Annotated in this window: 45 protein-coding genes and 1 tRNA gene; 19 read left to right on the forward strand and 27 right to left on the reverse strand. The window is 70.8% G+C overall.

Annotation, left to right across the window (positions count from 1 at the left end):
• Together E1292_RS23940 and E1292_RS23945 are read right to left on the reverse strand one after the other, a co-directional pair.
• Positions 1-385 (reverse strand): ROK family protein (locus tag E1292_RS23940; RefSeq protein ID WP_132597453.1); only part of this gene is annotated, 385 nt, incomplete at its 3' end.
• 25 nt (positions 386-410) lie between these two features.
• Positions 411-1,586 carry an FIST signal transduction protein gene (locus E1292_RS23945; RefSeq protein ID WP_132597492.1) on the reverse strand — a complete coding sequence of 392 codons (1,176 nt, stop codon included), beginning with the start codon at positions 1,584-1,586 and terminating at the stop codon, positions 411-413.
• Positions 1,587-1,758: 172 nt separating this feature from the next.
• On the opposite strand from E1292_RS23945, the gene E1292_RS23950 reads away from it, so the two are divergent.
• The 4 genes from E1292_RS23950 to E1292_RS23965 all read left to right on the forward strand — a co-directional run bounded on the left by E1292_RS23950 (position 1,759) and on the right by E1292_RS23965 (position 6,552).
• Positions 1,759-3,150 (forward strand): sigma 54-interacting transcriptional regulator, encoded by a 1,392-nt coding sequence (locus E1292_RS23950; protein ID WP_132597454.1) that lies wholly within the window; start codon positions 1,759-1,761, stop codon positions 3,148-3,150.
• A gap of 61 nt (positions 3,151-3,211) precedes the next feature.
• Positions 3,212-3,964 carry a hypothetical protein gene (locus tag E1292_RS23955; protein WP_132597455.1) on the forward strand — a complete coding sequence of 251 codons (753 nt, stop codon included), beginning with the start codon at positions 3,212-3,214 and terminating at the stop codon, positions 3,962-3,964.
• 30 nt (positions 3,965-3,994) lie between these two features.
• The gene (locus E1292_RS23960; protein ID WP_132597456.1) at positions 3,995-6,043 is read left to right on the forward strand and encodes a vWA domain-containing protein; all 2,049 of its coding nucleotides are present in this window, start codon (positions 3,995-3,997) and stop codon (positions 6,041-6,043) included.
• 32 nt (positions 6,044-6,075) lie between these two features.
• Positions 6,076-6,552 carry a GNAT family N-acetyltransferase gene (locus tag E1292_RS23965; RefSeq protein ID WP_132597457.1) on the forward strand — a complete coding sequence of 159 codons (477 nt, stop codon included), beginning with the start codon at positions 6,076-6,078 and terminating at the stop codon, positions 6,550-6,552.
• A 21-nt stretch (positions 6,553-6,573) separates the two neighbouring features.
• Here the strand turns inward: E1292_RS23965 and E1292_RS23970 are convergent, their stop codons facing one another.
• Positions 6,574-6,996, reverse strand: a complete 423-nt coding sequence (locus E1292_RS23970) for a DUF6292 family protein (RefSeq protein ID WP_246090292.1) — start codon at positions 6,994-6,996, stop codon at positions 6,574-6,576.
• A gap of 139 nt (positions 6,997-7,135) precedes the next feature.
• Between E1292_RS23970 and E1292_RS55005 the strand changes: the two genes are divergently transcribed.
• On the forward strand, positions 7,136-7,258 hold the full coding sequence (locus tag E1292_RS55005; RefSeq protein ID WP_281284053.1) for a hypothetical protein: 123 nt from the start codon (positions 7,136-7,138) through the stop codon (positions 7,256-7,258).
• 10 nt (positions 7,259-7,268) lie between these two features.
• A complete protein-coding gene (locus E1292_RS23975; RefSeq protein ID WP_132597459.1) occupies positions 7,269-7,700 on the forward strand; it encodes a hypothetical protein in 432 nt (143 codons plus the stop codon).
• Here the strand turns inward: E1292_RS23975 and E1292_RS23980 are convergent.
• Both E1292_RS23980 and E1292_RS23985 read right to left on the reverse strand, forming a co-directional pair.
• Positions 7,697-8,836 carry a cystathionine gamma-synthase gene (locus E1292_RS23980; RefSeq protein ID WP_132597460.1) on the reverse strand — a complete coding sequence of 380 codons (1,140 nt, stop codon included), beginning with the start codon at positions 8,834-8,836 and terminating at the stop codon, positions 7,697-7,699. The two genes, E1292_RS23975 and E1292_RS23980, sit on opposite strands and share 4 nt — an antisense overlap.
• A gap of 126 nt (positions 8,837-8,962) precedes the next feature.
• On the reverse strand, positions 8,963-9,187 hold the full coding sequence (locus tag E1292_RS23985) for a hypothetical protein (protein WP_132597461.1): 225 nt from the start codon (positions 9,185-9,187) through the stop codon (positions 8,963-8,965).
• 106 nt (positions 9,188-9,293) lie between these two features.
• Here E1292_RS23985 and E1292_RS23990 point away from each other — a divergent pair, with 106 nt between their 5' ends.
• Positions 9,294-10,436 (forward strand): sensor histidine kinase, encoded by a 1,143-nt coding sequence (locus E1292_RS23990; RefSeq protein WP_132597462.1) that lies wholly within the window; start codon positions 9,294-9,296, stop codon positions 10,434-10,436.
• Positions 10,437-10,589: 153 nt separating this feature from the next.
• Here the strand turns inward: E1292_RS23990 and E1292_RS23995 are convergent, their stop codons facing one another.
• Positions 10,590-11,960 (reverse strand): cystathionine beta-synthase, encoded by a 1,371-nt coding sequence (locus E1292_RS23995; RefSeq protein WP_132597463.1) that lies wholly within the window; start codon positions 11,958-11,960, stop codon positions 10,590-10,592.
• A 127-nt stretch (positions 11,961-12,087) separates the two neighbouring features.
• On the opposite strand from E1292_RS23995, the gene E1292_RS24000 reads away from it, so the two are divergent.
• From E1292_RS24000 to E1292_RS24010, 3 genes are all read left to right on the forward strand, one after another.
• Complete coding sequence (locus E1292_RS24000; RefSeq protein WP_246090293.1) at positions 12,088-13,071, forward strand: SGNH/GDSL hydrolase family protein; 984 nt, start codon at positions 12,088-12,090, stop codon at positions 13,069-13,071.
• 71 nt (positions 13,072-13,142) lie between these two features.
• Positions 13,143-14,474 carry an outer membrane protein assembly factor BamB family protein gene (locus E1292_RS24005; protein WP_246090294.1) on the forward strand — a complete coding sequence of 444 codons (1,332 nt, stop codon included), beginning with the start codon at positions 13,143-13,145 and terminating at the stop codon, positions 14,472-14,474.
• A 71-nt stretch (positions 14,475-14,545) separates the two neighbouring features.
• Positions 14,546-15,763, forward strand: coding sequence for an acetyl-CoA C-acetyltransferase (locus tag E1292_RS24010; protein ID WP_132597465.1), 1,218 nt, complete (start codon positions 14,546-14,548; stop codon positions 15,761-15,763).
• A 150-nt stretch (positions 15,764-15,913) separates the two neighbouring features.
• Here E1292_RS24010 and E1292_RS24015 read toward each other — a convergent pair whose 3' ends face one another.
• The 19 genes from E1292_RS24015 to E1292_RS24105 form a co-directional block, all read right to left on the reverse strand.
• The gene (locus E1292_RS24015) at positions 15,914-16,321 is read right to left on the reverse strand and encodes a PPOX class F420-dependent oxidoreductase (protein ID WP_132597466.1); all 408 of its coding nucleotides are present in this window, start codon (positions 16,319-16,321) and stop codon (positions 15,914-15,916) included.
• Positions 16,322-16,374: 53 nt separating this feature from the next.
• The gene (locus E1292_RS24020) at positions 16,375-16,608 is read right to left on the reverse strand and encodes a DUF4287 domain-containing protein (RefSeq protein ID WP_132597467.1); all 234 of its coding nucleotides are present in this window, start codon (positions 16,606-16,608) and stop codon (positions 16,375-16,377) included.
• 168 nt (positions 16,609-16,776) lie between these two features.
• Positions 16,777-17,568 carry a Bax inhibitor-1/YccA family protein gene (locus E1292_RS24025; protein WP_132597468.1) on the reverse strand — a complete coding sequence of 264 codons (792 nt, stop codon included), beginning with the start codon at positions 17,566-17,568 and terminating at the stop codon, positions 16,777-16,779.
• Positions 17,569-18,110: 542 nt separating this feature from the next.
• Positions 18,111-18,183: transfer RNA gene (locus E1292_RS24030), tRNA-Leu, on the reverse strand.
• Between the two features lie 49 nt (positions 18,184-18,232).
• Entirely contained in the window at positions 18,233-18,760 is a 528-nt protein-coding gene (locus E1292_RS24035; RefSeq protein ID WP_220447033.1) for a peptide deformylase, read from the reverse strand.
• The gene (locus tag E1292_RS24040; RefSeq protein WP_132597469.1) at positions 18,757-19,269 is read right to left on the reverse strand and encodes a glycine cleavage system transcriptional repressor; all 513 of its coding nucleotides are present in this window, start codon (positions 19,267-19,269) and stop codon (positions 18,757-18,759) included. The genes E1292_RS24035 and E1292_RS24040 overlap by 4 nt, the downstream gene beginning before the upstream one ends.
• A 79-nt stretch (positions 19,270-19,348) precedes the next feature.
• On the reverse strand, positions 19,349-20,665 hold the full coding sequence (locus E1292_RS24045) for an NAD(P)/FAD-dependent oxidoreductase (RefSeq protein WP_132597470.1): 1,317 nt from the start codon (positions 20,663-20,665) through the stop codon (positions 19,349-19,351).
• Between the two features lie 95 nt (positions 20,666-20,760).
• Entirely contained in the window at positions 20,761-21,555 is a 795-nt protein-coding gene (locus tag E1292_RS24050) for a uracil-DNA glycosylase (protein WP_132597471.1), read from the reverse strand.
• Positions 21,556-21,573: 18 nt separating this feature from the next.
• Entirely contained in the window at positions 21,574-22,479 is a 906-nt protein-coding gene (locus E1292_RS24055) for a hypothetical protein (protein ID WP_132597472.1), read from the reverse strand.
• The gene (locus E1292_RS24060; protein ID WP_132597473.1) at positions 22,476-22,802 is read right to left on the reverse strand and encodes a PadR family transcriptional regulator; all 327 of its coding nucleotides are present in this window, start codon (positions 22,800-22,802) and stop codon (positions 22,476-22,478) included. The genes E1292_RS24055 and E1292_RS24060 overlap by 4 nt, the downstream gene beginning before the upstream one ends.
• Positions 22,803-22,890: 88 nt before the next feature.
• Positions 22,891-24,087 carry a hypothetical protein gene (locus E1292_RS24065; protein ID WP_132597474.1) on the reverse strand — a complete coding sequence of 399 codons (1,197 nt, stop codon included), beginning with the start codon at positions 24,085-24,087 and terminating at the stop codon, positions 22,891-22,893.
• Between the two features lie 174 nt (positions 24,088-24,261).
• Entirely contained in the window at positions 24,262-25,206 is a 945-nt protein-coding gene (locus tag E1292_RS24070) for a Ppx/GppA phosphatase family protein (protein WP_132597475.1), read from the reverse strand.
• Entirely contained in the window at positions 25,197-25,685 is a 489-nt protein-coding gene (locus tag E1292_RS24075) for a DUF501 domain-containing protein (RefSeq protein WP_246090295.1), read from the reverse strand. The genes E1292_RS24070 and E1292_RS24075 overlap by 10 nt, the downstream gene beginning before the upstream one ends.
• A complete protein-coding gene (locus tag E1292_RS24080) occupies positions 25,675-26,091 on the reverse strand; it encodes an FtsB family cell division protein (protein WP_132597477.1) in 417 nt (138 codons plus the stop codon). The genes E1292_RS24075 and E1292_RS24080 overlap by 11 nt, the downstream gene beginning before the upstream one ends.
• Before the next feature lie 93 nt (positions 26,092-26,184).
• Entirely contained in the window at positions 26,185-27,462 is a 1,278-nt protein-coding gene (gene eno / locus E1292_RS24085; protein WP_132597478.1) for a phosphopyruvate hydratase, read from the reverse strand.
• A 57-nt stretch (positions 27,463-27,519) separates the two neighbouring features.
• Positions 27,520-28,449, reverse strand: coding sequence for a nucleoside triphosphate pyrophosphohydrolase (locus E1292_RS24090; protein ID WP_132597479.1), 930 nt, complete (start codon positions 28,447-28,449; stop codon positions 27,520-27,522).
• Between the two features lie 3 nt (positions 28,450-28,452).
• The gene (locus E1292_RS24095; RefSeq protein WP_132597480.1) at positions 28,453-29,076 is read right to left on the reverse strand and encodes a hypothetical protein; all 624 of its coding nucleotides are present in this window, start codon (positions 29,074-29,076) and stop codon (positions 28,453-28,455) included.
• A gap of 29 nt (positions 29,077-29,105) precedes the next feature.
• Positions 29,106-32,603 carry a transcription-repair coupling factor gene (gene mfd, locus E1292_RS24100; RefSeq protein WP_132597481.1) on the reverse strand — a complete coding sequence of 1,166 codons (3,498 nt, stop codon included), beginning with the start codon at positions 32,601-32,603 and terminating at the stop codon, positions 29,106-29,108.
• A 94-nt stretch (positions 32,604-32,697) separates the two neighbouring features.
• The gene (locus E1292_RS24105; protein WP_132597482.1) at positions 32,698-33,075 is read right to left on the reverse strand and encodes a cupin domain-containing protein; all 378 of its coding nucleotides are present in this window, start codon (positions 33,073-33,075) and stop codon (positions 32,698-32,700) included.
• A gap of 62 nt (positions 33,076-33,137) precedes the next feature.
• Between E1292_RS24105 and E1292_RS24110 the strand changes: the two genes are divergently transcribed.
• The 3 genes from E1292_RS24110 (at position 33,138) to E1292_RS24120 (ending at position 36,052) form a co-directional block, all read left to right on the forward strand.
• Positions 33,138-33,857, forward strand: a complete 720-nt coding sequence (locus E1292_RS24110) for a class I SAM-dependent methyltransferase (RefSeq protein WP_132597483.1) — start codon at positions 33,138-33,140, stop codon at positions 33,855-33,857.
• Between the two features lie 70 nt (positions 33,858-33,927).
• On the forward strand, positions 33,928-35,142 hold the full coding sequence (cysC, locus tag E1292_RS24115) for an adenylyl-sulfate kinase (RefSeq protein WP_132597484.1): 1,215 nt from the start codon (positions 33,928-33,930) through the stop codon (positions 35,140-35,142).
• 31 nt (positions 35,143-35,173) lie between these two features.
• Positions 35,174-36,052, forward strand: coding sequence for a sulfite exporter TauE/SafE family protein (locus tag E1292_RS24120; RefSeq protein WP_132597485.1), 879 nt, complete (start codon positions 35,174-35,176; stop codon positions 36,050-36,052).
• On the opposite strand, the gene E1292_RS24125 is transcribed toward E1292_RS24120, so the two are convergent.
• Positions 36,049-37,071: a glycoside hydrolase family 26 protein gene (locus tag E1292_RS24125; RefSeq protein WP_132597495.1), complete on the reverse strand. Its 1,023-nt coding sequence runs from the start codon at positions 37,069-37,071 to the stop codon at positions 36,049-36,051. The two genes, E1292_RS24120 and E1292_RS24125, sit on opposite strands and share 4 nt — an antisense overlap.
• A 363-nt stretch (positions 37,072-37,434) precedes the next feature.
• On the opposite strand from E1292_RS24125, the gene E1292_RS24130 reads away from it, so the two are divergent.
• From E1292_RS24130 to E1292_RS24155, 6 genes are read left to right on the forward strand one after another with little or no spacing between them, the layout of a single operon-like run.
• Entirely contained in the window at positions 37,435-38,754 is a 1,320-nt protein-coding gene (locus tag E1292_RS24130; RefSeq protein WP_132597486.1) for a Wzz/FepE/Etk N-terminal domain-containing protein, read from the forward strand.
• On the forward strand, positions 38,751-40,016 hold the full coding sequence (locus E1292_RS24135) for a hypothetical protein (protein ID WP_132597487.1): 1,266 nt from the start codon (positions 38,751-38,753) through the stop codon (positions 40,014-40,016). Before E1292_RS24130 ends, E1292_RS24135 begins: the two co-directional genes overlap by 4 nt.
• Positions 40,013-40,909, forward strand: a complete 897-nt coding sequence (locus tag E1292_RS24140) for a hypothetical protein (RefSeq protein WP_132597488.1) — start codon at positions 40,013-40,015, stop codon at positions 40,907-40,909. Before E1292_RS24135 ends, E1292_RS24140 begins: the two co-directional genes overlap by 4 nt.
• Positions 40,906-41,760, forward strand: a complete 855-nt coding sequence (locus E1292_RS24145) for a sulfotransferase domain-containing protein (protein WP_220447034.1) — start codon at positions 40,906-40,908, stop codon at positions 41,758-41,760. Before E1292_RS24140 ends, E1292_RS24145 begins: the two co-directional genes overlap by 4 nt.
• Complete coding sequence (locus tag E1292_RS24150; RefSeq protein ID WP_246090296.1) at positions 41,757-43,007, forward strand: lipopolysaccharide biosynthesis protein; 1,251 nt, start codon at positions 41,757-41,759, stop codon at positions 43,005-43,007. The genes E1292_RS24145 and E1292_RS24150 overlap by 4 nt, the downstream gene beginning before the upstream one ends.
• Complete coding sequence (locus E1292_RS24155) at positions 43,004-43,900, forward strand: sulfotransferase (protein WP_132597490.1); 897 nt, start codon at positions 43,004-43,006, stop codon at positions 43,898-43,900. The genes E1292_RS24150 and E1292_RS24155 overlap by 4 nt, the downstream gene beginning before the upstream one ends.
• 35 nt (positions 43,901-43,935) lie before the next feature.
• On the opposite strand, the gene E1292_RS24160 is transcribed toward E1292_RS24155, so the two are convergent.
• Positions 43,936-44,700, reverse strand: coding sequence for a WecB/TagA/CpsF family glycosyltransferase (locus tag E1292_RS24160; RefSeq protein ID WP_246090297.1), 765 nt, complete (start codon positions 44,698-44,700; stop codon positions 43,936-43,938).
• Between the last annotated feature and the right edge of the window lie 2 nt (positions 44,701-44,702).

Genomic DNA, 44,702 nt, shown 5'->3' on the forward strand with positions numbered 1-44,702 from the left:
CGACCATGCCCAGCATGTCGGCGACGCCCCGCCCGGCCCCTTTCCAGTGTTCCGCCACGGCCAGGCAGATCGCGTCGTTGTGGAGGCGTACCGGTAAATCGGGGAAACGCGCGGCCAGCCGGGCGCGCAGGGGGAAGCCGCGCCAGCCGGAGATGTTCAGCGGCGAGACCTCGCCCTCGGGCCAGCGCATCGGCCCGCCACACCCCACCCCCACTCCTTCGGCCCGCTGCGACAGCGGCTCGATGAGGTCCACGAGGGTCTTCCACAGGGTGCCGGCGTCCGCGTCCTGCGGGGTGGCGGCGCGCCGGGCCTCGACCACCGTGCCGTCGTGGGCGACCAGGCCCGCGGCCATCTTGGTGCCGCCCACGTCGATCGCGAGGATCACGGGCGGCCCGCCGCACCCGGGGGGCTCATGGCCCGCCCGCTGTGTTGGAGAACACCAGGACGGAGGCGGTGAAGCCGTGCACATGGTTGTGGCCCGCGACGGGGCCGACCTCGCCGGCCGCGAAGAAGCCCGCCACGCCGATGGGTCCCAGCGTGTCGCGCAGGGCGACCGGGTCGTGGTCGGCGGTGCCGAACATGGCCGAGCCCCGCCCGTTGCAGGAGAACAGCAACGCCCCGTCCACCTTGCCGATCTCCTCGCGGTGGGCGTCGAGCAGGTCGTACAGGTCCTCGTCGGCGGTGGCCGCGTCGCGCACCTGGAAGCGCACGGTCCTGCCGATCTCCACGATGTCGCCGATGGCCACGGCCTCGCGTTCGGGATCGATGCCGATGACCCCTCTGATGAGGAAGTCGCCGCGTTCGTGGCGTTCGGCGTATTCGTCCATCGCCACGCCGATCTGCAGCCCGGAGGCGACCAGCTCGCGGTCGTCCTCGTCCAGCTCGCTGACGATGTCCTCGAGCCGGGCCAGCGCGGGCTGCCCGGCCAGTTCGAGCAGCAGGTTCTCTTCGGCCGCCGTGACCACCATGCTGGGGCCGATCGGGCGGCAGCCCTGGCTCACCACGGTGCTGATCTTGACCTGCCCGCTGATCAGCACGCCGATCGCGCCCTCGGAGTAGATCTCGCCGTCGGCGAACAACCGTACGGAGCCCCGGCCCTGCAGCCCGTTCGCGAGCCCGCCGATCAACGGCAGGTCGCCCAGCACGTCGGCCGAGCGCTCGACGAAGGCGTCGGTCGGGAACGAGTACGGATCGGCCAGCAGGATCGCCACATGGTCGTCCCCGTTGCGCTCCGGCAGCCCGACCACCACGAACTTGTCCTCGGCGGCCAGCGTCTCCAGCGCGAACGTGGTCAGTCTCGCCCCGTCCAGGGTCGCGGCCCAGGCGCTCACGGAGGGCGTCAGCTCCACTCCCTGCCCGTCGCCGATCACTCCCGTGGCGCTGCATCCGATCACGTGTGCTTCGGGCGCGAGCTTCATCGCGGCCTCGCCGGCGCGTGCGACGTCGTCAGGATCGTCGCCGCAGATGAAGAAGCAGACCAGGTCGGCTTGGCCGCTGAGCCTCGACAGTGCCCGGCCGACGGCACTCTCCGCGGCCTCCACCAAGTCGGAACCCACGGCGAGGCCGTCGGCGAAGCGGCTTGTCATCAAGGCCACGCGTCTCGCCTCCCCTCGACATGTCCAAGTTCCCTAGGCCCGATTCTCCCCACTAAAGGGACAAGCACGCGCACGAACCGTCACGCAATAGTCAAGATCCGAAATCTCCGCCAGATGCGAAAGACTCTGCCGCATTCCTCACAGGGGACGTAGTCTCGATCCCGTGCATCAGCCACGAATTCTCCGCACGTTGCGAGAGAGCGGCCACGTTCATCGCACCGTCAAAGCCGAGGTCCGGGAAAACCTGCTGGCCAAGCTGCGGGCGGGTGAGCCCCGCTTCCCCGGCATCGTGGGCTTCGACGACTCCGTGCTCCCCCACCTCGAACGGGCCCTGCTGGCCGGCCACGACCTGGTCCTGCTCGGCGAGCGCGGACAGGGCAAGACCCGGCTCATCCGCACCGTCACCGGCCTGCTCGACGAGTGGACGCCGGTCGTCGAGGGCTGCGAGATCAACGACCACCCGTACGCACCGGCCTGCACGCGCTGCCAGGCGCTGGCGCGCGAGCTGGGTGACGAGCTGCCGGTCGCGTGGAAACACCGGGACGAGCGCTACGGCGAGAAGCTCGCCACACCCGACACCTCCGTGGGCGACCTGATCGGCGACGTCGACCCGATCAAGATCGCCGAGGGGCGCACGCTCGGCGACCCGGAGACGGTCCACTACGGCCTGGTCCCGCGCACCAACCGCGGCGTGTTCTCCGTCAACGAGCTGCCCGACCTGGCCGAGCGCATCCAGGTGTCGCTGCTCAACGTGCTGGAGGAGCGCGACATCCAGGTGCGCGGCTACAACCTGCGGCTGCCGCTCGACATCCTGCTCATCGCCAGCGCCAACCCCGAGGACTACACCAACAGGGGCCGGATCATCACGCCGCTGAAAGACCGGTTCGGCGCCGAGATCCGCACCCACTACCCGCTGACGGTCGAGGACGAGCTGACGCTGATCCGCCAGGAGTCCATGCCCGACATCGGGGCCGACATCCCCGAGCACCTGGTCGAGGTGATCGCCAGGTTCACCCGGCTGGTCCGCGAGTCGACCGCGGTCGACGCCCGATCCGGCGTGTCCGCGCGTTTCTCGATCGCGGCCGCCGAGACCGCGGCGGCCTCTGCGGTGCGCAGGGCGGCCCTCGCGAGCGAGGAGCAGGCCGTCGCGCGCGTGGTCGACCTGGCCTGCGTGGTGCACAGCCTGCGGGGCAAGGTGGAGTTCGAGGTCAGCGAGGAGGGGCGGGAGACCGAGATCCTGGCCCACCTGCTGCGCAGGGCGACGGCGGAGACGTTCAGGAGCCGGCTGGGCGGCATGGACCTGTCGCCGGTGACCGACAAGTTCGCCGAGGGCAACCAGGTCGAGTCGGGCGAGCTGGTCGCTGCCGGGGAGTTGCTGCACCGGATCGGGCCGGTCACCGGGCTGGCGAAGGTCATGTCGAGGCTGGGCATGGGCGCGGGCGAGGAGTCGCCGGGTCATGCGGCGGCGGCCCTGGAGTTCGCGCTCGAAGGCCTCTACCTCATGCGCCGCCTGTCCAAGGAAGACCTCGACGGAGTCACCGTCTACCGGACGTGAACATCTGGGCGCTCCCCCGCGTCTTAGGTGATAGCAGCTCACGACGTCGGGGAGACCGTCCATGCGCCCGCTTGCCTGTGCCACCGCAGCCGCTCTCGCACTGAGCGGCATCGCCGCGCCCGCCGAAGCCGCCGAGGCCACCACCAAGACCGTTTACGGGTACGCCTGGTCCGACGGCCAGGGCCGCCTGCGTATCACGCCCAAATCCGCCTCCTTCGTGAAGCAGAAGGGTTTCCTGGGCTACCGGCTCAAGGCGGCCCCGCGCGCCAAGGAGCTCAGGCTCGACTACTCCAGGGCCGCCTACGGGCGGATCACGGTCGCCTGCGACCTGAAGGAGACCGAGGGCCGGGTGGCCGTCGACCGCAAGGGGCTCGGGCGCACCAGGTGCTCGCCGCGCGACCTGTCCGCCGAGCTGGGCCGCGGCCCTGTGCCGGTGCGCGTCGAGCACCGCGGCGGCAAGGCCACCAGGGTCAACGAGTTCGTGGTCGCCGACCGGCCTGACCAGCGCTCCGCGCGCGGCACGATCAAGCGGATCGACGACACCACCGTCGTGTTCGCGTCCGGCGGGAAGAAGATCAAGCTGGGCTACACGTACGCCACGAGCTTCTACCGCACCACCGCCCACTGCGGGAGCGGCTGGCTCACGGGCCGGCCGGTCAACGCGGACGCGAACGGCCTGGGCAAGAAGCCGTGCACCCCGGCCCACCTGACGAAGGCGCTCAGGACGGTCCGCCACCCCGTACTGGTGAAGATCGAGTACACGCCCGGAGCCGACTCCCTCGACCAGGTATGGGAGGTTTTCGGGGACGCGTGACCGCGCTTCTGGGGTTAGCGTGGTTCTGTGATGGCCTTTCGCTATGGCGAGTACCACGATGGCCCCGATCCCCTGGCCCCGCCCTACGACGTGCGGGCGGCGCTCGACGAGATGGGCGATGCGATCCTTTCGGGTTCGACGCCCGTCCACGCGCTGCGTGACCTGCTCAAGCGCGGTCTGCCCGGCGCGCAGGACCGCCGGGGCCTCGACGACATGCTCAAGCAGGTCCGCAGGCGCCGCCGTGACCTGCGCGAGCGGGGGCGGCTCGACGGCACGCTGGAGAAGGCGCGGGCGCTGCTGGACAAGGCCATCGGGCAGGAGCGGGCCGAGCTGTTCCCCGACCCGTCCGACGAGGCGCGGTTGCGGGAGGCGGGGCTCGACGCGCTGCCGGAGGACACCGCCGCCGCGATCCAGGAGCTGAGCACGTACGAGTGGCGTTCGGCCGCCGCGCGCCAGACGTTCGAGGAACTGCGTGACCTGCTGCGGCGGGAGGTCCTCGACAGCCAGTTCAGGGGCCTGCGCGACGCGCTCGCCAACCCGGACCCCGAGGCGATGGAACGCGTCCGCCAGATGATGTCGGACCTGAACGACATGCTGGACAAGGACGCCCGCGGCGAGCACACCCAGGCCGACTTCGACGCCTTCATGGCCAAATATGGTGACTTGTTCCCCGAGAAGCCGCGCAACCTGGAAGAGCTCGTCGACATCCTGGCCCGCCGCGCCGCCGCCACGCAGCGCATGCTGGCCTCGATGACGCCCCGCCAGCGCGAAGAGCTCGCCGGCCTCATCAACCAGACCCTCGACCAGGCCGGGCTCTCCGAGCAGATGCGCCGCCTCGGCGAAGCCCTCCACGCGCGCCGCCCCGACCTCGCCTGGAACGCCCCCGAACGCCTCACCGGCGAGGAGCCCCTGGGCATGGGCGACGCCGTCACCGCCCTGGAGGAGCTGGCCGACCTCACCCAGCTGGAAACCGCCCTGCGCCAGGACTACCCGGGCGCGCGGCTCGACGACATCGACGAAGCCGCCGTACGCCGGGCGCTGGGCCGCTCCGCGGTCGACGACCTGGAGGCGCTCAAGCGCATCGAACGCGAGCTGGAGGAGCAGGGCTACCTCCTGCGCCGGCGCGGCAAGCTGGAGCTCACCCCGAAGGCGGTGCGGCGGCTCGGCGAGACGGCCCTGCGCCGCGTCTTCTCCTCACTCGACGCGGGCCGTCGCGGCGACCACGACCAGCACGACGCGGGCTCGGCCGGCGAGCTCACCGGCTCGTCACGACCGTGGCACTTCGGCGACGAGCAGCCCATCGACGTGGTCCGCACCCTGGTCAACGGCGTCCGTAGCGGCGGCGTCGCCATCCGTACCGGCCAGGAGAGAGCGCGGACCGGACAGGAGACCACCCGTACCGGCCAGGACAACGCGCGGGCCGGACGGGACGACGCGCGGGCCGGTGGGCGGGCGGCCGTGCGACTGTCGGTGGACGACTTCGAGGTGGCCGAGACCGAGCGGCGCAGCGCGGCGGCCGTGTGCCTGCTCGTCGACCTGTCCTACTCGATGGCCCTGCGCGGCACCTGGGCCGCCGCCAAGCAGACGGCGCTGGCCCTCCAGGCGCTGGTGGCCTCCAAGTTCCCGCAGGACGCCGTGCAGATCATCGGCTTCTCCAACTACGCCAGGGTGTTGCAGCCCGACGAGCTGGCGGGCCTCGACTGGGACATGGTCCAGGGCACCAACCTGCACCACGCGCTCCTGATCGCCGGCCGCCACCTCGACCGTCACCCCGACTTCGAGCCCGTGGTGCTGGTGGTCACCGACGGCGAGCCCACCGCGCACCTGATGCGCAACGGCAGGTCGGCGTTCGAGTGGCCGCCGTCGAGCGAGACGCTGGAGCTCACGCTGTCCGAGGTCGACAAGATGACCCGGCGGCGGGCCACCCTCAACGTCTTCATGCTGGCGGCGGACGACCGGCTGCAAGAGTTCGTGGACGAGGTGGCCCGCAGGAACGGCGGCCGCGTCTTCTCCCCCAGCGCCGAGCGGCTGGGCGAATACGTGGTCAGCGACTTCCTCCGGCTGCGCAGGGCCCGCTGAACTGTCGGTGCTCTCTGCCACACTCGCAGACCATGAGCGAAGACGTGCGCCTGCGCGACGTGGAGGCGGCCGACCTCGAGGTGTTCCTGGCCCACGAGCACGATCCTGAGGCCGCGCGGCGGTCCAGGTTCGCGCCCAGGGCGCGGGAGGCGTTCATGCGCCACTGGACCACGCGGATCCTCGGTGACCCGGCCGTCTTCGTCCAGGCGGTCACCGTCGACGGCGACCTGGCGGGCAATCTCGTGGCCTGGTGGGAGGATGACAGGCGCTTCATCGGTTACTGGTTCGGCCGGGAGTTCTGGGGCCGGGGCATCGGCAGCCGGGCCATGGAGCTCTTCCTGCGCCAGGAGCGCATCCGCCCGCTCCACGCCGACCCCTTCCACGCCAACACCGGTTCGGTCCGGCTGCTGGAGAAGCACGGTTTCCAGCGCACGGGCACGGTCAGGCACGGCGACGACGAGCACCTCCTGCTCGTCCTCCACACCCCGGCCCACCACCTGACCGGGTGAGCAGCCGGGCGCACCCGGAGGTCAGGCGTCGACGAGGCGGCAGTAGAAGTCGAGGGCGACGTCGAACCCGTCGCGGCAGTTGCGGTGCGAGCGGTAGCACGGCCGCCAGGCGGAGCTGGCCCCCACGCCCGCCCTGGCGTCACTGAGCGCCGACGGCACCCGCTCAGGCCTGGGCAGCAGCCCGTGGCCCAGATAGCGCACCCCGGCCAGCTCGCTGTGCAGGCCCGGCCCGCCGGAGACGAAGGTGCCGAGGCGCCAGCCGCTCTCTTCGTCCCAGACCAGCGCGCTCCCGTCGGCCAGCTTCAGCGTGACGTCACGCGGGTCGCACGGGCCCTCCCACCAGTCGGCCACCTCTGATCCCAGCACGTCGATGACCCGCTGCACGTAGCTGATCGGCTGCTGCAGCCACTCGTCGGTATACGGCTCGACATGCCTGATGGCCACGGACGGCACCCCCTTGTGCCCTTACGGTAAGAAAAACCGAACGGTGACCAACCATACCCGCGCTGAACTTATTCCGTTGCAGGCTCGTCTAGTCATTACGGACGATATTTACGGTCCAGACGGGGAAGGAAGGGGTCCCATGATTGCGGTTCTCCTCATCGTGCTCATGGTCGTCGCCATCGTGATGACCGAGTTGATCATGCGCTGCGCGGAAGACGGCAAAGAGGGTGTCGAGGCCCCGGCCGAGATCGCCGGGGACTAGTCTCTCCCGCATGTCGTCCCTGCTTCTCTGGCTGCACGTCGGATTCGCGATCTTCACGATCGGCCCGATCACCGCCGCGACGATGGCCGCTCCGCGCGTCATCCGCACCAAGAACGTGCCCGTGCTGCAGAACATCCAGCGCATGACGAGGGTTTACAGCCTCGGCAGCCTGGGCGTCTTCGTGTTCGGGCTGATCCTCGGCATCGTCCTCGGCAACGGGGTGCTGGGCCGGTGGTATATGACGGCGTCGATGACGTTGTTCATCGTGGCCGCCGTGCTGCTCGTCATCATCGACCGCGACCTGCGCACCGCCGTCCGCGCGCTCTCCAGCGAGGGCACGGACGACGACGCGAAGGTGCAGAACGGCCGGATCGCCGCGATCAGCGGGCTGCTGGCGGTGATCTGGCTGGTCATCCTCTTCCTGATGGTGGTGCCCGGCTAGCCGAGCGCCTGGGTGAGGTCGGCCAGCAGGTCGTCGACGGTCTCGATGCCGACCGACAGCCGCACCAGGTCGGCGGGCACCTCGAGCGGCGACCCGGCCGCCGAGGCGTGGGTCATCCGGCCGGGGTGCTCGATGAGCGACTCGACGCCGCCGAGCGACTCTCCCAGCGTGAACAGCTTGGCCCTGTCGCACACCGCCACTGCCTCCGCCTCGCCTCCGGCGACGCGGAACGACACCATGCCCCCGAACCTCTTCATCTGCTTGACCGCGACCTCGTGCCCGGCGTGCTCGGGGAGGCCCGGGTAGAGCACGCCGGTGACGCGCGGGTGAGCGAGCAGCAGGTGGACGATGCGTTCGGCGTTGTCGCAGTGGCGGTCCATGCGTACGCCGAGGGTCTTGAGCCCGCGCAGCGTCAGCCAGGCGTCGAACGGCCCGGCCACGGCGCCGATCGCGTTCTGGTGGTAGGCGAGCTCCTCGCCGAGCCCTCTGTCGGCCGCGATCAGCGCTCCGCCGACCACATCGGAGTGGCCGCCGACGTATTTCGTGGTCGAGTGCACGACGACGTCGGCGCCGAGCGACAGCGGCTGCTGCAGGTAGGGCGAGGCGAACGTGTTGTCGACCACGAGCAGCGAGCCGTTGTCATGGGCCAGCTGCGCCAGCGCGGCGATGTCGGCGATGCCGAGCAGCGGGTTGGTGGGCGTCTCGACCCAGACGATCTTCGTCTTCTGCGTCATGGCGGCGGCCACGGCGTCGAGGTCGTGCAGCGGGACCGGGTCGTAGTGGAGGTCCCAGCGCTCGTTGACCTTGGCGAACAGCCGGTAGGTGCCGCCGTAGGCGTCGTTGGGGATGATCACGTGGTCCTGCGGCTTGCACACCGTGCGCAGCAGGGTGTCCTCGGCAGCCAGACCCGAGGCGAACGCGAGCCCGCGCGCCCCGCCTTCCACCGCCGCCAGCGCCTCTTCGAGCGCGGTCCTCGTGGGATTGGCGGAGCGGCTGTACTCATATCCGGAACGCAGGCCGCCCACGCCGTCCTGCTTGTAAGTGGACGTGGCGTAGATCGGCGGCACGACCGCGCCGGTCAGCGGGTCGGGCTCCTGGCCTGCGTGGATGGCCAGGGTCTCAAAACCGTTGCTCATACAGGCCACGTTAACGGAAGTCGGCCCGCGATCCGTTCCCCTCCGGATCGCGGGCCGCCGACGGGACGTCGTCCCCAAGGGCTCCCGTCGAGGCTCGCGCACCATGCCCGCGCGAGCCACGGATGGTCAGGCGGCCCTGGGCTCCTGACGGTCCCCGCCTGACCGGGGCGGGAGCCGTACCACGTCCGCCTTGATGAACCGGCCGCTGCCGCCCTCCGCGTGCTCCCCGTTGATGCGGGAGAGCAGCACGGGGTCGGCCAGTGCGAGCAGCACCCCGACGACCAGCCCGATACCCAGCAGTGCGAACCCGATGGCCACCATTTTCCTGTCCCCTTCCGACATCTCCAGCATCGGCGACGTGCTCGGCTTCCGCCTCAGCTCAAGGGCTGGTCTCGTACGCGGCACCTCGGCCGAACGGCTGATACGACCTGTCCGACTTGCGGCTTAGGCTCGGGGCGTGGGGGATTCCAAGCGCATCGTGTACTGGGTCCGCCGGCTGAGCGAGCTCGCGATGCTCGGCTGGCTCGGCATGATGTGGCTGATCGACCTGGTGCTCGCCTATTCCATCGGGGGGTTCCAGTGGCTGGTCCCCGTCTGCGGCGCGGCCGGCACGGTGGCCGTGGTGCTGCGCCGCCGCTACCGCCTGCGAGGCTTCTGCGTCATGCTGGCCACGTCGTTGTGCGCCTCGCTGACGATCGGCGCCACCGGGCTCGCGGGCGTGCCCGGCATGGCGGAGACCGGGTCGCTGCTCATCCTGCTCATCGGCGCGCTGCGGCACGTGGAGCCGGTGCGGCGGGCGGCGGGTCTGGCGTGCGTGGCGCTGGTCGTCCTGATGTCGGAGGCCGTCGGGCGCGACTACAACAGCTCAGGGCTGGCGTTCTCGTTCCTGCTGTTCGCGGGCTGGTCGATGGCCGCCGGCGTCGGCGGTTACCTCCGCTTCCAGCAGGAGCGCCGCGTGGAGGCGGTCCATTCGGTACGCAGGGCCGAACGCCTGGAGCTGGCCAGGGAGCTGCACGACCTGGTCGCCCACTACATCACGGGCATCGTGGTCCAGGCCCAGGCCGCCAGGACGGTCGCCCGGACCAGTCCCGAGGCGGTGGCGCCCGCGCTGGACGCGATCGCCACGGCCGGTTCGGAGGCGCTGACCTCGATGCGGCGCATGGTGACGGTGCTGCGCGCGGAGGACGATCCGTCCCGCAAGCCCGGCGTCACGCTGGCCGACCTGCGGATGCTGACCGAGAAGTTCTCCTCCGACGGGCCGAAGGTGGCGTTCGAGATCGGCCAGGGGATCGACGATCGCACGCTGCCTCCCGAGGTGATGACCACCCTGCACCGGGTGCTGCAGGAGGCGCTCACGAACGTGCGCAAGCACGCGTCCCGTGCCGCCTGGGTGGAGGCCGACTTACGGCGGCATGCGAAGGTGGTGACGCTGCGGGTGCGCAACTTCGGGGCGGCCTCGGATCCGCGGGTCGCCCGCCTCGGCGGCGGGTTCGGGCTGGTCGGGATGGCCGAGCGGGTCGAGGCTCTGGGCGGCAGGCTCTATGCGGGCCCGTCCCCCGAGGGGGCGTGGGAAGTGATCGCCGAGTTCCCCCTGCCCTGAGCCGGGCCGCTCGACCGCCTGGCCGCCCAGGACGGCGCTGCGGCCGCCGTCGGAGCGCGCCGACGCCGGGGGCCTCGGCACCGTGACGGGGCCGATCGGGAAGCATCGACGACCCCGCCTCAGGCCGCCGTAGGGCGGCCTGAGAAGAGGGGGTCAGTGGTTGGCGAGGAAGGCGAGCAGATCGTGCCTGGTGATCAGGCCGGCGGGCTTGCCATCTTCCAGCACAACAGCCGCATCGGCCTTCTCCAGCGCTTCGACCGCACGCGCCACAGGTTCACCGCTGCCGATCGTGGGTAGCGGCGCTGACATGTGATCGGCGATGGTGTCGTCGGAGGAGAGCCGGCCGTGATACAGGGCTTCGAGGAGATCGCGTTCGACGATGGAGCCGACCACCTCGGCCGCCATGACGGGTGGCTCCTCCTTCATCACGGGAAGCTGCGACACCGAGTATTCGCGCATGATCGAGATGACCGTGCTGACCGACTCGTACGGATGCGCGTGCACGAACTCCGGCAGCCCTGCCCCCTTGCGCGCCAGCACGTCGCCGACCAGCCCTTCCTCGGACGACGTGGTCAGGAAGCCGTAGTCGGCCATCCAGTCGTCGTTGAAGATCTTGGACAGGTAGCCGCGGCCGCCGTCGGGCAGCAGCACGACGATCATGTCGTCGGGCGCGGCGGTGGCCGCCACCCGCAGCGCCGCCACCACGGCCATCCCGCAGGAGCCGCCGACCAGCAGCCCTTCCTCGCGGGCGAGCCGGCGGGTCATGTTGAACGACTCCTTGTCGGTGACCGCGATGACCTCGTCACAGATCTTGGTGTCGTACGTGGCCGGCCAGATGTCCTCCCCGACCCCCTCCACGAGGTAGGGACGCCCGGACCCGCCCGAGTAGACCGACCCCTCGGGGTCGGCTCCGATGATCTTCACCTGGCCGCCGGAGACCTCCTTGAGGTAGCGGCCCGTGCCGCTGATCGTGCCCCCGGTGCCGATGCCGGCCACGAAGTGGGTGATCCGGCCGTCGGTCTGCTCCCAGATCTCGGGACCGGTCGAGTGGTAGTGGGAGTCGGGGTTGTTGACGTTGGTGTACTGGTTCGGCTTCCAGGCGTTGGGCACCTCGCGGGCCAGCCGGTCGGAGACCGAGTAGTAGGAGTCGGGGTGGTCGGGCGAGACGGCGGTCGGGCAGACGACGACCTCGGCCCCGTAGGCGCGCAGCACGGAGATCTTGTCCTGGGCCACCTTGTCGGGCACCACGAACAGGCACCGGTAGCCCTTCTGCTGCGCCACGATGGCCAGGCCCACGCCGGTGTTGCCGGACGTCGGCTCGACGATCACACCTCCTGGACGCAGCTCGCCGGACGCTTCGGCGGCCTCGATCATGCGTGCCGCGATGCGGTCCTTGACCGAACCGCCGGGGTTGAAGTATTCGACCTTCGCGACCACCTGGGCGGACACTCCCGCGGTGACTTTGTGCAGCCGGACCAGCGGAGTGTTCCCCATCAGGTCGACCAGGGAATCGTAAACGCGCACCGAGGTGTTCACCTTCTTTGCCGAAGCTTGATCAGCTTGCCTGTGGCCGAGGTCCCAAGGGGGTGGCGGGGCCTCGGTTAGTTTCAAGCAAACGCTACCGCCGAGTTCGACCAGGGAGGTCACGTACGTGGTGTGGGCAGCTGGCGTGGCGCGCGCGGCGCGGAGGATCGCGACGGCGGCGGCTCTCGGAGGTGGCGGGCTGACCGCCCTGGGAGCCACGGCATACGGACTGTTGATCGCCGAGGGGTTGCTCGCCCGCAGGGTCATCGGGCAGCCGCACGGCCTGGACGGCCCGGTCTCCGACGGCACGTACGGCGAGTTCCCCGGCGTGCCGCTCAACCTGGCCATGCTCGGCGACTCCACGTCCGTGGGGCTCGGGGTGAGCGAGCCCAGCCACACCCCCGGCGTCCTGCTGGCGAACGGCCTGGCCGCGGTGGCGGAGCGGCCGGTGCGCCTGCTCGTGGCCGGCAAGTCGGGCACCCCGTCGGCCGAGCTGGGCGAGCAGGTCGACGCCGTCCTGGCCATGGGCCCCGACGTGGCGGTGATCTTCGTGGGGGCGAACGACATCATCACGCAGACGCCGCCCGCGGTGGCCGTACGCCATCTGAGTAAGGCCGTGCGGAGGCTGCGGGACGCGGGGGCGGAGGTGGTCGTGGGCACGTGCCCCGACCTCGGCACGGTGCGGCCGATCGCGCAGCCGCTGCGCTGGGTGACGCGGCGGTGGAGCCGGCAGCTGGCGGCGGCGCAGACGGTGGCGGTGGTGGATGCGGGCGGCCGTACGGTGGCGTTCGCCGACGTCCTGGGCCCGGAGTTCGCGACAAATCCGACAGAAATGTTCGGACCGGATCGATTCCATCCATCTGACCGAGGTTACGCACAGGCCGCTTACGCGGTGCTACCGTCAGTGTGCGCTGCGTTGGGACTGTGGCCTGAGCCCAGACCCGCTCGTGGCGAAGCACTGCAACCGATTTACCTTGCGGCGGCTACGGCCGCGGAGGAGCCCGGCACCGAGGTCACCGCGACCCGGGTCGACGGGCGGGCGACGGGCCTGCACGGCAAGTGGGTGACGTTGTTCCGCCGGCGGCTCGGCGAGCCGCTTAACGACGCCTGACCGCGGTCACCCTCCGAGCCCGAGCCGTCACTCCCCGTCCTTTTTGGAGTGAATTGCCTGTGCTCCGGCCCTTGTGGAAATCGTCTATCGCCCTCGCGGGAATCCTCGCCGCGACCGCATGCTCCGGCAGCGACGCGGCCACGACGAGCTTCCCGACCTGGCACAACACCGACGTCAACGCCGTCAGCCGGATGGCGGCGGCCGGCGGGGTCGTCGCGACCACGTCGCTGAAGTCCGGCGGCACGCTCGAGACCGTCGCCATCGGCCTGCGCGACGGCAAGCGCCTGTGGGCCTACCCGGCCACGATGGCCGGTCGCCTGCCCGGCATGGGTGTCTCCACCCCCGCGGTCGTGGAGACCTCCGAGGGTCAGAGCGTGGTCGTCGCGCTCGACCCGGCCAAGAAGGGCGGCTGGAACGCGACCCTGGTCGCCCGCGACGCCTTCTCCGGGGTGCGCAAGTGGACCAGGCCGGTGCACTCGACGTTCGGGCCGCAGCGCTGCGGCCCCTACGTCTGCCTGTCCGAGCACACCGCCCTGGCCAAGGCCCGCATGGTGGTGCTCGACCCGGCCACGGGCAAACAACTGTGGAAGCTGCCCGGCATCGCCGAGGTGGAGTGGTCGGACGCGCGCCGGGTCCTGCTGCTCAGGCTGTCCGCCAACCCCATGATCGAGTCGTACGAGCTCAAGACCGGCAAGCTCCAGTGGCAGCAGCCGATCGAGCAGGCGCTGGGCCCGGGCATCGACATGTCGGGCGGGTGGGCGTTCGGCTCGACGGGCGGCAACCTCGTCGGCTACGTCGCCCCCTACACCAACCCGCAGACCAAGAAGATCTCCACGTTCGGCCTGTTCTCCATCGAGATCAGCGACGGGACGATCAACTGGATGCGGCCCTCGGTGGTGCGCGTCTATCCCAGCGGCAACCCCGGCTACGCCCCGGTCGTCCGTCCGGTCGACCGCCAGGGCGCCTATGGCGGCTTCGCCCGGCTCGACTCGGAGACCGGGCGGGTGGTCGGCCAGGTCACGGCGGCCGACGTGCCCGGCTCCGGCTGGTGGCTGGCCTTCCCCGACCAGATGGACAAGCTCGGCTTCCTCCAGCACAACGCCAAGGGCTCGGCCTTCGACCTCGTCACCGGCAAGCAGGTGCCCGTGGAGGAGCAGCGCGGGTGGTCGTTCTGCGTCACCGACCCCAAGCCGCTGACGCTGCGCGGCCAGGCGCCGGGCTTCTACTCGACGGCCGCCATCTGCCAGTACGACCTCGGCACCGGCAAGCGCGTCTCTCCGGCGTCCGCGCCGCCGGCCTGGTTCACGGGCAGCCAGGACGGGTGGCGGCTGTGGCGCGACGAGAAGGGGGCGATCCACGCCGTGAACGACCACACCGCCACGGCTCCGGGTATGTACGGATAACGGGGGCCGCTCGGGGCTTGCGCACAGAACTGGAATATAGTTCTACTATTAGCGCCGACAAAGGAGGGGCCATGCCCGAGGCAGTCATCGTCGCAACCGCGCGTTCCCCCATCGGACGAGCCTTCAAAGGATCGCTCAAGGAGATCCGGCCCGACGACCTGACCGTGCAGATGATCCAGGCGGCGCTGGCCAAGGTGCCCCAGCTCGACCCCACGTCCATCGACGACATCCTGCTCGGGTGCGGGCTGCCCGGCGGCGAGCAGGGGTTCAACATGGCCCGGGTGGTGGCGGTGATGCTGGGGCTCGACAACGTGCCCGGCGCCACCGTGACGCGCTACTGCTCCTCTTCCCTGCAGACCACCAGGATGGCCTTCCACGCGATCAAGGCGGGCGAGGGCGACGTGTTCGTGTCCGCCGGGGTGGAGACCGTGTCGCGCTTCACCAAGGGCAACTCCGACTCGCTGCCCGACACCCACAATCCGGTCTTCCTCGACGCGCTGGCCCGGACGAAGGCCTTCACCGAGGGCGGGCGCGAGTGGCACGACCCGCGCGAGGACGGCGAGGTGCCCGACGTCTACATCGCGATGGGGCAGACGGCCGAGAACCTCGCCCAGCTCAAGGGGGTCACCCGCCAGGACCAGGACGAGTTCGGCGTACGCTCGCAAAACCTCGCCGAGAAGGCACTGGCCGACGGGTTCTGGCAGAAGGACATCACGCCCGTGACCCTGCCGGACGGCACCGTGGTCAGCAAGGACGACGGCCCGCGCCCCGGCACCACCTACGAGAAGGTCTCGACCCTGGCGCCGGTGTTCCGTCCTGACGGCACCGTCACGGCGGGCAACTGCTGCCCGCTGAACGACGGGGCCGCCGCCCTCGTCGTGATGAGCGACGTCAAGGCGGCCGAGCTCGGCATCACGCCGCTGGCCAGGATCGTGTCCACCGGGGTCACCGGGCTGTCGCCGGAGATCATGGGCCTCGGACCGGTGGAGGCCTCGAAGCAGGCGCTGTCCAGGGCCGGGATGGCGATCGACGACATCGACCTGGTGGAGATCAACGAGGCGTTCGCCGCGCAGGTGATCCCGTCGTACCGTGACCTCGGCATCGACCTCGACCGGCTCAACGTCAACGGCGGGGCGATCGCCGTGGGGCATCCGTTCGGGATGACGGGTGCCCGGATCGCGTCCACGCTGATCAACAGCCTGCAGCACCACGACAAGAGCATCGGGCTCGAGACCATGTGCGTGGGTGGCGGGCAGGGCATGGCGATGGTCCTGGAGCGGCTGTCCTGATCTCGCCCGTACGGCAGGCGGCGGTTCTCCAACCGCCGCACGTGGCCGGGCGCCTCCAGGGGAAAGGCCGCTGACCGGATGACGGTGGCCCGCCGTGACGCGAGCCCCCGTCGCCCGGTCGCCGTGGCCGGCCGCTCGGGCCGTCGCCGCCTAGCCGTGGCGGTCGGGGCCGGCGTCAGTGGGGACGATGCGGAGGATGACGCGGCGTTCGCGGACCATGGCGTCGCGATAGCCGTCCCAGTCGGGGTGCTCGCCCGAGATGTCGCGGTAGTAGGCGATCAGGTGGTCCATGGCCTCGGGCAGCGAGACGACCTCGGCGGTGCCGTCCACCTGAATCCACTCGCCGTAGAAGCGGTCCGTGAAGGCGCACAGGGAGACGTTGGGCTCGCGGCGGGCGTTGTGCACCTTGGTCGCCGTCTCCCTGGTGCTGATGACGACGTGGCCGTCCTGAACCCCGGCCAGCACCGGCGACATCTGCGGGCGCCCGTCGCGGTGCCTGGTGAGGAGGATGGCGTGATGGTGGCTGCGGAGGAAGGCGAGTGCCTTTTCGACGTCCATCCCCTCATGATGGCGCGCCCGTGTTCAGCACACGGGCGCGGGGATGGTAGGGCTTAGACAAAGCCCATGCGGTTACGGCGGTGCCGCTCGTGCTCGTGAACGATGGCGGCGGCGTAGCCGTGGGTCAGCCCGTGCTCGTCCGCGAGCCAGTTGGCCCGCTCGTCGCATCTGAGGAAGCTCGGGCCGTTGTCGATGGCTTGGAACCACTCTGGGAGTTCGCGTCCCGTTATGGACGGGACCCTTGCGATCAGCTTCGTCTGCGTCTCCGGTGAGTGGTTCAAGGACATGGGCACCTCCGCGGATAAGGGTCCTTTCGTTGACACTGCAACACCATCGTGCGAATGGCAAGCCCTGAGTCAGGCATCATTCTGTGACGGCGGGTAGATTTTCGGTCGCACACAGAGAGGGCCCCGCCCGAACGGCGGAGCCCTCTCGGATGACGCGGGGGTGAACGATCAGTCGCTGCTGGAGAAGTAGCTGACGAACCGCAGCACCTCGAGGTAGATCCACACCAGGCTGAGCGTCAGCCCGAACACGCACTGCCAGGCGAACTTCTCCGGGGCGCCCTGCTTGACGCCCTGCTCGATCGCGTCGAAGTCGAGGAGCAGGAAGAAGCAGCCGATCAGGATCATGACGATGCTGAAGGCCCAGCCGATCGGGCTGTCGGTGCGCAGGCCGAGCCCGCCGTCGTTGAACAGGCCGACGAGCAGGTTGACGAGTAGCAGGCCGATGGCCGCGATGGCGGCGGCGATGCCGAACTTGACGAGCTTGGGCGTGACGCGGACGATGCGCAACGAGTAGACGGTCAGCACCGCGCCGAACGCGAATGCCGTGCCCAGCACCGCTTGGAGCACGATGCCGCTGATGGCGCCCTCGAACACGGCGCTGATCTTGCCGAGGAAGATGCCCTCGAACACCGCGTAGCCCAGGATGAGCGCCGGGTTGGTGCTCATCGTGAACGAGGCGACCAAACCGATGATCAGCGCGACGATGGCCGCGCCGATGGCGACCATGGGCGGGACGTTGAGTATCCATGCCGCGGCCGCGGCCAGGACGAGCACCCCGAGCGTGAGGAACCCGCGCACCACGACGTCATCGAGGGTCATGGTCCGGTATGCGGGCCTGGCCGGCGGGGCGTACGACGGGGCGTCGTACATGTTCTGCAACTGGTCGGGGGACGGGGTCGGCCCGCCCCAGCCCGCGGCCTGCTGCCGCGACCTGCTGAATACGGGGTTCTTGCTCTCCATCGCTGCCTCCTGTGACGCCGAGCCTACGGGGCCTGGCGGCACCTTGGTCAACTGACGCGTCAGATCGATGTTCGTTCGGAACGTCGGCAGCGTTGACAACGAACGTGTCCGGCACCGAGTTCCCGAGGTCAGCCACGAGCTCGCGAGATCATCCCGGCCCGGCCGGCGGGAGCCTTGCCGCGGGGTCCGTGACAGAGCCCTTCCGGTGCGTGATGACCTTTTCCGCGGAGAAAAGGGCGAGCGGTTGTATTCCGTAGTCAACCATTCACACTAAGAAACTCCGGCGACCCCGGAAAGCAGAAGGCGGGCGGTTTGTCAATATGGCCGGGGCGGCCTGGAAAGTTTTCAGGGAGGCAATCGCGGACCCGAGCCGGCGGGCGGGATCGCCTGCCCCAGGACAGGGCCTCCACCAGCGATGGAGCGCCGGGAACGCGACAACTCCATAACAAATCGATATCGGCCGGGAAACACCCGAAGGGGCCCGTCCGACGATCGCGGTGAACCTCCAGGTCAGAGCCCTAAAGGCGGCGAAAGATGGCAGGTGCCCCCGGCGGGATTCGAACCCGCACGTCAACCCTTTTAAGGGGTTTGCCTCTGCCATTGGGCTACGGGGGCGCCGCAATCATACGAAACGGACCATGCTTCCGAGGAGCACAACTTCGCATCAGGCGTCACAAGTGTGATGACTGCGGTGAAGTGATAGTGCTCCCACCACTCTGTCCAAGAAGAGTAGACCGTCCAGATGGTCCAGTTGGTGCTGAATGCAACGGGCTTCCACGGCATCCGCCTCGATGGTGACCGGCTCGCCCGTGCCTGGCAAATGCCCATGTACGGTGATGCGCGTCGCACGACGTACGTCGGCGGTGAGCCCGGGGACGGACACGCACCCCTCGCGCAGGTGGTTCCAGCGGGCGGCCGTCGCGAGCCGTGGATTGGCCACGACGAGCTCTCCGGTGCACGACCGGCTCCTGGGGTGGCGCCCGGCGTCAAAGGCGATCAGCCGCCAGCTCAGGCCGATCTGGGGGGCTGCCAGGCCGGTCGTGGAGGGCTCGTGGCGCAGGGTGGCCAGCAGGTCGGCGGCGGCGGCCACGACCTCGGGGGCGGTCGGGTCCACCGGCTCGGCGGCGGTGGACAGCAGCGGGTGCGGGGCGTCGATCACCTCGCGGGGCTTTCCGTCCGCCGGCCGGGTCACAACAGATCCGGTTCGACGGGTCGAAACGTTATCTCGGAGTCGAGTCCGGCGCCGACTGCGGCGAGCCTGCGCATGAGCGCCGCCACGTCCACCTCCTTCGGCAGCTCGACGTCGGCGATCAGCACGTAGAGCCGCCCGGTGAGCCGGGTGCTCATGCCGGTGATGTTGCCGCCGTCGGCCGCGAGCACGGCGCTGATGGCGGAGATGATGCCGGGCCTGTCGGGGCCGTGGACGGTCAGCACGTAGCCGAGGCCGCCGCCGTCGTCGCAGAAGTGGCGGCGCGCCTCGATCGCCGAGGCGGTCACCACGAGGTCGGGTGCGCACAGGCGCTTGCTCAGCTCGGCCGCGTCCACCTCGCCCGACACGAGCAGCATCATCGCCACGTGGCCGCCGAGCAGCGTCATGGTCGAGTCCTGGATGTTCGCCCCGCAGTCGGCGAGCGAACCGGTGACTGCGGCGATCACGCCGGGCCGGTCCACTCCGAGCACGGTCACCGCTGAGAGCCCCACCCGTGGTTCCCCTTCCGCTCATGCGACCAGGGGCGCCGCACGCCCCGGCGAGGCTCACCGGGGCGCTACCGTTCCCGGGCTAGCGGCGAGTCGTCGCCACCGCGGCCCTGAAGCCCTCTCGCGGGTGCTCCATCTCACCCAGCGAGATCGTCTCCCGCTTGAAGAACAGGGCCAGGGTCCAGTCGACGACGACGCGGACCTTGCGGTTCAGCGTCGGCACCCGCGACAGATGGTAAGTGCGGTGCATGAACCACGCAGGGAATCCGCGAAGCTTGACGCCATAGACGTTCGCGACGCCTTGGTGCAGGCCCAGCCCCGCCACCGATCCGACATACTTGTGGCGATATTGCGCCAGTTGCTGCCCGCGCAGATACCGCACGATGTTGTCGGCCAGCACCTTGGCCTGGCGCACGGCGTGCTGGGCGTTCGGCGCGCAGTACTGACCGGGGTTGGTCACGTCGGGCACCCCGGCCGCGTCGCCCGCCGCGAAGGCGCCTTCCGTGCCCGCGACGGTCAGCATGGCCGTGGCCTTGATCCTGCCGCGCTCGTCGAGCGGCAGGTCGCTGTCGTTGACCACCGTGCTGGGCTTGACGCCCGCCGTCCACACGAGGGTCTCGGCGTCGAACTCCCCGCCGTCGGAGAGCACCACGTGGCCGCCCTCGCACGACTCCAGACGGGTCTCGAGCCTGACGTCGATGCCGCGCTCGCGCAGCTGCTCCAGGGTCCACTTGCCCATCTCGGGCCCGACCTCGGGCAGCACCCGGTCGGTGGCCTCGACGAGCACCCAGCGCAGGTCCGACGGTTTGATGTTGCGGTAGTAGCGCGTCGAGTGCTTGGCCATGTCCTCCAGCTCGGCCAGCGCCTCAACGCCCGCGAAGCCCGCCCCGACCACGACGAACGTGAGCGCCCTCCGGCGCACCTCGGGGTCGTCCGCCGACTCGGCCACGTCGAGCAGGTGCAGCACGCGGTTGCGCAGCGCGATGGCCTCGCCCACGGTCTTGAACCCGATGCCGATGTCGGTCAGCCCGGGGATGGGCAGCGTGCGGGAGATCGACCCGGCGGCCATGACGATCACGTCGTAGGCCACCTGCCGAGGCTCGCCCTCGGCGGGCTGGAAGGTGACGGTGCGCTCGGCGTGGTCGACCTTGGTGACCACGCCGTTGAGGATGTGCACCTTCGGCAGCACGCGACGCAGCGGCGCGACCATGTGCCGGGGGGAGAGGTTGCCTGCCGCCGCCTCGGGGAGGAACGGCTGGTAGGTCATGTAGGACTGGGGATCGATGATCGTGATGCGCGCCTCGCCGCCGCGCAGCTCCCGGTGGAGCTTGCGCTGCAGCCTGAGCGCTGTGTAGAGGCCGACGTATCCTCCGCCGACGATGAGAATGTGCTGGTTCATCCTGAGGCCACATCCCTCGTGGAGTGCTTGTGAAAGCATTCACAAGCTTACGCCAAGGAGGTCCGATGAAGCCATTCCTGGCATGGTGCGACGCGTCACACAGCCAGTGACCTGGCACGGGCGAAGAGATCGTCCAGCATCTGGGCGGTGACGCGGCCGGTGAACGTGTTCTGCTGGCTCGGGTGGTAGCAGCCGAGCAGCGTGACGGGCGCGCCGTCGTACGCGATCTCGACCTCCGCCCCGTGCCCGAACGGCGGCCTGCTGCGCGGCAGCGCGTAGCCCGCGTCCTTGAGCGCCGGCCACACCGCCTGCCAGGCGTAGCCGCCGAGCGCCACCACCACGCGCACGTCCTGCGCGACCAGCGCCAGCTCCCGCGCCATCCACGGGAAGCACGCGCTCTTCTCCGCCGGCGTGGGCTTGTTCGCCGGCGGAGCGCAGCGCACCGGCGCCACCACCCGCGCGCCGATGAGCCGCTGCCCGTCGCCCGCGTGCGTGCTCGTCTCCTGCGCGGCCAGGCCGGTGCGGTACAGCGAGGCGAACAGCCAGTCGCCGCTGCGGTCGCCGGTGAAGATCCGGCCGGTCCTGTTGCCGCCATGGGCGGCCGGCGCGAGCCCCGCGATCAGGATCCGCGGATGCTCGTCACCCCAGCCGGGGACGGGACGGCCCCAGTACGTCTCGTCCGCGAACGCGCGCCGGCGCACCCTGGCGACCTCCTCGCGCCACTCCACCAGCCGGGGGCAGGCCCGGCAGACGGACTGCCTGGCCGTGAGCTCCGCGAGGGTGTCGCTCGTGGCGGCCAGGCGGCGCACGTCCGCGGGGTCGAGCGCGACGGGGGTGTCAGGGGTCGCCGGGTCGCCGGGCCATCCGGTGCCGGGAGGTACGAAGCTCATGACACCGATGGTGCCCGATCAGCGCGTCGCCTCGGGACTCGGCGTCGCCCCGGGCGTCGGTTCCCGGTCGGCGGCCGACGGGCTGGCGCTCGGCGCCGGATCGGCGCAGGAAGGCGACGGCGACGGCGGGCCCGTGCGGGAGAAGTTCTCCCTGGCCAGCGGCAACGGGTAGCGGTTGAGTATCGGCTCGCCGCACGACCGGTCGACCGTGTAGCCGTACCTCTCGGGGTCGGTGGTGAGCGGGTTGCCGTCCTGGTCGTAGAGGTAGACGTCGGTCAGCGGGGTGCCGTCCTTGGCGTACGGCTTGATGTTGTACACGCCGTCGGACGACGCGTTGCGCACCCACGCGGGCTCGGCCATGTAGACCGAATCGGGGGCGGGCGACGGCGGCTGCGCGACCATCGTGGCGAACACCGCCACCCCCGCCACCGTGTTGGCGGCCACCGCGAGCAGCACCACCAGCCTGCCCCTGCGCCTCCTGCCGAACCACACCGAGGCGAGCACGCAGGCCACGGCCACGGCCCAGTCGGCGGCGGTCGCCGGAGCGAGCCCGCTGTCGCCGGCCATCGACACCAGGACCATGGCCAGCACGTAGCCGCGCAGCACCCACCACCCCGGCCGCAGCTCCGGCAGGAAGCCCACAAGGCTCCTGTAGGGCGTGTAGCCCATGAGGAAGGCATGCGCCCTCACCGCCTGCTCCCGCGGGCCGCGACGGCGCCCACGCCGGCGCTCAGGGCGCTCCCCGTAGGCGGCGGCCAGCTCGTCGGCATAGGCTGCGGGCGGCCCCAGCCGGTCTTCCAGCGGCAGACCGGACTCCGCGGCGATCTCGGCCAGGTGACCGTCGAGATCGTCGAGCAGTTCCTCCCGCTCCGGATGATCGGCCAGGGCATCGCGTACGGCCTGCGCGTATTCCTCTGGAGTCATTCCTGGCCCTCCTTGAGCAGGGATGCCATGGTCTTCGAGAAGGCGGACCAGGTCTTCGCCGAGGCGGCGTACATGCTGAGGCCGACCTCGTTGAGCCCGTAGTACTTGCGGTGCGGGCCCTCGTCGGAGGCCATCACGTATGAGGTCAGCGCACCGGCCTTGAACAGGCGGCGCAGCGTCCCGTAGACCGAGGCGTCGCCCACCTCGTGGAGACCCGCCTCCCTGAGCCTGCGCACGATGTCGTAGCCGTAGCCGTCGCGCTCTTTGAGCACGGCCAGCACGGCCAGGTCGAGCACGCCTTTGAGCAGCTGGCTGCCATCCACGCCATGAACACTACTGTGCAAAGCGTAGTAGCGGCAACAAGAAACCGGGTGGCGCCATGAGGCACCACCCGGTTCTTCGTTCAGTCGCTCACTTGGACGGCTTCTCCGTGGCCGGGACCGAAGGCACCGGCGACGGCGAAGCGGTCGGGACCGCCTTGGGGGCCGGGGCCTCCGACCTGCAGGGCGCGTAGCCACTCGTGGAGGAGTCGCTGTTGTTCGGGCCCGTGACCGACAGCGTCACGTTGCCGCCCTTCGCGTGCCGGCCCGTCAGCTTGTCCGCGGCGAACGAGACACTTTCGGAGCCGCCGTGACGGCCGAACGTGGCCACACCGCTGGACACGGTCGCACCGTTGAGCGTCCAGCTCCACTTCACCCGGGCGGCGCCGGTCGAGCGGATGGTGCCGGAGGCGCTCAGCGAGCACGCGTCCGTGGTCGAGACCGAGCTGGACGCGCTCACCTTGGCGTGGTGGTCGGGCACGTGCACCGGAGGCTTGTCCTTGCACCAGACCTTGTAGTAGGCGCGGTTGGAGGAGGTGGCGTCCGGACGGAGCACCTGCAGCTGAGCCCAGCCACGCTGGCTGTGACGCGGAGCGAAGCTGAAGCCGACCTTGCGCGCGTCGTAGACCTTGACCTTGCCGTAGTCGACGACGTCACCGTTGAGGACCCAGCGGTAACGCACCCACGTCGGGCGGTCGGTCTTGATGACGCCGCCGACGCCGATCCTGTCACCGCGGGTGCAGGAGCCGACGTACCTGCTGGGGCTGACCCAGGCACGCGCCGACACCGACCGGTCGAGGTGCGTACGCACCTCCTTCAGCTTCTCCTCCTTCTCGCAGGAGACGGAGAAGTAGCCCTTCTTCGAGGTGACCTTCTTCGGGCCGAGAACCTGGACGGCCTCCCAGCCCTTCTTGATGTCGTCCTTGAAGGTGATGGACTGCTTGACGGTAACCGTCTTGGTGCCCTTGCCCTTGAGCGTGACCGTCTTGACCTTGCTCTTGGACCCGTCGCCGTGCAGCCAGCGGTAGGCCAGTTTCGTCTTGCCCTTGACAGGCACCTTGACCTTGGCCGAGAAGGAGATCTTGACCGGGCAGGAACCTTCGTAATCACGGGTGGAGGCCTTCGGCCGCGCGACCGTGACCTTGGAACCCGCCTTCGCCTTGGCAGCGGCGGCCGTGGCCGTGGTCGCCGCCTGCGCGGGGCTGGAGACCAGGCCCGCGGCCAAGGCGGCCAGCACCGCGGCCGACGCACCGATCGCCGCCGCCTTACGTGCTAACCCAACAGACATCATGTGAGAGTGCTCCATTCCTTGAGGGAAGAGGCGCGCTCGGGAACGGTCGCCACGCCGGCACCTTCCGTGCACAGCGATATGGCAAAGCCCCCGTATGCACCTTTACTCAAGCACAATACTGATCGCGCCCTCAACAGGATGCATAGACCGGAAATGTCCGGATTTCTTCAGCTATCCGGCGATAGACCACGCAATACCGTCAAGGATGTCATGCTCGCTAACAACGACCTGCGGAAATGCGAAACGGCGTACGATCCGGTCGAGAATAAGCGCCCCCGCGCCAATGACATCCACGCGCCCCGGATGCATGACCGGAACAGCGGCACGATCACCATGCGTCATCGCGAGCAGCCGCCGCGTCACGTCGTGCACCTGCTCCGCGGAGATCCGCGAATGGTGGATGCGAGCCGGGTCGTAGGCGGGCAGATCGAGCGCCATGCCCGCCACCGTCGTCACCGAGCCCGCCAGGCCCACGAGCGTGTGCGCCCGCCGCACCGGCACCGCCGACTCGACCCGGTCGAGCGCCGCCTCGATGTCGGCCACCACGGCCTCCAGAGCGGGCGCCGCCGGCGGGTCGCCGTCACGCAGATGCCGCTCGGTGAGGCGCACGCAGCCGATGTCCACCGACAGCGCCGCCTCGGCGTGCTCGGAGCCGACCACGAACTCCGTGGACCCGCCGCCGATGTCGACCACCAGGTAAGGGGGCAGCGGCCCCTGCGGCACCTCGGTCTCGGGCGACAACCTGACCAGGCCCCTGGTCGCGCCCGTGAACGACAGCTCGGCCTCCTCGTCGCCCGTCACGACCTCCGGCTCCACGCCGAAGATCCCGCGCACGCCGGCCACGAACTCCTGCCGGTTGGCCGCGTCTCTGGTGGCGCTCGTGGCCACCACACGGGTCGCGGTCGCGCCGTGCCTGTCGATCAGCTCGCGGTAGGCGCGCATCGCCTTGAACGTACGCTCCAGCGCGTCGGGGGCCAGCCTGCCGGTGCGGTCGACCCCCTGGCCCAGGCGGACGATCTCCATCCGCCGCTCGACGTCGTCCAGCACGTCGTCGCCGGCGTCGGCGATGAGCAGGCGTACGGAATTGGTGCCGCAGTCGACGGCGGCTACACGCATGGCCCGTCACTCCACCATTCGGGGAGGGCGTCGAGCGCCTCCCTGCCGATCGGATTGGCGCCGGGCACCGCCAGCTCGTGGGCGACGAGCGCGTGCAGGCACTTGACCCGCCGCGGCATGCCGCCCGTGCTCTGCATGTCGCGCGGCAACGGCTCCAGGCCCTGCTCGCGCGCGGCCTGGTCACGCCTGGCGACGTAGTCGTCGTGCGCGGCCTGGTAGGCCTCCGCCAGCTCGGGCTCGGTGGCCAGCCTCGCCTGCATCTCGCGCATCAGGCCGGAGCCCTCCAGCGTGCCGATGGCCGAGGCCGCCTTCGGGCAGGTCAGGTAGTAGAGAGTCGGGAACGGCGAGCCGTCGGACAGCCGCGGCGCGGTCTCCACCACGTCGGGGTTGCCGCACGGGCAGCGGTGCGCCACCTCACGCAGCCCCCTGGGCGGCCGCCCGAGCTGCTGCCGCACGACCTCGGCGTCTTTACCGTCCAACACGTTCCTTCCCGGTGACCGCCCGGCGCCCGGTGCCCTTGTCGGCGGCCTCGACGGACTCCCAGAGCGTCTGATACCACGGCGGCACCACCGCGGGCTGCTTCACGGCCGCCTGCTCCTTGCCCCGGTCGGGCTCCATCACCACGTAACACTTCTCGCCGGGGCCGCAGTAGTGCAGCCGCTCCTTGGCGGTCTTCTTGATCCAGTTGGGATCGTTGCTCTGCCGGTCACGGGCCAGCAGGGCCTGCTTCTCCGCCTCGACCCTGGCCTTCTCCTCGCGCAGCTCCGAGATGCTGCGGCGCAGGCTGATGTATTCGCGGACGGGGTAGGCCAGGCTCATCGCGATGGCGCACACCACGACGGCCAGGATGGCGGCCCGCCCGGTCAGCTGCGGTCTCTTCGCCATGTGCTGCACCCCCTGCTCGTCGCCTCACCTCGGGAGGCGGCTCGGTCGCCGTGAGGAGCCGCCGCCCCGGGCTCGGTGCCCCCTCGCTCGAAACTAGCGCCGGAAACGCGGGAAAGCCGCGCGACCCGCGTAACGGGCGGCGTCGTCCAGAAGCTCCTCGATGCGCAGCAGCTGGTTGTACTTCGCGACCCGGTCGGAACGGGCAGGGGCGCCGGTCTTGATCTGGCCGCAGTTGGCCGCCACCGCGAGGTCGGCGATCGTCGTGTCCTCCGTCTCGCCGGAACGGTGGCTCATCATGCACCGGTAGCCGCTGCGGTGGGCCAGGTCGACCGCGTCGAGCGTCTCCGACAGCGTGCCGATCTGGTTGACCTTGACCAGCAGGGCGTTGGCCGTGCCCTCCTTGATGCCGCGCTCCAGCCGCTCCGGGTTGGTGACGAACAGGTCGTCGCCGACGAGCTGCACCTTGTCGCCGAGCGCCTCGGTGATGGCCTTCCAGCCCGCCCAGTCCTCCTCGTCGAGCGGGTCCTCGATCGAGACGAGCGGGTAGGCGGCGACCAGGTCGGCGTAGAACTCGATGAGCTCCTGCGCCGACAGGCCCTTGCCGTCGATCGTGTAGACGCCGTCCTTGTGGAACTCGGATGCGGCCACGTCGAGCGCCAGCGCGACGTCCTCGCCCGGCACGTAGCCGGCCCGCTCGATCGCGACCAGGATCAGGTCGAGCGCGTCGCGGTTGGACGGCAGGTTGGGCGCGAAGCCGCCCTCGTCGCCCAGCCCCGTGGCGTAGCCCTTCTCCTTGAGCACGCCCTTGAGCGCGTGGTAGACCTCGGTGCCCACGCGCACCGCCTCGCGGAACGTCTCGGCGCCGATCGGCGCGATCATGAACTCCTGGATGTCGACGTTGGTGTCGGCGTGGGCTCCGCCGTTGAGGATGTTCATCATCGGGACGGGCAGCACGTGGGCGTTGGGGCCGCCGACGTAGCGGAAGAGCGGCAGGTCGGCGCTGTCGGCGGCGGCCTTCGCGACGGCCAGCGAGACGCCCAGGATGGCGTTGGCGCCCAGCTTGGCCTTGTTGGGCGTGCGGTCCAGGTCGATCATGATCTGGTCAATGATGCGCTGGTCCTCGGCCTCGACCCCGCTGATCTCCTCGAAGATCTCGTCGGTCACGGCGAGCACGGCCTTCTCGACGCCCTTGCCGCCGTAACGTCGCCCGCCGTCACGCAGCTCGACCGCCTCGAACTGGCCGGTGGACGCCCCGCTCGGCACTGCCGCACGGCCACTGCTGCCGTCGTCGAGCACGACCTCGACCTCGACCGTCGGGTTGCCCCGGGAGTCGAGGATCTCGCGGGCGTATACGACCTCGATGGTAGCCACGGGATGCGCTCCTAAATCGAAAGGCAATATGCCTTCAGAGCCTATCGGTACGCCCGCTCAGCGGGACGACTCCCACGTGCGTACCCGGTCTCGGTAGGTGCGGGCGGCGGCCCGCAGCTCGGCCTCGGCGTCGAGCCCGGCCTCCGCGGCCCTGCGCACGAGGTCGAACAGCTCCCTGGCCACTCCCTGGCCGACGGCCGCCGACAGCGCCTCTGGCGCTCCCGCGCGCTCGGCCCTGCGCAGGAGCTGGGCGGCGAGCGACAGCGCCGGCTGGCCCATGGGCACGCCGTCGAGCGCCGACTCGCTGCCCTTGGCCGCCCGCTCCGCCGCCTTGATCGTCTCCCAGTTGTCGTTCACCTCGTCGGCGCTCTCCGCCCGCACCGAGCCGAACACGTGGGGGTGGCGGCGTACGAGCTTGCCGACGATGCCCTCGGCGACGTCGTCCATGTCGAAGCCCTCGGCCACCCGCGCGTGGAAGACCACCTGCAACAGCAGGTCACCGAGCTCCTCGCGGAGCGCGGGATAGTCGCCCTGCTCGATCGTCTCCAGCACCTCGTAGGCCTCTTCGAGGAGGTACGGCACCAGCGACTCGTGCGTCTGCTTACGGTCCCACGGGCACTCGGTGCGCAGCCGGTCCATCACCGCGACCAGGTCGAGCACCCGCGCCCCCGGCAGGTCGTAGGACCCCGGCACCACCTCGATCAGCGGCGGCTCGTCGAGCCCGATGGCGGCGTTGCCCACCGCCCGCATGAAGGCCTCGTCGTCCTCGGCCAGCCACACGACCGTCTCGGCGACCGCCCTGACGGCCAGCTCCCGCACGTCGGGCTCGACGACCTCGACCTCGATGCCGGCCTCGGCCAGGTAGGGGAGCTGGGGATGCGCGGCGGAGCGGGTCAGCACCGGGCCCGAGCGCAACGCCTGCCAGGCCTGGTGGCTCAGCAGGCCCGGCGCGACCCTGGGCGAGGTGGTGACGACGATCAGCGGCACGGGCTAGCCCTGCTGCTGCGGCTGCTGCTCGGTGACCTTGCCGAACCTGGGGTTGAGCGTGTCGAAGCGAGGGCTGTAGGCGACCTTCACGGTGTTCAGTTCCTTCTTGAACCGTTCCTCCCCGTCCTGGCCGCCGAACTGCTGCCGCAGCTTGATCAGGCCGGCCAGTGCCCGGCCGTATTCGCGGGCGTTCGCGGGCGCGACGGTGGCCTCGCTGAGCAGCAGCTGGAGCTCGGCGGACGGGTATTGCGTGCCGTCGGGCCCGAGCGGACTCTGAATGATCTTGTCGATCTCCGCCTGGCTCACCTGCACGTTGTGGCGCGCTATGAGCTGGTTGTACGCGCTGACCTCGACCATGCGCCGCAGCACGCGCCGGCTGGTCGACGCGCCGCTTTCCTGCTCCAGGACCTCTTCCAGGCTCCTGCCGGCGAGTGCGGCCTGCAGTTGCGGGGGCAGCTTGGCGTTCCGCAGGGCGGCGGAGTAGGCCCGCGTCTCATCATTCAGCCGGCTCGCGGAGATGCGCTCGTTGCCCACCACGGCAGCGGCGCCGGCCTGCATGGGCGAGGAGCAGGCGGTCAGCGCGATGCCCGCCGCCGCGGCGGCCACAGCCACTCGTATCGACTTCACGTACGTCCCTTTCCGACCGTAAACCGCCGCTAGCTTACCCGTGCGGGCTCGAGGAACATCGCCTCGACCAGATCGCCACACCACTTGAGCAGGTCGAGATCGCGCAGCGGCTGCCCTCCCAGCGGCTTGGTCTTGGGAACCGGGACCAGCAGAGTCTCCGCCGCCTGCTTGTATATCGCCTTCTTGTAGAGCCGGTCGAGCCGGACCTGCTGCGACTCCTGCAGTCGTACCGGTCCGAACTTGATGTTCTGGCCCTGCAGCGTGACGTCCGTCAGCCCGGCCGAGCGCGCCTTGATGCGGAACCTGGCCACCTCCAGGAGGTTCTCGACCTCCATCGGCGGCCTGCCGTAGCGGTCGGTGAGCTCGTCGCGCACCTCGTCGATGTCGACGGGCGAGGCGATGGCCGCGATCCGTTTGTACGCCTCCAGGCGCAGCCGCTCGGAGGTGACGTAGTCGTGCGGGATGTGGGCGTTGATCGGCAGCTCGACCTTGACGTCGTGCTGCTCCTCCGGTGCCTCGGCGCCCGACAGCTTGGCCTTCTGCTCCTGCACGGCCTCGGCCATCAGGCGTACGTAGAGGTCGAACCCGACGCCCGCGATGAACCCGGACTGCTCGGCCCCGAGCACGTTGCCGGCGCCGCGGATCTCGAGGTCCTTCATCGCGACGTACATGCCCGCGCCCATCTCGGTGTGCTGCGAGATGGTGGCGAGCCGCTCGTGCGCGGTCTCGGTCAGCGGCTTCTCCGGCGGATAGAGGAAGTAGGCGTAACCGCGTTCCCTGCCTCGTCCGACCCGCCCTCTGAGCTGGTGGAGCTGCGACAGGCCGTAGTTGTCGGCCCGGTCGACGATCAGCGTGTTGGCGTTGGGCACGTCGAGCCCGGACTCCACGATCGTGGTGGAGACGAGCAGGTCGTATTCGCGCTCCCAGAAGCCGACCATGATCTTCTCGAGCTGGTGCTCGTTCATCTGCCCGTGGGCCACCGCGATGCGCGCCTCGGGCACCAGCTCGCGCAGCCGCGCGGCGACCCGGTTGATCGAGGCGACCCGGTTGTGCACGAAGAAGATCTGGCCGTCGCGCATCAGCTCGCGCCTGATCGCCGCCGCGATCTGCTTCTCTTCGTACGGCCCCACGAACGTGAGGATCGGGTGCCGCTCCTCCGGCGGCGTGAGGATCGTCGACATCTCGCGGATGCCGGTCAGCCCCATCTCCAGCGTGCGGGGGATCGGCGTGGCCGACATGGCCAGCACGTCGACCTGCGTGCGGAGGTGTTTCATCGCCTCCTTGTGCTCGACGCCGAACCGCTGCTCCTCATCGATGATGATCAGCCCGAGGTCCTTGAACCTGACCTCGGGGCTGAGCAGCCGGTGCGTGCCGATCACCACGTCGACGGCGCCGGCCCTGAGCCCTTCGAGGGTGGCCTTGACCTCGCCGTCGGTCTGGAAGCGCGAGACGGCCCTGATCGCGACGGGGAAGCTGGAGAACCGCTCGGCGAACGTCGACATGTGCTGCTGCACCAGCAGCGTCGTCGGCACCAGCACCGCGACCTGCTTGCCGTCCTGCACCGCCTTGAACGCCGCCCGCACCGCGATCTCGGTCTTGCCGTAGCCGACGTCGCCGCAGATCAGCCGGTCCATCGGGACGCCGCGCTCCATGTCGCGCTTGACCTCGTCGATGGCCTCCAACTGGTCGCCGGTCTCGGCGTAGGGGAAGGCGTCCTCCATCTCCCGCTGCCACGGCGTGTCCGCCTCGAAGGCGTGCCCCGGCGAGGCCATGCGGGCGGAATAGAGCCTGATCAGCTCGCCGGCGATCTCCTTGACCGCCTTCTTCGCCCGCGATTTGGCCTTGGCCCAGTCGGCGCCGCCCATGCGGTTGAGCGTGGGAGCCTCGCCGCCGACATAGCGGGTGACCTCGTCGAGCTGGTCGGTGGGCACGTAGAGGCGGTCGCCCTTGGCATATTCGATGACCAGGTATTCGCGGGTGGCGCCCTGGACCGTGCGCTGCACCATCTCGACGTAGCGGCCCACGCCGTGCTGCTCGTGCACCACGTGGTCGCCGACCTTGAGCTGCAGCGGATCTACCATGTTGCGGCGCCGCGACGGCAGCCGCCGCATGTCCTTGGTGGACGCCTTCTGCCCGACCAGGTCGAGATGGGTGAGCACGGCCAGGCCCGGCGTGATGAAGCCGTGCTCGATCAGGCCCGTCGTGACGTGCACGACCTTGGGCTCGGGTGGCTGGTCGATGAACTCCCGCAGCCGCGCGGGCACGTCGACGCCCTTGAGCAGCTCCACCATGCGCTCGGCGGGGCCGTGGCCCTCGCTGAGCAGCACGACCGCCTTGCCGTCGGCCAGCCAGCCCTTGATGTCGGCCAGCGCCCTGGCCGTGTCGCCGCGGTAGGCCTCGGAGTCGTGCGCGTCCAGCTCGACGCCGGCGCCGAACGGCGCCATCGTCCACCAGGGCTGCCCCAGCACATCGGCGTGCGTGCGGATCTCCTCAAGCGAGCGGAACGCCGCCGCCCCCAGGTCGATGGGCGCCTCGCCGCCGGCCGCCGCGTTGATCCACGAGGCCTCCAGGAACTCCTGCGAGGTGCGGACGAGCTCCTCCGCCCGGGTCCTGATGCGCTCGGGGTCGCACACGAACACCGCCGACCTGGCCGGCAGGTGGTCGAGCAGGAGGTCCATCTCCCCGGCCAGCACGGGCGCGAACGCCTCCATGCCCTCCACCGGCATGCCGTCGGCGAGCTGGTCGAGCACCTCGGCCAGCGCCGGGTGCTCCTCGGCCAGCGCGCGGGCCCTGGCCCTGACCTCGTCGGTCAGCAGCAGCTCGCGGCACGGCGGCGCGAACAACCCGTCCTCGGCCGCCTCGAGCGAGCGTTGGTCGGCGACCTTGAACCAGCGGATCTCCTCGACCGTGTCGCCCCAGAACTCCAGCCGCAGCGGATGCTCCTCGGTGGGCGGGAAGACGTCGAGCAGCCCGCCGCGCACGGCCACCTCGCCCCGCTTCTCCACCATGTCGACCCGGTGGTAGCCGTTGCTGACGAGGTTGCCGACCACGTCGTCGAGGTCGGCGTCGTCGCCCGCGCGCAGCCTGATCGGCTCCAGGTCGCCGAGCCCCTTCACGATCGGCTGCAGCAGCGCCCTGATCGGGGTCACGATCACGCTGAGGGGTCCGGCGGCGGTGTCGCCCTTGACCGGGTGGGCCAGCCGCCTGAGCACCGCGAGCCGTTGACCGACGGTGTCGCTGCGCGGCGAGAGCCGCTCGTGCGGCAGCGTCTCCCATGCCGGGAACACCGTCACCGAGCCGAGCTCCGCGGGGTCGATCAGGCTGGTCAGCGCCGCGGCCAGGTCTTCTGCCTCACGCCCCGTCGCGGTGACCGCGAGCACGGTGCGCTGGTCGTGCCCCGACAGCGCGGCCACGCCGAACGGGCGCAGCGCGGACGGCGCGACCAGCGCGACGTCGCCGCCCTCTTCGAGAGCGGCGGCCAGTTTCGGGTCAGCGCGAACAAGGTCAAGCAGTCCGGAAAGACTCATCAGATACGCCCACAGCCCCATTTGCGGCAACACGACTACCCCCGGCCGGGACAGGTCGCGGGGGTTCCTCACCCAGGGTACTCGCCGCGCCGGCTCACCCGAGCTTGTAGCCGGCCACCGAGGGCCAGCGCACGGTGAGCACGGTCGACGCCGCCTCCGCCCGCCACGAATGGTCGACGCCCTTGCCCCAGACCACGTAGTCGCCCGGCTCGGTCAGCAGCACGTCGCGGCCGCGGAACTCGACCACGAACCGCCCGCTGATCAGGACGAGCAGGGCGGTGCGCGTCTCGCCGACGGCCCAGGCCGCCCGCCGGTCGCCCGGCGGGTGCACGCCCCACTTGATCTCGACGTCGTCGCTGTGGCGCGGATCGCCCGGGGGCTTGAAATGGCCGAGGAGCCAGCCGGCGTCACCGGCGCCGTCGGCGCCCGCGTTGCCCACGTAGATCCCCGGCTCGGGCACCTCATCGCTCACGGGCCAGGACGCTAGCAGGGAAATGCGTCACGCATAACGATTGGTTGATTACTGTAGGTGACATGTCTGAGGTGCGATCTGTCGCCCAGCGAGGCGACCTCTTCGGTCAGCGGGTCCGCGAGCACTGCGCGATGCAGCCGCACAGGCGGCTCGACGTGCTGGTCGCCGGCTGCACGCAGGACGGGCCGCTGGTGCTGGAGCACATCGAGACCAGGGCCACGGGTGCCGACGAGGACCACCCCGTCATCAGGCGGATCCTCGAGGAGCGGGGTGACCTGGCCTCGTGGTCGCTGGGTGACCTGCGCTGCGTGCCCATGCCACCCAGGGCCTACGACGTGGTGCAGGTGTCGTTCCTGCTGGAGCGGGTCAGGCACGCCGAGCTGGTCTTCGACCGCCTGCTGCAGTCGCTCCGGCCCGGCGGCCTGGTGCTGCTGCGCATGCGCGACCGCGGGTCCGCCTACGGCCTGCTCGACCGGATGACGCCGTCGTGGCTGCGCGGCCTGCTGTGGCGCCCGCTCGTCCCGCCGGGGTGGCCGGGCCCGCTGCCGACCGTCTACGAGCCGCTGACGTCGAGCGACGGACTGCACGCGTTCTGTCTCAGCCGCGGCCTCATGATCACCGACGAGGTGCGCACCATCAGCGGCCCCGCGCGCTCCCGCCGCATCGGCGCCGCGGCCATCGCGGCGGTCTCCAGGCTGACCAACGACCGCTTTCCCGCCTCCCACGACGAGATCACCATGGTGATCAGGAAACCCCAGCACCACTTCGCCAGGCTCATCTAGTGCCAGACTGGTTCCACCCGCTAGGATTCTTTCCTACCAATTCAATCGGATTAGTTGGGATGAAGGTAACGTGGAGTGGACCCCCGACCCGCGCGAGCTGGCCGATCTCGAGCTGCTGCTCTCCGGCGCGTTCGAGCCGCTGACCGGGTTCCTCGGCCACGACGACCTGCACGCCGTGCATGAGCGCGGCACGCTCGCCGACGGCACCTCGTGGCCCGCTCCCGTCACCCTCCATCTGCCCGCCGACGTCTCACCCGGCGACGAGGTCACGCTGCTCGATCCCGAGGGGTTGCCGCTGGCCACCCTGACGGTGAGCGCCCGGGAGCCCGACGGGCTGACCTCCGGGCCCGTCCACGGCGTCGGCACGCCCGAGCACGGGCCGTTCGCGCGCCTGCGGCGCACGCCGTCCGAGGTGCGGGCCGAGCTCGGCGGGCGGCCCGCGCTCGCCGTCACCATGCGCGGGCCACTCGACGATCTCTCCGAGATCGTCGCCACCGCCAAAGAGCTCGACGCGGTGATTTTGCTGCTCCCCCTCGCGTACGGCGAGGCGGGCCCCGCCGTCGTACGCGCCGCGCTGCGCGCGAGAGACCAGTTGCCCGAGGGCACGCTCGTCGTCTCCGTCCCCCTGGCGCCGCGCGACGAGCCGGAGATCGACCTGGAGCTGCGCGAGCACGTCGCCACCGCCTACGGCGCGACCGAGCACCTGGCGGGCCCCGACCCCGTGCACATCCCGGGCCCGCCGCACCGGCGCGGCCTCGTGGTCTTCTTCACCGGGTTGTCCGGCTCCGGCAAGTCCACCATCGCCCGCGGCCTGCGCGACGCGCTGCTGGAGCTCGGCACCCGCACGGTGACCTACCTCGACGGCGACGTGGTGCGCCATCTGCTGTCCAAGGGCCTGACCTTCTCGAAGGCCGACCGCGACCTGAACATCCGCCGCATCGGCTTCGTCGCCGCCGAGGCCGCACGGCACGGCGGCCTGGCCATCTGCGCTCCCATCGCCCCCTACGCGGCGACCCGCGCGGAGGTGCGCGAGACGGTCGAGTCCGTCGGGGCCGACTTCCTGCTCGTGCACGTCGCCACGCCGCTGGAGGAGTGCGAGCGGCGCGACCGCAAGGGCCTGTACGCCAAGGCCCGCGCCGGGCTCATCCCCGAGTTCACCGGCATCTCCGACCCGTACGAGGAGCCGGACGACGCCGACCTGACGATCGACACCACGCACATCACGATCGAGGCGGCCGTCTCCCAGGTCCTGGAGACGCTGAGGTCCGGAGGCCGGGTCCGTTGACGGGGCCGGGGGAGGCAGAGGTGAGCGGCCGATGAGCACAGACCTGGCGTTGATCGGCGGGTCGTTCCTCGTCGCGATCGTGGTGGGCCTGACCGGCATGGGCGGCGGTGCCCTCATGACGCCCATGATGATGCTGTTCTTCAACGTCCCGCCCCTGGCCGCCGTCTCCAGCGACCTGGTCGCCTCGGCCGTGATGAAGCCGGTCGGCGGCGTGGTGCACCTGCGCACCGGCACGGTCAACCTGCGCCTGGTGGCTTGGTTGTGCGCGGGCTCGGTGCCCGCCGCGTTCTGCGGGGTGTTCCTGGCCCGCGCGTTCGCGGTCACCGACGCGGTCAAATATGCGCTCGGCGTGGCGCTGTTGCTGGCCGTGGCGGGCATGGCGGTCAAGACCTGGCTCGGCGGGCGGGGCGGCACGTCGAGCGCGCACGAGATCGTCGTACGCCCAATTCCGACCCTACTGGTCGGTATGGTAGGCGGGTTGGTCGTCGGCGTCTCGTCCGTCGGCTCGGGATCGCTGATCATCGTGGCCCTGCTCGCGCTCTATCCGGCGCTCAAGGCCAACCAGCTCGTCGGCACGGATCTCGTGCAGGCCGTGCCGCTGGTCGTGTCCGCGGCGCTCGGCCACCTGCTGTTCGGCGACTTCCAGGCGGACCTCACGCTGTCGCTGCTCATCGGCTCGATCCCGGGCGTCTATCTCGGCGCCAGGATCTCCTCGCGCGCGCCCGGCGGCCTCATCCGGGCGATGCTGGCGATCGTCCTGCTCGCCTCCGCCCTCAAGCTGCTCGACGTGGACGACACCCTCACCGTCTGCGCCCTCGCCGCCGCCACCGCGGTCACCGTCGCGGGCTGGCGCCTGCGCGCCCGAGCCGAGACCCCCGAGCCGCGGCGCGAGAAGGTGGGCACCCGCTAGGGCCGCGGCACGGGGGTGGCGCGGAAGTAGGGGTCACGGGCGAGCGCGGTGAACGCGCGGTCGGCCGCCTCGTCGGAGTCGAAGCTGGTGTCGCCGCGCGGCGCCTGCGGCGAGTCGAAGTAGATCAGCGCCTTGATCTGGGGATAGCGCTTGATCTGGCGGCGTACGGACTCGAAGAAGGCCCGCTTGAACGACCGGTCGAGCGGCCGCGAGAACGCCCCCCACTCGGCCACCATGACCGGCTTGCCGGGGAAGCGGGCCTGCATCCACCGGTAGAAGCCCGGCCAGTCGGGATATTCCTTACGGGTCTTGTTGACCAGGCCCTCGAAGTCGTCGACCCGATGGTCGGCATAGGGGTCCATGGCCACCCAGTCGACCACGTCGTCACCTGGGTAGAGGTCCTCGAACCAGGACTTGGCCGCCCAGTTGGGCGCCCCCATGTACGTCATCACCATGACGGCGTTCTTCACGCCCCGCTCCCGCAACCGGAGCACGATGTGCCGGAACATCTCCGCGTAGTCGGTGGCCTGCATGCCCGAGCCCGACGAGGCGTCCACGTCGTTCTCCGGCTCGTGGTGCAGGGTGAGGAAGAACCGCTCGGGGAAGGTGCGCCGGAGGTAGCCGGCCAGCCGGTCGATCCTGGCGTCGAGCGCACCTTCGGCGATCTCGGCCCAGGTGTGGTCGAACGACGGCTTCCAGTTGATCAGCAGCAGCCTCGGCCTGGCCGGGTCGCGGGCCAGCCTGATCTCGGCGTCGGTCGGGAACAACTCGCTGCCCCGGTGGTAGACGTGCAGCACGTCGGCGCCGGCGTCCATGCGCGACTCCGCGCCGCGCAGCGCCTCCTCCACCGGGGCTCCGGTGAAGATCTCGGGCGCGACGCCCCACCAGGCGCCGCACGACGGGATGAGCTTGCTGGTCGCCGTGCACGCGGGCGGGCCCGCGACGTCACGTGCCGGCTCCTCGACCGCGACCGGCGCCCCGGCTTCGGGGTCGGCCACGGTGGAGCAGGCGGCCATCATCGCGGCCACGGCCAGGATCAGGCCGGCGAATGCCGTGCTCGTCGCGCTATGAGAAATGCCCCGTTGCCGCAAAGCCTTCCAACCCCCCTTGTCGAACGACCCTGCCTGTCAAACCTGAACCTTGCCATGTCATTCCGCGAACTTCAGCCAGTGTGGAAGTCTCCCCACGTCACTACGGCCAACAAATCGCCCGGCTTTTCCCGATATTTCGATTTATGGAGGGGCTTCTTTGTGGCCGTACCGGAGAAAATCTTGTGTATTCAGCCGAGGTAAAGGCGGGCGGCCCTATAGTGGGCGCACACCCGGCCGGTGACGCAGAGTCGCTGATCGATGACGACGCGCACATGATCCAGGAGAGCCCTCATGAGCCTGCCGCCGGACCCTCAGGTCCCCCGCTCCGGCGCCCACCTGGGTGAGCATCTCGCGCCGCTGCGCCGGCGCTGGGCGATCCTCGCCGGCTGCGTCGTGGCCGGCGGCGCCGCGGGGCTCGCGCTGCTGTGGTTCACACCGGCCTCCTACACCGCGACCACGCAGGTGCTCGTCATGCCCGTCGGCACGCAGGAGCCGGGCAACCAGGTGACCAACCGCCAGCGCGAGGCGCTCAACCTCGACACCGAGGCCCAGGTCGCCCAGTCCGCCGTGGTCGCCGCGCGGGCCGCCATGGCGCTGCGGGGCGCCGAGCCCGAGGAGGTCGAGGTCTCGGTGCCGCCCAACTCGTCGGTGTTGTGGATCGCGGTGACCGCCGCCGAGCCCGCCGCCGCGGCCACCCAGTCCCGCGCCTACGCCGAGGCCTACCTCGCCCACCGCCGCCACAACGCGCTGACCGCGATGGCCGAGCAGCAGCGGACGGTCCTCGCCAAGTTCAAGCACGTCAACTCCGTGATCGAGCAGACGATCAAGCGGCTGCACACGCTGCCCAGGGGCAGCGCCGAGCACGCGATCGCCGCCCAGCGCCAGAACGTCCTCAACCGGCAGGCCGCCAACCTCGCGCTGAAATACGACGAGCTGCGGACCGTCGCCGTGACCCCCGGCGTGATCATCGGCAAGGCCGAGCCGCCGACCGAGCCCAGCAGCCCCGTCCTGCCGCTCCACCTCGGCACCGGGCTCATGGCCGGGCTGCTCGCCGGCGCGGCCGCCGCCCACGCCCGCGACCGGCTCGACACGCGGCTGCGCACGGCCGCCGACATCGAGCGCCTGACCGGACTGCCCGTGCTCGCCGACCTCTCGAGACCGGGCGAGCACGACCTGCCCCACGACCTGGCCAGCGCCGTGGTCGCCGCGTGCCCCGGCAACCGGCTGCTGGTCAAGGCGCTGCCCGCGCACCTCTACGTCTCGTCGCCTGCCGAGCCGCTCACCGTCGGCGCGCCGCTGACGGTGCTCGACGGCTCCGACGTGCGCGACCTGTCCAGGGCGGACGCGGCCCTGCTGCTCGTCGGGCTCCGCCGGGTCACCTCCACCGAGGTCGCGGCCACCGTACGCCGCCTCGCCCGGCACGACGTGCCCGTCATCGGTGCGGTCGCCGCCACCGACGCCGTGCCGTCGTTCGTCCCCTTCATCGAGACGCGCCCGCACACCTCGCTCGGCAAGCTCGTCGCGACCGGCGAACTGGAAGTGAGCGTGCCGGCGGAGAGCACGCGCATGCAGGCGCTGCACCGGCCCCGGCGGCGGGGCAAACCAGCGTGAAAGGGCCCGTGTGGCCCATCGCCGCGCTGCTGGTCGGCTATCCGATCTGGTGGGCGCTCGGGTTCGGCGGCCTGTCGGTGATCGTCGTGGCGGTGCCCATGGCGGTGATCCTCTGGCGGCGCAGGCCGATCAGGGTGCCGCGCGGGTTCGGGCTGTGGCTGCTGCTGCTGGCCGGTTATCTGGTGAGCGGGCTGATGCTGGCGGAGATGCCCCCCGGCACCTACGGCGAGCTCGGGCCCGGCAGGGTCATCGGCTACGGCATGCGACTGGCGCTCTACACCGCGATCCTCATCGTGGTGCTCTACCTCGGCAACCTGACCGAGCGCGAGCTGCCGCAGCTGCGCCTGGTGCGGATGATGGGGGCGCTCTTCGTCACCACGGTCGCGGGCGGGCTGCTCGGCGTGCTGTTCCCGTCGTTCTCCTTCACCTCGCCGGTGGAGCTGCTGCTGCCCGGCTGGATCGGCGAGAACCCGTTCGTCCAGAACCTCATCCACCCCACCGCCGGCCAGACCCAGAAGGTGCTCGGCTACGCCATGCCCAGGCCGGAGGCGCCCTTCGAATGGGCCAACGCGTGGGGCAGCAACGTGTCGGTGCTGCTGGTCTGGTTCGTGGTCGGCTGGTGGGTGCACGGCGGGCGGCGGCGCAGGGCTCTCGCCGTCGTGCTGATCGCTCTGGCCGCCGTCCCCATCGTGTACTCCCTCAACCGCGGCCTGTGGATCGGTCTCGGCCTGGCCGTGCTCTACCTGATCGTCCGGGTGGGCGGGCGCACGCGGGTCGCGCTTAGCGGAGGCGTGGCGGTGGCGGCGCTGGCGTTCGTGCTCAGCCCGCTCGCCCCGCTGTTCGCGCAGCGGCTGGACAATCCCCACTCCAACGACATCAGGGCCTTCACCGTGACCGCGACGCTCGCCGCCGCCACGCACTCGCCGGTCATCGGCTACGGCAACACGCGCAACGCGACGGGCAACCACCGCACGATCACCACGGGCAAGACCCAGTGGTGCACGGGCTGCGGGCATCCGCCACTGGGCAGCGACGGGCAGCTCTGGCTGCTGATCATGACTCAGGGGTTCACGGGGGCGGCGCTCTACGTGGCGTTCTTCGCAGGCGCCATCCGGCGGCACTGGCGTGACCGCAGCCCCATCGGGCTGGCCGGGGTGCTCGTGATGGGGCTCGTGCTGCTCTACATGTTCGTCTACGACGGGCTGGTCACGCCGCTCAGCCTGTATCTCATCTCGTTCGCCATCCTTTGGAGGAACGCATGACCGACGCCGCCGTCCGCCTCGGCTATCTCGCGGAGACCGTGCGGCTGCTGTATCCGGGGCCGGGCTCGCCCCGCCCGTACACGGTGCTGCCGCACACGGCCCTGCCGCGCCGGCTCGCGCCGCGCCGCTGGTGGCACGTGGGGTCGCAGGTCGCGGTGCCGGTCGAGGGCTCCATCGCGGCGCACCTGAGCGAGGTCTTCGCGCGGCCGGTCGAGACGGTGCTGCACGTGCGTCCCGCGCGGCGGGCCAACCGCAAGCCCATTCTGGAGGTCCGCTCGGGAGCGCGGCGGCTGGCGTTCGTGAAGATCGGCGACAGCCCGCGCGCCCGCGAGCTGGTCGCCGCCGAGGCGGCCGCCCTGCGCCGGCTGGCCGGGATGTCGCTGGACACCGTGGTCGCGCCCAGGGTGCTGCACCACGGCTGCTGGAAGGGGCTCGCGGTGCTGGCGCTCGCGCCGCTGCCGGTCCGGCGCGGCCGGGTGAGCGAGGCGCTGCGGCTCGCCGCGATCAAGGAGATCGCGGCGACCGGAGGGCCGTCGCCGGCCTGGCACGGTGACCTCGCGCCCTGGAACATGTGCCCCTCCCCCGACGGGCGGCTGCTCGTGTGGGACTGGGAGCGGTACGAAGCCGGCGTGCCCTACGGGCTCGACGCCGTGCACCACTTCTTCCAGCGGGCTCTGCGCAGGATGAGCCCGCCGGTCGCGGCGCGGGCCTGCCTGGCCCAGTCCGTACGCGTGCTCGCGCCCCTGGGGGTGTCGGCGTCGGTGGCGAGGCAGACCGCCCTGCGTTACCTGATCGCGCTGGCCGACAGGCACGCGGCCGACGGCCACGCCCCGCTCGGGCCTCCAGAGACCTGGCTCTGCCCGGTCGTCGACCACGAGGAGCTGCTCGCGTGAAGGCCTTGAAGACGCCGGTGTTGTCGTTGTCCAGGAACACGGGCAGGTTCACGTCGGGCGCTCGGATGTTGCCGTCGTTCCTGATCGTCGGGGCGCAGCGGTGCGGCACCACCTCGCTGTACCGCGCCCTGGAACAACACCCGTTGCTGCTCAAGCCGGTGCTGCACAAGGGCGTGCACTACTTCGACGTCGGCTATGAGCGGGGAATGCCCTGGTACCAGGGGCATTTCCCGCTGCGGGCCGGCGCGGCGCTGCTCGGCCGCCGGTACGGCGCGCGGGCGCTGGCGTTCGAGTCGTCGCCCTACTACCTGTTCCATCCGCTGGCCGGGGAGCGCATCGCGGCCGACCTGCCCGGCGTGAAGCTGATCGTGCTGGTGCGCGACCCGGTGGAGCGGGCCTGTTCCGCGCACGCCCACGAGCTGGCCAGGGGGTTCGAGACGGAGTCGCACTTCGAGCGCGCGGTGGAGCTGGAGGAACGGCGCCTGGCGGGGGCGGAGGAGCTGCTGCGGAAGGAGCCCTTCGCGGTCCACCACGCGCACCGCCACCAGGCGTACCTCGCCCGGGGCCGCTACGCCGACCAGCTCGACCGGCTGGAGCCGTTGTTCGGGCGCGAGCGCATCCTGGTGCTCGACAGCCACCTGTTCTTCAGCCGGCCGAAGGCCGTCTATGACCGGGTGCTGGACTTCCTGGAGGTGCCCCGGGTGGGCTGTCCGGAGTTCGAGCGGCACAACGGGCGGGCGTTGCCGCGCCGGGTGCCGCCCGATCTGGCGCGGGCGCTGCGGGAGCACTTCGCCCCGTACGACGCCCGGCTGGCGCGGTGGCTGGGCGGTGAACCGTCGTGGCGTCAGTGACCGGTTCGGTGGGGCGGCGTGGGGTCGCCGGGGTCACGGGGGCCGTGTTCAGCGCGCTCGCGCAGTTCGCCCTGGTCGTGGTGGTGACGAGGGCGTTCACGGCGGCGGAGGCGGGGGCGTTCTTCACGGTGACCGCGCTGGCCCTGATGGCGGCCGGGATCGCCAGGCTGGACGCCGGTAACGGGCTGATCTACTTCATCGCCCGCGCGAAGACCTACGATTACCGCGGCATTTCGGGATATATCCGGGCGGCGCTCCTCCCCAGCGTGGTGGCGGCCTGCGCCGCGGGCGCGCTGCTGTACCCGCACCTCGGCCTGCCCGCCGCGGCGATCCCGCTCATGGCGGCGGGCGATGTCCTGCTGGCCGCCACCAGGGGGTTCGGGGCCATGCGGCCCACCGTGGCGCTGGACGGCGTGCTGGTGCCGGGGTGCCAGCTCGCCCTGGTGACCGCCGTGGCGCTGGCCGGCGCGGTGTGGTGGTTGCCGGTGGCCTGGGCGGCGCCGTACGCGCTGCTGCCGGTCCTGGCCGCCACCACGTTGCGGGGACGGGCGCCGCGCACGCCGTACCTGCCGGGCACGGGCCGGGACCTGTGGCGGTACACCGCGCCCCGCTCGGTCGCGGGGGCGATCCAGGCGGTGTTCCAGCGGGTGGACATCGTGATCGTCGCCGCGCTCGGCGGGCCCGCGCAGGCCGCCGTCTACACGGCCGCCACCCGGTTCAAGGTGGTCGGGCAGCTCGCCAACCAGGGGCTGGCGCAGGCCGTACAGGCCCGGCTGGTGAGAGCGCTCGCCGAGGGCGAGCGGGCGCGCGCGGCGGAGCTCTACCAGACCGCCACGGTCTGGCTGGTGCTGATGACCTGGCCGGTCTGGCTGGGGTACGCGGCGCTGGCGCCCTGGCTGCTGCGCCTGTTCGGCCCCTCCTACGGCCAGGCGGCGCCGGTGGCGCTCGTGCTGGCCGGGACGATGATGGTGGCCACGGCCTGCGGGATGGTCGACGTGGTGCTGACCGCCGCCGGGCACACCGGCGCGAGCCTGCTCAACCTGCTGGCCGCGATCGCCTGCACGGTGACCCTCGACCTGGCCCTGATCCCCGCGCACGGGGCGCTCGGAGCGGTCATCGGCTGGTCGGGCGGCGTACTCGTGAAGAACCTGCTCCCCCTGTGGCAGCTCCACCGCCGCTACGGCCTGCACCCGTTCGGGCGTCACACCCTGGCGGCGCTGCGCCCCCGCACGTGGGCGGCCGCGTGACACGAGCCCCCGTGCTGGTGACCGGCCTGCCGAGAAGCGGTACGAGCTGGACCGGCAAGATGCTCGCCGCCGGCGACGACCTCGTCTACGTCAACGAACCGCTCAACCCGCAACACCCGCCAGGACGCTGCCCGGGAGTGCTCAGGGCCGAGGTGACCCACCGGTTCCAGTACATCTGCGACGACAACGCCGCCACCTGGCTGCCCGCCTTCCGCGACACGGTCGCCCTGCGCTACCGCTGGCTGCCCGAGCTGCGGGCCAACCACTCGCCGTACGACCTGGCCCGCCTCGTCCGTCACGGCACCGCGTTCGCGCTCGGCCGGCTGGCGGGCCGGCGGGCGCTGCTGGACGACCCGTTCGCGGTGCTGAGCGCCGGCTGGTTCGCCCGCCGCCTGGGGTGCCGGGTGATCGCGCTGGTGCGCGATCCGGTCTCGTTCGTGGCGAGCTGGCACCGGCTGGGGTGGACCGTCTACTTCCACGAGCTGCTGGAGCAGCCGCTGCTCGTACGCGACCACCCCGGCCTGCTGGAGCTGCGCGCCCTGGTCGGCTCGCAGGACCGCATCGCCAAGGCCGCCGCGCTGTGGCGGGTGACCCGCTCGATCCTGGCCCGCACGCCGGGCATCCTCGTCGCGTCGTACGAATCCCTGGCCGCCGACCCGCTCCCCCGCTTCCGCGACCTGTACGACCACGCCGGCCTGCCCTGGACGCCCGCCGCAGAACGCCGCATCCTCAGGGCCTGCACCGGCCCCCCAGCGCCTGGGAAGGGGTTCGCCTGGTCGGGCCTGTCACGCACGGCGTACCGGCCCATGGACTCCCGCCGGGCGCTGCGCGACGCGGCCCGCGGCCTCACCCCCGAGGACGTCGCCCGCGTACGAGCCCTCACCGCCACCTGACCCGGCCATCCGGATCCGGCGCTCACGCGTCGGGGTCAGCCGCACTTCCGGGTTGCCGGACGTGACCGGGCGCCGGACCTGACACGTGCGGTGAGCGAGCCGCCCAGCAGCCGGGCCGCGAACGGCAGGTCGTCGACCAGGTAGCGGCGCGCCAGCCGGCCGGGCTCGACGGCCAGCCGGAACGCCCATTCCAGCCCGGCCCGCCGCATCCACTCCGGAGCCCTGGCTACCGTCCCCGCGGCGAATCCGATCGCCGCGCCGCACCCCAGGAACCACGTCCCCGGCAGCTCCTGCCGGAGGTCGGCGATGAGCCGGTCCTGTCTCGGGAATCCCAGCCCGGCGAACACGAGCCGCGGCCGTGCGCCGACCACCCTCCGCACGACGCTCTCCCTGCCCTCGGGGGTCGCGTCGAAGCCGTACGGCGGCCCGTGGGCACCGCACACCCGGAGTCGCGGAAAGCGGCTGGTGAGCTCGGTCGCGGCCGTGCGTGCGACGCCGGGCGGGCCGCCGAGGAGGTAGACGGGCCAGCCGTGACGGGCGGCGCACCGGCTGAGCGACCAGATGAGGTCGGCTCCCGTGACGCGCTGGGGCAGCGGGGTGCCCTGCAGCCTGGCCGCCCACACCAGCGGCATGCCGTCGGCCACGACGAGCTCCGCAGAGCACACGAGGTCGTTCAGCGCGGGATCGGCGAGGGCGGCTCTGCAGATGTCGACGTTCGGGGTGACGATCCGGCCGCCCCTTCCCGCCTCCAGCTCGCCGGCCACCCACGCGACCACGTCGTCCTCGGTGAGCGCGTCCACCT

It is taken from the genome of Nonomuraea deserti (assembly GCF_004348685.1).
GTDB lineage: Bacteria > Actinomycetota > Actinomycetes > Streptosporangiales > Streptosporangiaceae > Nonomuraea > Nonomuraea deserti.

Coding starts and splice junctions, on each gene's coding strand:
- E1292_RS24020 (WP_132597467.1), bottom strand. CDS start 16,608: ATGTCCTTGAACCACTCACCGGAGACGCAGACGAAGCTGATCGCAAGG.
- E1292_RS24010 (WP_132597465.1), top strand. CDS start 14,546: ATGCCCGAGGCAGTCATCGTCGCAACCGCGCGTTCCCCCATCGGACGA.
- E1292_RS24070 (WP_132597475.1), bottom strand. CDS start 25,206: ATGCGTGTAGCCGCCGTCGACTGCGGCACCAATTCCGTACGCCTGCTC.
- E1292_RS24080 (WP_132597477.1), bottom strand. CDS start 26,091: ATGGCGAAGAGACCGCAGCTGACCGGGCGGGCCGCCATCCTGGCCGTC.
- E1292_RS23960 (WP_132597456.1), top strand. CDS start 3,995: ATGGCCTTTCGCTATGGCGAGTACCACGATGGCCCCGATCCCCTGGCC.
- E1292_RS23985 (WP_132597461.1), bottom strand. CDS start 9,187: ATGCTGGAGATGTCGGAAGGGGACAGGAAAATGGTGGCCATCGGGTTC.
- E1292_RS55005 (WP_281284053.1), top strand. CDS start 7,136: ATGATTGCGGTTCTCCTCATCGTGCTCATGGTCGTCGCCATCGTGATG.
- E1292_RS24050 (WP_132597471.1), bottom strand. CDS start 21,555: ATGAGCTTCGTACCTCCCGGCACCGGATGGCCCGGCGACCCGGCGACC.
- E1292_RS23945 (WP_132597492.1), bottom strand. CDS start 1,586: ATGACAAGCCGCTTCGCCGACGGCCTCGCCGTGGGTTCCGACTTGGTG.
- E1292_RS24140 (WP_132597488.1), top strand. CDS start 40,013: ATGACCGACGCCGCCGTCCGCCTCGGCTATCTCGCGGAGACCGTGCGG.
- E1292_RS24065 (WP_132597474.1), bottom strand. CDS start 24,087: ATGTCTGTTGGGTTAGCACGTAAGGCGGCGGCGATCGGTGCGTCGGCC.
- mfd (WP_132597481.1), bottom strand. CDS start 32,603: ATGAGTCTTTCCGGACTGCTTGACCTTGTTCGCGCTGACCCGAAACTG.
- E1292_RS23975 (WP_132597459.1), top strand. CDS start 7,269: ATGTCGTCCCTGCTTCTCTGGCTGCACGTCGGATTCGCGATCTTCACG.
- E1292_RS24120 (WP_132597485.1), top strand. CDS start 35,174: ATGAGCACAGACCTGGCGTTGATCGGCGGGTCGTTCCTCGTCGCGATC.
- E1292_RS24025 (WP_132597468.1), bottom strand. CDS start 17,568: ATGGAGAGCAAGAACCCCGTATTCAGCAGGTCGCGGCAGCAGGCCGCG.
- E1292_RS24125 (WP_132597495.1), bottom strand. CDS start 37,071: ATGATGGCCGCCTGCTCCACCGTGGCCGACCCCGAAGCCGGGGCGCCG.
- E1292_RS24015 (WP_132597466.1), bottom strand. CDS start 16,321: ATGGACGTCGAAAAGGCACTCGCCTTCCTCCGCAGCCACCATCACGCC.
- E1292_RS23955 (WP_132597455.1), top strand. CDS start 3,212: ATGCGCCCGCTTGCCTGTGCCACCGCAGCCGCTCTCGCACTGAGCGGC.
- E1292_RS24110 (WP_132597483.1), top strand. CDS start 33,138: ATGTCTGAGGTGCGATCTGTCGCCCAGCGAGGCGACCTCTTCGGTCAG.
- E1292_RS23980 (WP_132597460.1), bottom strand. CDS start 8,836: ATGAGCAACGGTTTTGAGACCCTGGCCATCCACGCAGGCCAGGAGCCC.
- E1292_RS23965 (WP_132597457.1), top strand. CDS start 6,076: ATGAGCGAAGACGTGCGCCTGCGCGACGTGGAGGCGGCCGACCTCGAG.
- E1292_RS24055 (WP_132597472.1), bottom strand. CDS start 22,479: ATGACTCCAGAGGAATACGCGCAGGCCGTACGCGATGCCCTGGCCGAT.
- E1292_RS24130 (WP_132597486.1), top strand. CDS start 37,435: ATGAGCCTGCCGCCGGACCCTCAGGTCCCCCGCTCCGGCGCCCACCTG.
- E1292_RS24045 (WP_132597470.1), bottom strand. CDS start 20,665: ATGAACCAGCACATTCTCATCGTCGGCGGAGGATACGTCGGCCTCTAC.